The sequence below is a fragment of the Comamonas sp. Z3 genome (assembly GCF_008121565.1).
Taxonomy (GTDB): domain Bacteria; phylum Pseudomonadota; class Gammaproteobacteria; order Burkholderiales; family Burkholderiaceae_C; genus Comamonas; species Comamonas brasiliensis.
On the sequence record NZ_VOQU01000013.1, the window covers coordinates 1 to 56,221 of the forward strand.

Below are 56,221 nucleotides of genomic sequence, written 5' to 3' on the forward strand. Positions count from 1 at the left end.
ACCGCTGGCGACGACTCCGTCAAGGACAGCTTCACGGTCACCGTCACCGATGCGGCCAACCAGAGCAAGTCCGACAACCTGGTCGTGCTCATCACCGACACGGCTCCCGAAGCCAAGCCCGACACGGGCAACGTCAGCGAAGGCTCGACCCTGACCGTGGCAGCCGCCGCAGGCGTTCTGGCCAACGACAAGGCCGGTGCCGACGGCTGGAATGCGGGCGGCGCTGTGGTGGGCGTGAGCAACAGCAGCAGCGTGCAGGGCACAGCCAACGCCACCGGCTTCACGATCGTGGGCCAGTACGGCACCCTGAGCCTGAACAAGGACGGAAGCTACAGCTACACCTCCAACCCCAATGCCGTCACCAAGGGCGAGGCAGACGTGTTCACCTACACCGTCAAGGACGGCGACGGTGACCTGAGCACCGCCACCCTGACGATCAACGTGGCCGACGTGACCGGCACCCCCGTGACCACCACGGGCGGATCGGTCACCGAAGCAGGCCTGGCCGGCGGCACGAGCGCCGGGCAAGGCAACGTCTACAGCGGCAGCCTGAGCCTTCAGTCGGGCTGGACGGCGCAGGCGGCCTCGGGCACGACGGCCAACGGCACCTACACGGTCAAGGCGGACGGCACTTACACCTTCACGCTGACCTCGGCGACCACGGACGTGGCCGGCCAGGCAGAGACCAATAGCTTCACGTACACCGCGAAGGACGCCAACGGCAACACCGTCACCAACACCGTCACGGTCACCATCGTGGACGACACCCCGGTGGCGGCCAGCATCAATGCCGGCTCGCTGACCGAAGATGCGGCGCAGACTTCTCTGAGCGGCACGGTGGCACCGGCAGCAGGCAACAGCAATAGCTTTGGCGGCGACGGTGCGGCGACCACGGGAGCCACCGGCTGGGGCAGCGTCAGCGCCAAGCTGGGAGCCACCACGGTCAACCTCGGCGACTATGGCAAGCTCACGCAAAACTCCGACGGGACCTGGAAGTTCGAGCTGGACAACAGCAAGCCTGCCACCCAGGCGCTGACCACCGGTCAGAGCATCATCGTGACGATGGGCTATACGCTTACCGACAAGGACGGCGACCAGCGCAGCAACAATGTCACCTTCCAGATCAACGGGGTAAACGACGCTTTCCCTGATAAAAACACGACGACCGAGGATCACGCTGTTTCAGGGAATGTGCTGCTCAACGATGAGGGCTATGTCTCGGGTGGAGCTCTTGCCATTACAAGCTTTAGTGTCAACGGCTCGACCTACAGCGTGGGTGCTAGTGCCGTGAACGTGATGGATGCGGGCAAGGTCGTCGGAACGATTTCTTTGGCTGCGAATGGCGGTTATGTCTTTACGCCAAGCAGCGATTGGAGCGGCAAGGTTCCGACCGTGACCTACACCACCAATACAGGAGTCACCAGCACGCTGGATATTGATGTGACGCCAGTTGCGGATACTCCCTTGGTGACGGTGAATGTGGGTGCAGGATCGACGCCGGTTACGACTTCGATCACTGCTACCAGCGTGAACAGCTCAAATGCGGGCCACACCGTGACGGCTTACAACATCAATGGCTCGAAGGGGGCGGTGAGTGTCGTGACCGGAACGGATCACGATGGTTTTGGTGTGGTTGGCGCCGCGTCCGGCGATTCCACTGAAATTGGACGCAGTTCGTCAGGTTCTGAATCTTTGGCTATTCAATTCAATGTACCTGTGACGGCCATCACGGTGCAGTTTGCCTGGTTGGCTTCGGGAGAGTGGGCGCGTTATCAAATGTTTGACGAGGCGAAAAAGCCCGTTGTTCTGGGATACAACGCAGACGGCACTGTCAATGCGGCCAGCGGTCTTTATGGATTCGTCAAGGGCGGCACCGACAAGGTGGATACGCAGTTCAAACTGAGTGTGCCCGCAGGAAACACGATCAGTCAGATCGTCTTTGACGCACCGCGTGTGGATGATGACTATCTGATCAACAAGGTAACTTACACGACGGCAACGACTTATCCGCTCACGATCACGGCTACTCCTCAGGATGTGGACTACTCCGAGGCGGTCACGAAGGTGACTGTGGAAGTACCAAAGGGCGTCACGCTGTCCGCTGGAACCCAGATTGATGCGACTCACTGGTCCTTGCCATTGGTCAGCAACGGCAGTTACTCGGTGAGCATTGATCCCATTACCAAGGCTGTCACCATCACCGGTCTGAATATGACCGTTCCTGAGAATGTGCAGGTCAATGAGATCAAGGTCGTTGCAGTAGTTGCCGACGGCAGCAGTACGGCGGACGGGAGCGCGAGCTTCACCAGCAAGCCGGATGCAGTCGACGATACGAACAGCGCAACATTGACATCGAAGAGCGTGGCTACCGCACCGTCGATTACTGCGCTGGCGACTTTCACCAGTGGTGAAGCCAACGCGTGGAAGCTTGACAATTCAAGCAGCACTCGCGTCTACAAGAGCAACTCCGAGTTGTCGAGCACGGACACGCTGAACAGCGACAAGGGCAAATGGCTGGTCAGTTCCGTCAATGGCACGACATGGGATGGCAGCTCCACCGGCGGTGGCTTGGTACTGACCGACAATAACGGTCGGGCGAGCGGTGATGCCAAGGCGGTGACACCGACCTACACCCCGACCGTGGCGGGGACCACGCTGCAGTTCAAGGTAACCAGCTTCAGCAATGCGAGCAGTTCCAGTGATTCTGTGAACTGGACGCTCTACAAGAGCACCGATGGCGGGGTAACTTGGTCCGCTGTGTCCGGGCAAGCCAACTCCGGCGTCATTACCGGAACGGGCACCTACACCACGACGGCACTTGAAGCGGACGCGACCTATCGCATTCTCTTGACCGTGCATGAGGGAAATAGCAACAGCATGGATGCTGCGGTGACGTTCGATGACTTCACGGCCAACGTTCCCAACCCGGACACCATCGTCTGGAGCAGCACGGCCGTAGCTGGCTCGGTCACGTCCAATGACACACTGGGTACGCTGGGAGAGACATCGACGCTGTCGGTGTTCAACGGTTCGACCTGGGTTAATGCGGCATCGGGCGGTACGACAATCAACGGCAGCTACGGCACGTTGCTGATCAAGGCCGACGGCTCATACACCTACACGCCGACCGCGAGCGCAGCCGGAGCAGGCAAGGTCGAACACTTCGACTACAAGCTGACCCAGGCCGATGGCGATACCGATACGGCAAGCCTGGACATTAGCATCGACGCGACCGGACCGGGCGCCACGACACTGGCTGCTTCCCGCATGGCTAGCGATACCGGCAGCCATGAAGTGCACAGCACCTCGTCCGGCGACTCGCTGCTGGGCACTGCCGAAGACGACTTGTTCATCTGGCACCAGGGCGATGCGGGTACGGTGTCGCGTCCAGTCACCGATGTAGTGAAGAACTTCGGTGCCTCGGGTAACGACGCACTTGATCTGGGCGATCTGCTGCAAGGCGAAGAGGCTTCGAGTGATCTGAGCAAGTTCCTGCACCTTGAGACCCGTACCGAAGCCGATGGCAAGACCATCGATACGGTGATCAAGGTTTCGACGGCTGGCGCACTCGATGCGAATGGTAATGGCTTCAACCAGAAGATCTTGGTCGAGGGCGTGGATCTGGTGGGCGCGAGCCATGATCAGAATGCCTTGATCAAGGAGCTGATCGATCAGGGCAAGCTCAAGATCGACCACAGCTGATAAGAGGGCCCCGGAGAGGGCCGGCAGAAGTCTTGAATTATCAAGTCTTCTGCCGCCTTGCCCGGTGGCGATCGCCAGGTCGTTTTCAGAGCTTGCATGATTGGTTACATTTGTGAGCGTCGAGTCTTGGTCGTGTTCTTTCGGAACTATCAAGATTCATAGCGGTTATCACAATATCTACAGGCGTTCTAAGCAGATTCTGTCTTGGACGCTTGCTCTTCCTGCAACTCGATTGAGCACCTCGCCCAGCCTACTGTTTCCACATCCCGTGGAAAGAACTCAGCGTCTGTCGCGCAGAGGCATGCTTTTGTATGGCTCGGCGATTGTCGGGGGCTGGGCGCTGCAAAAAGGCTTTGAAGCGGTTGCGCTGGATTTCGACAGCGAACGGCTGCAGAGCACCATGCAGTCGCGCTATGGCAGTGCCGGGGTGCAGAGACTGGGGCAGTGGCTGGCGATGCTGCAGGCTCAGAAAGACAGGCCGTTGCAACAGCAGCTGCCGACCGTCAACACGTTCTGGAACCGCGCGGTGCTGCAATCGGAGGACAGCATGCTCTGGTCCCAGCCTGACTATTGGGCCACGCCGCTGGAAACACTGGGCAAGGGGGCGGGAGACTGCGAGGACTATGTGATTGGCAAGTATTTCTCGCTGCTGCGCCTGGGAGTGGCGGTAGAGAAACTGCGCCTGATCTATGTACGCGCGCGCCTGGGTGGCGTGGGCAGTACGCAGAGCATTGCGCATATGGTGCTGGGCTATTACGAGACACCTGCTGCCGAGCCGCTGGTGCTGGACAGCTTGCTGGACAACATCATGCCGGCCAGCCAGCGCAAGGACTTGACTCCCGTGTTCAGCTTCAATGCCCAGGGTGTCTATGTCGCGGGTGCACAGACAACGTCAGTGGATCGAATTACGCGTTGGCGCGATTTGTTGGCGCGCATGAAGCAGGAAGGTTTTTTGCCATGAATGCCATGTTCCGCGGTGCAGGCAGCGAAGCCCTATTGAATGGTCGACACAGATAAGGCAGCAAGATGTCGTTGTTGAAACAACTTTTGATCAGAGTGACGGTGGCCATTGTGGCCATCTTGATCGGCACCCTGGCGTTCAGCATTGGTGCCGCGCGCCAGTATCTGGATGGACAGTTGCAGTCCGAAAGCGAGAACGCGGCATCGTCGCTGGCCTTGTCACTGTCGCAGCCGGCCAATCAGGACTCGGTCACTCAGGAGCTGCTGATGATGGCCTTGTTCGACGGCGGACAGTTCAAGCTGATTCGACTGGCCTCGCCCCAGGGCGAGACCTTGTTCGAGCGCCGGCGCGACAACGGCACGACCGAGAGTTCTGCCGCCGCAGCGAAGCCCAGGCAAAGTGCTGCTCCGCGGTGGTTTGTCGAGATGCTGCCGCTGCGCTCGCCCAAGGCCGAGCGTGTGATCAGCGATGGCTGGAAGCAGGTCGGGCAGCTGACGCTGGTTGTGGACGACAGCTATGCCAGCCAGGCGCTCTGGGGCAGCAGCGTGCGTCTGGCTGGAGTGGTTGTGCTGGCCGGGTTGGCCTGGGCTTTCTTTGTCGTCTTGCTGTTTCGTTGGTTCCGCAAGGTCTTGCAGCAGGAAATCTCGGCACAGGTTCAGGCGATTGGCCGCCAGCCGGATGAGGCGGAATCGGCGCAGCCTGCCAGGGCTGCAGTGGCCGAGCTGGTACCGGTGCTCAGCGCTATTGCGGATACCCGTGAGCGGGTGCAGGCAACGGCGCTGGAGCAAATGGCACGTATCGAATCGCTGGAGATCGAGGTCAATCGTGATCCGGTCACCCAGCTGCCTAACCGCAAGTATTTCGTCAACGAGCTGCGTCGCGCGCTCAGCGGTGCCGATGGTCTGGCAGCGCATGGCCATGTGATGCTGTTTCGCCAGCGCGATCTGCTGGCCCTGAATGCCCAGATGTCGCGAGCCAGCGCCGATGCCTGGCTCGCGGCGATGGGTGAGCAGGTCAATCAGGTGTTGAAGAGTCATGCTGACTGCAAGGCTCAGCTGGCCCGCCTCAATGGCTCGGACTTTGTGGTGCTCATGCCGGCCCTGGCGGGGCCTCAGGCCATGTCACTGGTGCAGCAGATCCGTCAGGTGCTGTTGTCCATGCGTGTGACCCTGAGCAGTGGTCAGTGGTGCCGCTGGAGCTTTGCCCTGACCGATTACTCGGCATCGAGCTCGGTAACCGGTGTGCTTGCACGGCTGGACTACGGTCTGATGCGTGCCGAGAGCTCGGGACAGGCCGAAGTGGAATATGTGGCCTACGGCGATGATGAGGTGGTTTCCGATCTGGCCGGAGAAACCTTGTGGCGTCAGATGCTGATTGCGGCCCTGGAGGCGCAGGATGCGCTTTCCCTGTCCGTTCAGCCGCTGCAATTCAAGGGCAGCAACGGGATGCAGGAGCGCGGCGAAGCGTCGCTCTCGCTGCGCACTGCTTCCGGCGAGACCTTGATGGGTTCTCTGTTCCTGCCGGTTGCCGTGCGCCTGGGCCTGTCGGCAGAGTTCGATTTGCGAGCGGTGGCCCTTGGGGCTGCGTGGCTTGAGCAGAACGATTGCGAGCTGGTCATTCGAATCTCCTTGCCCTCGCTGGCCCAGCCCGACTTCCTGGGCCGTCTGCGTGAAGAGCTGAGTGCACAGAAGTGGGAGCATCGCCTGTCCCTGCTCTGTCTGGAGCTGGATGCGCATGGACTGACGGCCTATCCCGATGAGGTGGCCGAATTCTGCCGGGCCATGGCATTGGCCGGTGTCGGCGTGGGGTTGCGCCGTCTGGATCAGCAGCCCATGGGCCTGACCAAGCTCCACACCTTGCCGCTGCGCTATGTGAAGCTGGGCAGCGAGTTCTCGGAGCAGGCCGCCCAGAGCCCGGGTGCCCTGCATCTGCTGCAAGCCATCGCCGAGACCGCGACAGCACTGGGAATCCAGGTGATGGTGAGCGACTCCGTCAATGCGGAGACCGCGCAACTGCTGCATCGGCAAAACGCGTTGACGCTGGCCGTCTGAAACGGCGAATTCTCCAACCCACCAAAAAGGGGCGCATGAGGCGCCCCTTTTTGGTGGGTCATGGGATCCTAATGGGTCGTGGTCTGATCGGCAATCTGGACCCGCCTGGCATAGCGCTGCGCCAGCACCGCACAGACCATGAGCTGGATCTGGTGGAACAGCATCAGCGGCAGCACGATCGCGCCCACGGATGCGGCAGGAAAGAGCACATTGGCCATGGGAATACCGCTGACCATGCTTTTCTTGGAGCCGCAGAAGACCAGCGTGATCTCGTCTTCCTTGCTGAAGCCCAGGCGACGTGCGCCCCAGGTGGTGATGAAGAGCACGGCGGCCAGCAGGATGGAGCACAGCACGATCAAGCCCAGCAGTGAGGGAATCGGCGTCTGCTTCCACAGGCCGCTGATGACTGCGGCGCTGAAGGCGGCATAGACCACAAACAGGATGGAGCCCTGGTCCACCAGCTTGATGATGGAAGCGCGACGCTGCAGGAAGCCGCCGATCACGGGGCGCATCAGATGGCCGATGACAAAGGGCAGCAGCAGCGTCATGGCAATCTTTCCAATGGCATGCAATGCATCGCCGCCTTCCGCATTCTTGTGCAGGACCAGACTCACCAGAATCGGCGTGACCAGAATGCCCAGCAAGGTGGAGGCCGATGCGCTGCACACGGCCGCAGGCACATTGCCGCGCGCCATGGAGGTGAAGGCAATCGCCGATTGCACGGTGGCGGGCAGGGTGCAGAGAAACAGCACGCCGATATACATCTCGGTGGTGACCAGGGGCGAAAGCACCGGGCGCAGTGCCAGCCCCAGCACGGGGAACAGCACAAAGGTGGCGATGAAGATCCAGACATGCAGGCGCCAGTGGCCTATGCCCGCCAAGATGGCCTGGCGCGAGAGCTTGGCGCCGTGCAGAAAGAACAGCAGGCTGACGATGCCGGTGGTGACAAGTTCCACATATTCAGCCACCTGGCCCGATGCGGGCAGAAAGCTGGCGAGGATGACGGTGGCAATCAGTGCCAGCGTGAAGTTATCGGGGAGAAAGCGGGGGCGAGACATATTCTTGAGCTGAAGCCATCCATGCAAGGCACCGGGTCGGTGCGCGATGGCTGCGTATTGGACACGCAATCCATTTAAAAGAGAAATGGATTTATTCGATAGACCTATAATTTTTCGATATGAATATCAGTCTGCGTCAACTGCGTGCCTTTGTGGCAGTGGCCCAAAGCAGCAGTTTCAGCCGCGCCGCCGACGCCCTGGCCTTGACGCAGCCTGCCGTCAGCCGCAATGTGACGGATCTGGAGCAAGCCATGGGTTTGCTGCTGCTGCATCGCACCACGCGTGAGGTGGAGCTGACCGAGGCCGGGCGTCTGCTGCTGGGCAATCTCTCTCGCGTGCTGGAGGATCTGGATGCCTGTCTGCTGGAGGTGCAGGGCCTGGCGACACAGCGCAAGGGCCGGGTCAAGGTGGCCAGCAGTCCCACGCTTTCCGCCCACCTGATGCCGCAATGCATTGCACGCGGCAGGCAGCAGTCGCCGGGCGTCAATATCCAGTTGCTCGATCGCATTCAAAGCGATGTGCTGCTCAGCGTGCGCAGCGGCGAGGTGGATTTTGGCGTGGTGATCGACCCTTCCGAGAAACAGGATCTGCATGCGCAGAGCATTCTGGCCGAGCCCTTTTGTCTGGTCTGTCTTTCCTCGCATGACCTGGCGCGCAAGAAAGAGGTGAACTGGGCACGGCTGGCGGGCGAATCCCTGGTGCTGCTGGACCATGCATCGGGCAGTCGCCGCCTGATCGATGCCGCGCTGCAGGCCCATGGCGCGGCGGCATCGGTGGTCCAGGAAGTGGGGCATACGACCACCATCTACAGCATGGTGCAGCAGGGTCTGGGTCTGAGCGTGGTGCCGCGTCTCGCCATTCCTTCGGCCTGGGCTGCTCAGGCCGCCACTGCCGCGGCGGCGGGCAGTGCGGTCCTGGTCAGCCGTCCCCTGGTGCCCCGGGTGCAGCGCAGCATCATGCTGGTCAAGCGCCAGCAGCGTGAACTATCGCCCGTCGCGCATCTGGTCTGGGATCTGATTGCGGCAGAGGCCGTCAGCCTGCTGGACGGATAGCGGCTCAGGGCCGGAGCACGATGCGCGAATCAATCACCAGCCCTTGCGGTTGCGGCGCGACATAGACCGGCTGGGGCGGGGCCATGTACACGGGCTGGGGTGCATGGTAGGCCGCGGGACGGCTCCTGCACTTGCGCTTTTCCTTGTACTCGCCGTTGCTCTTCCACTTGCGCTCCACCTTGCATTGGCCATCCCAGTACTCTTCCTTGTGCTCGCGCTTGTGGTGATGGTGATGATGGCGGTCATGTGCCAGGCTGGTCAGAGGTGTGGCAATCAGCGCCATGGGCAGGCAGATGGAAACGAGAGCAAGGGTTTTCTTCATTCTGGATGGGGCAGTCCAAGGCCGGAGCCATGGCTGCATCGGTGTTCAAAACGCTGCGAGCATAAGCGCAATGCACCGAGGAGACTGTATCAATTCATGAGCGCAATTCGCACTGTGGCTGTGCCTTGTGCGTGGGTTGTTGTTCCATGCTCATAAAAAATATGAGCGCCTTACGCAATAAATACAGGAATTTCAGACTATTTTCCATCTGAAATGGAGAATTGGAAAGCGGAAGAAGCTATGTATTAAGTAGCTTTTCTTCGAGGGCTGTTTTGACGTGGACTACGGTAGACACGAAGCCGTGAATGCCATGGCTTCCGGGTCCAGGCATTCCTCCCGGGCCGCGGCGCCGGGATGCCTGCAAGGCCAGTTCGATGATGGCCTGCCTGACAGTGCGGCACCATCAGCAGGGCGGTAGCAGCCATGCCATGGGGCGCAGAGTTCTTGGAGGGATAGTTGGGGTGAGGCCGGTTGCAGCCTTGCTGCTCCGGCTTCCGCATGCCTAAGGGATGTCGGTCAAGGCTGACTGCCGACTCCGGAGGTGATGCAGCATCTGGCGCCAAGTGGCGCGAGCCTGCCTCAAGCGAATTCCGGTGCCAGAGCCCTGATGTTGGCACGATGCTGCTGAGCGGGCGCTTGCGCAGCGCCGAAGCTGGTGGTCGGGGGCCGTCCACCAGATCCACTGCTGATGCTTAGTGGCGGCGCTGCTGCGGCGCGGGATGGCTGTTGTTGGAGCGCTCGATGTGACGGAAGGTCAGGCGACCCTTGTTCAGATCGTAGGGAGACATCTCCAGCGTTACCTTGTCGCCTGCCAGCACGCGAATGCGGTGCTTGCGCATCTTGCCGCCGGAGTAGGCAATCAGCTGGTGGCCGTTGTCCAGCGTTACACGAAAACGGGCGTCCGGCAAAACTTCGTCCACTCTGCCTTGCATTTCAATCAATTCTTCTTTGGCCAAAACATTTCCTTTCAACAAAAAGGTCAGTTCAACTGGTTGTCCAGCACCATACTGCGCCCTTCGGCGAGTGCATATTTGCTGGCCATGTCCGGGGTGTCGAACTGGCGGATAAATCTGAAAATCCGGTCATAGGTTCCGCGACGGATGGAAACCGCTGCAGCAACCTTGCCGGAGTGAGTCATTTGGGTGAGGGCAGTCACAATGTAGTTGCCGACACGCTCTGTGATTTGTTCTGTGTGCATATCGAGTCAACGGGCGGCACCAACCCTGGGCAGGGCATGCCGTCCAATGAAAAATGAAGGAATCCGGCTCTGACGAGTCGGGATCAAATAAGCCAGCCCGCTTGCGGGTGGCTCATGCTTCTTGCCAGGGAATGCTCCGGCTGTATGTAGCCGAGCGTGGGCAACGTGAGATCTGCCTGAGAGATGCTGCGCAGGGCAAGTGCCGCGCAGCAACGCAGATATTATAAAGCATTGCTCTTTTATGCGCAAATCGTAATGAGTCGCGGTGCTGGCAGAGATGGTCGCCGGGTGGCCGGCCCTTGCGCATCGCGCGGCTGATAGGCTGCGCAGGGTGATGGTGTGGAGGTTAAAGCGCTCTTGGCATCCAGGTGGAAGTTGTCATGCAAGGACTGCAAGGCCGCAGCAGCGCTTGCTGCAGAGCTGAGAGGCTCGATCGTGGAAAAAAGGCTTGGCTAATAGGAGAGGGCCGCTGGCTAGCTAAAACGCTGCAAGCCCCTGCTTGTCAGCGCCCCACGATGAAGAGGCGGTACAGCGATTTGCTGCACCATGGGATTAATCATAAACGCAATTGAGAATCGTTCACAAATAACCCTTTGACGTCGAGGACTAAGGGTTGAGGAAGCGGCGGCCAAAGAGTCGGCCATGAACGCCGAGACCAAGGCATGCAGGCCGGCAAGAGAGAGGACCACAGACGGGAACGCGGCAGAAGGCCAGACAGCCAGAGTCAGGCCGGCGGCGATCAATATTGTGGGTGCCCTGCAAGAGGGCGGCTTGTGCAGGTTGCCGCTAACGGGTTGAGACTTTTGCCATCTGGCTGTCACATTTCAAAGGCAAGATGCGTAGCGCTGGGTTCTGGTTGTAGCACTGAAAGATGGCTTGACCCCTGGCGCCAATTCCAAAGCCTCGGCCCCAGTGCCGGGGCTTTTTGCTGGCCCGAAAACGCAGTCCCAACGAATCGCTGGATTGCCGGACTTGTCCAGGTCTACAGGATCTTGAGCGGCAATTCCGCCTGCAGTCGAAGCTGATTCATATTGGCCTCGCCTTGGGCCTTGTTGGTGCGATGCACGCCGTAGCGCAGCTGCAAATTCAGATGCTTCGCCGCCCCATGCTGCACCGTGTATCTGAGCAGAAGGTCGCGTTCCCAGTGCTTGCCCTGGGTTCCCGAATAGCCGAGGTAGCTGGCATACACGGCATTGAGGCGGCTATTGTCGATTCCGGAGCCTCTGGTGTAGGCAACGCCCGCGCTCAACCCCGGGGTGGCGATGGAACCCAGGTCCACATCGTATTTGAGTTGCCAGGACGCTTCGCGCGGGCCGTTGAAGTCGGACAGCTGCATGGCGTTCTCCAACCAGATGGAGCCGCGGTTCACATAGTCAAACGGATTGTTGCCGTTGACCTTCTGGTAGCCGAGGCCGAATCTGTGAGCGCCTGCGACGTAGCTGCTCATCAGGCTCCAGGTGGTGGTGTCAATCTCGCCAGACCTGGCCCTGCCGGTATCGGTGCTGCGATAGAGGTTCAGGTTGAACGACAGCGCACGCTTGTCTGACAGAGGAAGCTTGTAAAAACTTCCCAGGTACGCGGTGTTCCAGTTATCCGCGTATTGTCCGTAGTAGCTGCTCAGCGTCAGATGTGGAACGGGAGTGTCCCATGCTGCGCCTACAAAGCTGAAGGAGCCGCTGGTTACGCCCGAATAGTTGCCCAGCAGGTCGGCACCGTTCTTGCGCGCATTGCGGTCGGCCCAGCCGGTAAATCGCCCGGCCTGCAGCGTGAGTGTGGGGATGTCTCTGCTGATGACTTGCCAGCCCCGATTGCTTTCAGGCAGCAATCGGGTATCGGACGAACTGAAGATCGGTGTCTTGGTCCGCATCTCGCCCACTTTCAGTTCCGTGGAAGAGATTCGGGCTTTCAGTGCAGCGCCGGCACGACCGAAGCTATCCGCAATCTCTTGCCCATCCTTGGCCACGTAGCGAGGCGTTGCCCGTGCATGCTCGGCCTGTGTCCCCAGATTGACGGCGCCATAGGCATGTGCATCGAGCCCCAGGCCGAGAACGCCCTGCGTGTAGCCCGATTCGTAATTGAGCATCAGGCCGTAAGCCGATTCTCGGGCCAGTGTCTGACCTCTTTGTCCGCTGGCCGCACGAAAGCTGCTTCCTTTCTGGTAGTCGAGCTGTTCAAGCAGCATGCGGTTTTGCATATGGAGTGCAGCGCCCTCGACAAAGCCTTTGGCGTCATCTTGTGCCCCGGCAACAGCGCCACCACTGGCGCATAGCATGACGGTGCGCAGTGCCCAAAGACGACAAACACGGACTCTCATCGAATGGATCTTTTCAGTGGCGGCTGCAGGCCCGATGGGCCGGATTTCATTGGCCATGGTGTGGCTCTCTGGATGTTCGGGCTGCGGTCTGGGCGCGTGCAGCGATGTCCTGGAAGCGCTGCCTCGCCTGTTCAGGCACGTCATCCGGTACTGATAGCTGGGACAAGGGGCTGTCGCCGACCTGGATCAGCATCACCATGCCCATTGCATAGTGGGGCTGGCACTTGACGCCGTAAAGACCTGGCGCGGTCATGGTGACCGTGATTTCCTGATTGGTCTTGCCTCTGAAGAGCGTCGCGCCTGCCGGCGCCATCCCCGCGATGGATACCGCATCGTGCCCGCTGCTGGTCGCGAGGAATTTGACGCTGTCGCCTGCTGCGATCCTGACGAACTCGGGCTCGTACGCCATGGCTCCGTGAGGACCTCGGTTGAGCATCTTGATTTCGATGGTTTCTGCTGTGGCGAAGTGCCCTGACAAACTGCAGGCAAGCAAGGCGGCAATACGGATGGCGCTGGGAGCAGGCATGGGGAACTTTCGGTTTTAGTGACTGGCCATCGCTTGAAAGCGCAGCACGTGGCTGCCGTCTTCCGGATCCAGCAAGGCGCGCACCTGAACCTGAAAGACTTGCTGCAGCAAATCCGGACTCAGCACCTCCAGGGGCTTGCCCAGCTGAACCAGGCGGCCCTGATGCATGACGGCCAGACGGTCGCAGGCCATGGCTTGGTTGAGGTCGTGCAGCGCGATCACCTTGGTGATGGGAAGCTTCCGGATCAGCTGCATCAGCGAAAGTTGTTGGTGGATATCGAGGTGGTTGCAGGGTTCGTCGAGCAGCATCAACTGGGGCTGTTGCGCCAGAGCCCGTGCAATATGTGCTCTCTGGCGCTCGCCGCCCGACAAGGTGTTCCAGCGGCTGCCTGCCTTGGATAGCAGGCCGACATCGCGCAGCGCATCTTTGACGATGTTCTGGTCGGAGGTCGACAAAGGAGCCAACGCGGACAGCCAGGGCGTTCGCCCGAGCTCCACGGCCTCGGCCACGGTGATGGCATCGAGGGTGTCGGCGTCCTGCGCCACCAAGGCCAGCCGGCGCGCCACGGCACGCCTTGGCAGGCGCCGCAGTGCCTGTCCCCCCAGCAGCACCTCGCCCGAGCTGGGCTTGAGCACACCGGATAGCAGTCGCAGCAGGCTGGATTTACCCGAGCCGTTCGGCCCTATGAGTCCCAGCATTTCACCCGGCTGCACTTGCAGGCAGACCTGCTGGACAATGGCTGTGCCACGCGCCTTCCAGCTGATATCGCATGCTTCAAGCGCGACAATGTCCGGCTTGGCGAGGGGGTCAGGCGTCATGCATGACCTCTTCGGCCTCTGAGCAAAATGCCGGCAAACACCGGCGCGCCGACCAGGGCGGTGATGACGCCAATGGGCAGAACCTGTCCGTTGATCAGGGTGCGTGAAACCACATCGGCGGCAATCAGGAAGATGGCTCCGATCAAGGCGCTGGCCGGGATCAGGCGCCCATGGCGCACGCCAACCAGCAGACGGGCCGCATGAGGAATCACCAAGCCCACGAAGCCAATCGCTCCGACCACGGAAACCATGACGGCTGTCATCAAGGCAGCTGCCAGCAGCAGGGTCAGCTGCACGCGGCGCACGGGCACTCCCAGCGCGGCGGCCGATTCGCTGCCGAAGGTGAACGCGTCCAGAGAGCGGGCATGCATCAGACACACCAGCACTCCTGCCATAGTCACCGATGCCGTCAAAACCGTATCGGGCCAGCGCACGCCGCTCAGGTTGCCGAGCAGCCAGAACATGATGCCGCGCGCCTGCTCGGCACTGCCGGACTTGGTGATGATTAACGAGGTCAGCGCATTGAACAGCTGCGAGCCGGCAATGCCGGCCAGCACGATTTGCCCGCCGTTACGCAGGCCGCCATTGCCAGCGGCATGGGCCAGCAAGGCCACCAGGGCAAATGCGCAAACCGCTCCGAGGAAAGCCCCGGTGCTCATCGATACCAAGCCCGCACCCAGGCCGGCGACCGAAACCAGCACGGCCCCCGTGGAAGCGCCTGCTGAAATGCCCAGCAGGTAGGGCTCGGCCAAGGCATTGCGCAGCAGGGACTGCAGAACAACGCCGCAGACGGCCAGCCCGGCCCCGCAGCTGGCTGCGACCAGGGCTCTGCTCAGGCGGTAATTCCAGACAATGCCCGCATTGATGGGGTCTATGACGTAGCTGGTGCCCAGCATTTGATTTGCGAGCACCTCGTATACGATGCGGGCGGAGATATCGGTCTCGCCAATCGCTATGCCGGACACGACGGCCAGCAGCAGCAAGGCCGCTGCTGCGGCCCCGAGCAGGGCGGCGCGCAGCAACCGGCCGGCCGGTAGATGCGGTCTGGAAAGGCTCGGCGTGTAGGTATTCATGGCTCAGCGGCCGGGGCAAGGTGCGCCGGCATGCGGACTTCGTTGATGCCTGGCTTATTTGGAGAGGCCTTCGATCGTCAGCACCGCATTGGCAATCTGCTCCATGCCGTCCACCTGGCGGATGGATCCCTGCAGGGCATCGGCGTCGACGATCACGATGCGGCCGTTCTTGACGGCATCCATGTGCTGGGTGACGGGATCCTTCTTGAGGAAGTCCAGCTTTTTCTGGTAGTCGTCTGCGGGGAAGCGGCGACGGTCCATGCGGGCAACGATCAAAATCGAGGGATTGGCCCTGGCAATCGTCTCCCAGCCCACGGTCGGCCACTCCTCTGCGGATGTGATGACGTTGCGCAAGCCCAGAGCTTGCATCATGTAGCCGGCCACGCCGTTCTTGCCGGCCATATAGGGGTCGGCGGCCAGGTCTGCGCTGGAGAACCACAGTGCGGCAGACAGGTTCTGGAGCCCGGAGGATTTGACCTTGGCCACGGCCTGGGTCTGGCGATCGCTCAGCGCTTTGACCAGGCTTTCGCCGCGGGCCTCGACATCAAAAGCCTGGGCCAGCTGGCGAATGCCTTTGTACAGGGCTTTCACGTCGTAGCTGGCAGTACGCGTGCCGTCCGATCCCACAAGATTGTTCTTGCCTTCGCAGTCGGCAGGCATGGCATAGGTGGCGATGCGCAGATCATGGAATTGCTCGCGCGTGCCCACCACGCCATCCTTGCCCACCATCCATTCAAACTGCGAAACCACCAAGGCGGGGCGCTTGCCGAGGACCGACTCGAAGCTGGGAATGTTGTCGGACAGGCGTGGCACCTTGTCGTTGACAGCCTTGAAGCGGGGCTGTACCGGGTTGAACCAGAGCGCTGTTCCGACAACCTTGTCGCCCAGGCCGAGGGCATAAAGCATTTCAGTGCCTGCCTGACCTATGGTGACCACCGAGGTGGGCGCCTTGTCGAGAGTGAGGGTGTAGCCGCAGTTTTGCAGTTGCACAGGAAAGTCGGTTGCATGAGCGGAAAATGCGGTAGCGAGCAGGGCAGTGCTGGCAAGGCTTCGAAGCAGCATCGGAATATCTTTCCAGAAGCGGCGAAAAGCACCTTGGAAGACATAGCAGGACACGCGCCTGAACTTTGCCTTGAGTGGCAGCACGTTAGCGGAGCGATGAAATGCTCACTTCCCGGACACCCCGCCGGCAATGAATTGTTGGTGCTCTGGCAGGTCTCCTGACTGGCAAATCATCGCTGGCTCATCGCCTTCCCAAACAGATGTTCAGTGGCTGTGTGATGGCTGGCTCATTGCCTACAGTTGCGGGGGCAGTTCCATTTCACGGGCCGGCCCCGAAGGTGCCTGACCACTGGATTCCCTCATGCATTCGCCGCAGCGCACGCATGTTCTTGTGAAACCAAAGTTGCGGTAATGTAGCTGATTTTGTAGCAACAGTCCCAAGCCAAGACGACGAATGAGCTCGGATTGCCTCTCCATGCCCCGCTTGCAAGACATTTCCATCCAGCGCGTTCGTGAATTGCATCAGGTTCACAGCTTTCTGCAAAGCGCACGTGTTTCCATGTTCGGAGGGCGCATCGCTTCACTGGAAATTCCCGAGGATCTTCGCCATTTCGAAGAGACCTATCTGTCGGGCAGCGGCTGCATGCTGGCGGCTCTCGATGCTGACCAAAGCGTGCAGGCCACGATTGCCTGCCGGGACTATGACGGCAGATTTGCGCAACTGGATTTCGGACCGCAGAAGGTGGTCGAGGTCGTGCGCCTGTTTGTCGCGCCGCAATTCCGGCGCTCAGGCGTGGGGCAGGCGATGCTGGATGTGCTGATGCACCATGCTCTGGCCCAGCAGGTGCAAGTGCTTTATCTGCACACCCATCCATTCCTGCAGGGAGCTCTTGAGTTCTGGCAAAGACAGGGCTTTGCGGTGATCGAGCGCGAAGAAGACCCGCTATGGCAGACCGTTCATATGCAGCGTCTCATGTGAAGCTTGGGAGAGCTGTCCAAGGCTCGGGCTGTCGACCGGGTCCTCGACCTGCGCATTGGAAGCGGAGGTGAAATCGAGCATGTCTGCGCCAGACACCGGGTATGAATTGTTATGATATTGATAATTCGATATCAATAAAGCCAACAACTTGTCCTCTCTGTCTTCTCCATCAGCAAGTGCTGGCCGTCTGCAATCGATCGATGCGCTGCGTGGTCTGGTCATGCTGTTCATGTTGCTCGACCATGTCCGTGAAACCTTTTATCTGCATCTGCAGGTTCCCGACCCCATGGTCGTGGCTGACACTCCGCCCGGCCTGTTTTTCCCGCGCATGCTGGCCCATTTGTGTGCGCCGGTATTCGTGTTTTTGACGGGCCTGGGGGCGTATCTGTATGCCAGCCGGCATGCCGGGGCTGCTCAGGCGCGCACCGCATCCGGCTTTTTGTGGCGGCGCGGCCTGTTCTTGGTGCTGCTGGAGGTGACGGTCGTCAACTTTGCCTGGACCTTCCAATTTCCTCCCGCCAAGATCTTTCTGCAGGTGATCTGGGCGATCGGTCTCTCCATGCTGGCCCTGTCGGTGCTGGTATGGCTGCCACGCAAGGCATTGCTGCTGCTGGGGCTGGTGCTGATTGCGGGGCACAACCTGCTCGATGGTCTGCATTTTCCTGCGGGCCACGTGATGCATATGCCCTGGGCGATCCTACATGACCGTGGCTGGCTGGAGCTGGCTGGAGTGCAACTGCGCACGTCCTATCCTCTGCTGCCCTGGATCGGCGTGATTGCTCTGGGCTACGGCATCGGTCCGTGGTTTGGCAAAGCCTGTGATTCGGCGCAGCGCAGCCGTTGTCTGCTGATGGCAGGCATTGCCTCCCTGCTGGGCTTTGCGATGCTGCGCACGCTCAATGTCTATGGTGATGCGCCCTGGCTGGCCGGTACGAATGCGCTGCAGACACTGATGTCCTGGTTCAACGTCACCAAGTATCCGCCCTCGCTGTTGTTCCTGATGTTGACGCTCGGTATCGGCTTGCTGCTGCTATGCGCCTTCGAGAACGCCGCAGGCCGCACCGGGCTGCAAATGCTGGCCACCTTGGGGGCCGCACCCATGTTCTTTTATGTGCTGCACCTGTACGTGCTCAAGTTCATGTACCTGGCGGCGGTGGCGTTCTGGGGGGCCAACCAGGGACAGTTGTTCGGACTGAGCAGCCTGCTTTGGCTGTGGGTGATCGCAGCGCTGCTGGCCGTGGCTCTGTATCCCGCAGCAAGCTGGTTTGCCGCACTCAAGCAGCGCCGGCGCGACATTACCTGGCTCAAGTACCTCTAGGATCGAGCCACGGCACAATACGGCCTCCTGTCGCTATTGACCCCGCCTCGCCACGATGAACACCTCCAAGCAACGATCCACCAAGCAGCGCGCGGCCATTGAGCAGGCCATGGCAGAGGCCGACAGGCCGCTTGCGCCACAGGAGGTGCTGGAGTTGGCGCAGGCAAGCTTACCCGGGCTCGGCATTGCAACCGTGTACCGGGCACTCAAGGCGATGGCCGAAGAGGGATTCCTTCATGAGGTGCACCTGCCCGAGCGCACCCCCATGTATGAGGTGGCAGGGCACGGCCACCATCATCATTTCCAATGCACGGTCTGCCAGCGGGTGTTCGATGTGCATGCCTGCCCCGGCAATCTGGCGAGCTTGGCGCCAGCGGGATTTCTGGTCGACAGCCATGAAATCACGCTGTATGGCCGCTGCCGTGACTGCGCAGCCTGAACTAGCATGGCCTGCTTGCGGTGTCGGTACCTGAGGAGCGCAGCGGGCGACTTGACCGCTGCCAACTGCTTCAAGGCTGCCGTTCGCAGGTGGATTTCCGGTGGCGGCAAAGAGCGGTTGGATGGCGTTGACAACGCTTGATACTTCCAATGTCGAGAGCGCTTTGTTGGCATTCGGTGCAGGGCCTGCGCCTTGTGCATCAGGCAGGTCTTTGCTCCGGCTCGTGAACCAATTGTTCGGTGATCTTCTGGCAGGCACAGGCGTGGCAAATGACTGGCGTCCCGCACTGCCAATCTATGGGTGACGAACAGGTGCAGAGCCTGCCTTGAGTCGGCTCCTGCCGGACAGCCCCATCGCTTTCGGCAAAGTGGGTGCGTTGTCCTTGCGGGAGTCTGGAGGTTCTGCAGGCAAGTCATGGGGCACAATCAATCACAATTGCTCCACACTGTAGTGGAGTGCTTGCCAACACGGTGGACATTCTGATGGCGCGCAGCGGTACTCTCATCAACCAGGTCATGTCGCATATTCGGGCGGGCATTGCTTCTCGAAGCATCTTGCCCGGAACGCGGCTGCCCTCGATCCGGCAGCAGGCCCGGCTGCTGAAAATGTCGGTTTCCACCGTGGTGGAAGCGTATGAGCGACTGGCGGCAGAAGGCACTGTCGTATCGCGCCCCGGTGCCGGTTTCTATGTCAACGGGCCCGTGGCGCCGCTTGCCTTGATGAAGTTGGGGCCCAGGCTCGACCGTGTTGTCGACCCCTTGTGGGTGTCGCGTCAGTCGTTGGAGAGCGACCCTGCATCGCTGCGGCCCGGTTGTGGCTGGCTGCCGCCCACATGGATGTTCGAGGACGGGCTAAGGCGAGCACTGCGGGCACAGGCGCGAGGCTCGCTGTCGGAGCTGACGGAGTATTCGACACCTCTCGGGAACCCGGCCTTGCGCCAGCTTCTGGTCCGTCGCATGGCTGCCACGGGTATCGATGCGTCACCCGAGCAGGTGATGCTGACGGAATCAGGAACGCAAGCAATCGACTTGATTTTCCGTTTTCTGCTGAAGCCCGGGGACAAGGTTCTGGTTGATGATCCCTGCTATTTCAATTTCCATGCCCTGCTCAAAGCCCATCAGGTTCAGGCGATTGGAGTGCCTTACACGGCCCAGGGGCCGGATCTGCCCTTGTTCGAAAAGGCTCTTCAAGAGCATTCACCGAGGCTATACATCACCAATTCGGGGATTCACAACCCGACGGGAGCAGCCCTGTCTCCACTCGTTGCCCACAGACTCCTCAAGCTCGTTGACAGCTCCGAGCTGGTGATCGTGGAGGACGACATCTTTGCGGATTTCGAGAGCACCCACGCGCCCAGACTGGCTGCATTTGACGGGCTTGCACGCGTCATCCACATCGGCAGCTTTTCAAAGACGGTGTCGGCATCCATACGTTGCGGATTCGTGGCTGCCAGGCCCGAGTGGATTGATGCGCTGGTCGACCTCAAAATTGCCACGAGCTTCGGTGGAGGCCGTTTGGCGGAGGCACTTATTCTGAAGACGCTGACGGATGGCGGTTACAGAAAGCACATGGAAACCGTGCGTCAGCGGCTGTCGCAGGAGATGGAAAAGGTGGCCGGTCGTTTGCAGAAGATGGGGGTCAGGCCCGCCCTGATACCGCAGGCAGGCATGTTTCTTTGGTGCCGGCTGCCGCAAGGCATCGATGCCGCAGCGCTTGCGCGCACCTGTCTTCACGAGGGCGTGGTGCTTGCACCAGGCAATTCCTTTAGCCAGTCCCAGTCGGCCGGAGATTTTCTGCGCTTCAACGTTTCACAGTGCTCCGACGAGCGTGTTTTTTCCGTCCTGGCTCGAGCATTGAAGCGCCCGGCTCTGGGCCGGATTCAGGACTAGGCTTACGTTCTGTACTGGTTTTTATTGAATACAGTTTCTTTAAACTGTGCTGTTTTGTGCATGGTTGACGCACAGGCATCATGATGTACTCAAGGCTCGATTGAGGAGCCTTGAATGGAGAAAAGTACTGGCGGATGGGTCAACGGGATGATTGGCGTCGCCATCTTTGCCGGATCGTTGCCTGCCACTCGCGTGGCCGTCGCAGATTTGAATCCCACATTTCTGACATGCGCACGCGCTGCAGTTGCAGCGCTTTTGGCCTGGCTGCTGCTGCTTTTGCAACGGGAGCGCCGACCATCGTTGGCCGATCTGCCATCACTGGCAATTACCGCGGCGGGCGTGGTCGTCGGATTTCCATTGTTTACAGCGCTGGCGCTGCAGCACGTGACTTCGGCGCACTCCATCGTATTTGTCGGCTTGTTGCCGCTGTGTACCGCAGCCTTTGCCGTGCTGCGCGGTGGCGAGCGTCCTCGGCCGCTGTTCTGGGTCTTCTCGGCAGCGGGCGCTGCGGTGGTTGCAGGTTATGCGGCAATGGGAGGGGCGCAGGCATCCCTCACCGGTGATTTGCTGATGCTCGCCGCCGTCGTCGTTTGCGGCATGGGCTATGCGGAGGGCGCTCGTCTGTCGCGCAAGCTAGGGGGCTGGCAGGTCATCAGCTGGGCACTCATCCTGTCCTTGCCTGTGATGCTGCCTATTGCGCTGTGGACGACTCCGCCGGCCTTGGCGAATGTCGGCATGCACGCTTGGCTCAGCTTTGCCTATGTGGCACTCTTCAGTCAGCTTATCGGTTTTGTGTTCTGGTATCGCGGCCTGGCCCAGGGCGGCATAGCGGCAGTCGGCCAGCTGCAGCTGCTGCAGCCTTTTATGGGCCTGGGCCTTGCGGCTCTGCTGCTGAACGAGTCCGTGAGCTGGTCGATGCTTGTCGTGACTTTGCTTGCGGTGGTCTGTGTCTCTGGCGCCAAAAAGTATGCCTGATGGGCATGCCGCGACCATGGCATTCCGGGGCTGTCGATTGCGTGAGCAGATCGGGAAGCCATGGCTGGCGCCGATACGAGCCCTGCAGCGATTTGAGGAGCAGCAAAGCCGTTGCTGATTCATGCTTGCTCAAGACCGCAGCGGGCTCAGCCACTGTCAGGCAAAGCCTGGTCGGATACGACTATTCGGGCTTCAGGCTGCTTCGGCTTTTGCGGGCCAGTTCGACGAAGGCGAGGGCAGCCGGCGAGAGTTTGTCAAAGCGCAATGCGGCCAATGCTATTTCACGGCGGCAACGAGGCTTCAGCGGGCGATAGACCACACCTGCAGGTGGGACAGGCAGAGCCAGACGCGCGGCAATAGTGACGGCACTGCCTTGTGCGACAAAGCCCATCATGGAGGTGAGCTGCTCAAACCTGAATAGCGTTCTGGGTTCGGCCCCGTGGCTGGCCAGAAATGCATCGATGTGGGGGCCTGAGCCAGCGCTGGTTCGGATAAAGGGCTGTCCATGCAGGTCCATGGCGCCGATGGCGGATCGGGACGCCAGGAAATGCGTAGCAGGCATCACTGCCACCAGTTCGTCTTTGGCCAGGGTCAGGGTGTCGAAGCGCTCATCGGGCAAGGTGACAAAGCCCAGTTCCACGCGCCGCTCCAGCAGCCATTGAACGACCACGCTGTCGGTGGCTTCCTCAATGTGCACCTCGACCAAGGGGTGCTCATTCTGAAAGCGTGCCAGTAGCTTTGGCAGCAGCTGCAGCGACGAAGTGGCACCAAAGGACGCAATGCGCAAGCGGCCCCGGGCAATGCCGTGTTCTGCATCGGCTTCCTGCTGCAAGGCCTCTTTCTGCTGGAGGACGTCGTTGGCACGGATCAGTAGCCGGGCGCCCACCTCGGTCAATGTTGCGGCAGCGCCTTCCCGCTTGACAAGCGTGACGCCCAGCGCTGTTTCCAGCTGTTTGATGGCATGGCTGACGCCACTTTGAGAAATACCGAGTACGGCCGCTGCGCGCGAGAAACTGCCCATCCGGGCGAGTGCGGCAAAGACTTCGAGTTGCGTGAATGTCATGAGTTTTTGCTCATTCGACGATGAGTTCCGATTAGCAGATAGTAGCTGGCATGAACCCCTCACGAACCTCAACCCATATGGGACTGATTGCCATGGCTGCCCTGTGGGGCGCTTCCTGGCCATGGGGGCGCATCGTCGCCCAGGCCATGCCCCCGCTGGCTGCAGCCAGCCTGCGCTTCTGGCTGGCCAGCCTGTTGCTGGTGTTGTGGCTGTATCGCAGCGGCCGCATGAGTGCATTGCGCACCCTTGGGGGGAGCCAATGGGCGGGCCTGGCCTGTGCTTGCGCCGTAGGGGTGCTGGGCTACTCGGTGTTCTTTTTGCTGGCACTCAAGACAGTGCTTGCAGGCAAGGCGGCTACGGTGGTGGCGCTTAATCCGGTGTTGACCATGCTTTTTGCGGTGCTGCTGTTTCGTGAACGCGCGAACACCGTCATGTGCCTGGGCCTGGGTTTGGCCGTGATGGGCACTTTGTATGCGCTCAGTGATGGTGCTCCAGCCGCTCTGATGTCTTCTTCTGGTGCCGGAGAGTGGCTGCTGCTGGGCTGCGCTGCTTGCTGGGTCGCGTACACCTTGATTGGACGCGTCGTGCTGACCAGCGTGGATGCGCTCACCGCGACATCGGTGACTGCCTGCATGGGGGCGGTGCTGCTGTTGGTGGCGAGTTTCGTGCAGGAGGGGGGCTCTGCATGGGCCGGCCTGTTGAAAGCGACTGCGCCAGCCTGGTACAGCCTGGTGGCACTGGCGCTGGGGGCCACGGCGCTGGCATACGTCTGGTATCTGAAAGGCGTACAACAGCTGGGTGCCGGAGTGGCTGCCGCATATATGGCACTGGTGCCACTGTTTGGCATGCTGTGGTCCAGCCTCTGGCTGCAGGAGCCCGTCACCAGATCGTTGCTGGAGGGCGGCGCGGCTTCCATTCTGGGTATGTTGTTGATGAATGCGGGGCGTATGAGGATGGGGAGAGAAGTCCCTGCGACGAATGTCTGACTTGCCATGGGTTCAGGCACTCGATGCAGCCCATTCGCCAATGCCCCTCCGCCAGGGGTCTATATCCTGATGCTCGTTGGGCTGTTCATGTTTTCTCGCAGTCGAGCCAATTGCTCTGCGAGTGACCCCAGATGCCAGGGCCCCACCTCAGCGGCCCCTTGCTGCTCTCGTTCGTTTCGTGCAGCCAGGCGCAGCGAATTGCAGAAGCGAATCCGAATGTCGCCGGCTGCGGCGAATCGCTTGACCCTCGACGCGGCAGATTAGGCGTCACGACGGGAGTCAGCAGCGGATTGCAGGCTCCCAACCGGATCAGGACATGCGGTCATCCGAGACCGTGGCAGGTAGACGTTGCAGGCCATGACCAAACCAGCCAATGCGCTCCGTCTGGCGCACATCCAGCTGGGGAACGTAAGGCTTGATGTCTATCACGGGGGTGCCGTCCAGCATGTCGTTGCCGCGAAAGCGCAATATGCGCTCATTCAAGTGCACCAGCTTCACGATGGACAGACCAATCCGGTTGGGCCGGGCCGGAGCGCGCGTGGCAAACACCCCGTGGCTCACGGTATCCATAAACGGCACGACTTCCAGCTTCTCCACGGCCTGGTGCAGATGGGTGAGCAGGATGAGAAATTCAAAGCCTTCGATATCACGCAATCCTGCGGTGAATTCTTCGAGGATCTCCAGCTCGCCTTCCGCATCGGCCGCCGCCACGGTCTGTATCGGCATGCCCTGCGTGCTTTGAAAAGGGCTATGGATGATGCCAATGGGGCGTAGGGTGATGGTGTCGGTCATAGGCGGTGATCTCTTGTTTCCTAGTGTTATATTCCGTCGAATATAACGTGTGCGTTGCAACACAGATGCCATCTTCTACCGAAGTTCTGAATGTCGATTGCTATTACCGATAACGCCGGCCCCCTTGATCTGAATCGAAATCGAGGGCTCCATTTTTCGCGACGCGTCTTCGCTCGCAACCTTCTGGGGCTGGCCTGCGTGGCCACGCTGCTTGCCAGCACGCCCGCAAGGGCCGCCGAGACCGTACTGGTTGCCGCGATGGGAGGCTATCGCAAGCCGGTGCTTGAACTGATTGAGGCGTTTCGCAAGCAAACGGGAGTTGAAGCGCAGGCTGCCTTCGGGCATATCAAGCAGATCGAGACCCAGGCTCGGCAGAACCGGGAAGTCGCCTTTCTGATTGGTGACAAGAGTCTGCTGGAGCCCACCGGACTTTTCAGCCGCTTCGACCGTCTCGGGACAGGCCGGCTGGTTCTGGTAGCCCGCAAGGGCAAGTCGCTAAGCAGCCCTGAGGATCTGAAAGACGCAGCCTTCGGCCGGGTTGCACTTCCTCATCGCACCCGGACGGTATTTGGCGGCGCAGCCGATGCTTGCGTGAAGCGACTTCACCTCGCCGATGCGCTGTCGTCCAAGCTGCTCGAGGTTGAAGGTGTGCCTCAGGTGGGGAGCTACTTAAGCTCCGGCGAGGTCGATGCAGGGTTTGTGAACAAGACCGAGGCGTTGGCGCTTGCCGGTCGCGCAGGCCCCATGCTCGAACTGCCCCAGAGTTGCTACGACCCCATAGAAATATCGCTCGGCACCGTCAGGGATCGTGCACTTACCGAGTCGCAGAGCCGGTTTCAGGCCTTTATGCAAGGCGACACTGCCCGGCGCATCATGACCGCCAATGGCCTCTGAGCTTTTGGCGGACTGATTTGCTCCCCGAGACTTGTGCCTGGACGTCCTTTCCGCTCACTCTGAAAGTGATGGGTTAGAGCGTGCTGCTGCAACTGGCGCTTGGCGTCCCGCTGGCCTGGGTTCTGGCCCGTTGCAGCTTTCGCGGCAAGGCCTTGCTCGATGCACTGGTGACCTTGCCCCTGGTCTTTCCGCCGATCGTCATTGGCTATGTACTGCTGCTATTGCTCGGGAGAGAGGGCTGGCTGCTGGCCTGGTTGCCGCAGGATTGGAGACCACATTGGGTCTTCAGTGAAACAGGCCTGGTCATCGCTGCGGTGGTCGCTGGCCTGCCGCTGATGGTCAAACCTGCTCAAGCTGCCTTCGCCGAAATGGATGACTCATTGCGTGAGGTGGCTGCGACGCTGGGGGCACGACCTTGGCAAGTGATCATCAAGATCGAGTTGCCGCTGGGCAGGCTTGGCATCTTGGCTGGCCTGGTGCTGGCCGCCGGGCGGTCGATGGGAGAGGTCGGTATTTCGCTGATGCTGGGAGGCAATATCAGCGGGCGCACCGAAACACTGTCGCTGGCTGTCTACAACCATGTGCTGGGGTCGGAAGCAGACTGTGCGAATGCGCTGTCCCTGGTGCTGGCCGGGCTGGCCGCGCTGGCGTTCTTCTTGCTCCGGAAGTTCGAGCGGCCAATTGCGAAAACAGGTTGAGGCCTGTTTTCATTTCTCCTGCCAGCGTTGCTCGCATGGCCGCGTTTACTTCGCTTGGAAACCTGTTTGCGGCATGTACTTTCGGGGAGGTTGCACAAAGCTCAGTGAGGCTTTTGCGACTCGGTAACTGCTGTGCTGGGCATTGAATCGCGGCAGCCGTTGCGCTGGGCCGGCTCTGACACGCCCGGGCCCCAGACGGCTCTTACCGCATCGAGCATGGCAGGCTTTCGCGGCGGCGGGGTCACAGCAACACTGCCCAGGCTGATGAATCCTGCCAGATACTCCGTGGACTCGACCCCCAGTTCCGTGCAGAGCAAGGAGTCGAAGCAGCGTTCACCGCTGAGCATGATGGCGCCATAGCCGAGCTGATGTGCTGCATTCAGGAGGTTACTCAGTGCGCAGCCGGCTGCCAGGCATTGCTCACGCTCCGGCACTCGCATGCGCAGCTTGGGCGATATGACGAAAGCCAGCAAGGCTGGGCTGCGCGTGGCGTGCTCGCGGGCACGCTTGATATCCTCAGGGGACGCCAGAGGGTCGCGCCTGAGCTTCTCCTGTTCAAACAAATCTGCCAGCTTCGCGCGGGAATCAGCGGGAAATACAAGCACACGCCAAGGGTGCAAGCCGCCATGATCTGGTGCGCTGAGTGCAGCTTCGATCATCAGGTCGATCTCTTGGCGATCTGGTCCCGGTGCCTCAAGCCGCTTCGGCGAAATGGAGCGTCGCTCCAGGAGAGGGGCAATCGCCTTCCTGCTATTTGAAGCGGCAAATACCTGCTTGAGCGTGGAAAGCGCTTCGGACAAGTTTTGCGCCCAGGCAACAACCTTCTCGCCTTCCACCGTGAACCCGCGAAAAACTGCCCCTGTCTTGACCAGGGCACAGCCGTATTCGCGTTCGACGCCTGCCACTGCTTTTTTCAGCTGGGCTTGAGAGAGTTGACATGCGGCGGCTGCGGCCGCCCAGTCCTGCTGCCGATGGAGGGCCAGCAGGTAGGAAATCTGATCTTGCTGCACTAGAGCCCTCTACTCGACATGATCGTTGTGGAATACGAACAAGGAACGGGGTGGTCGAACCAGCCCATGAACGGTGATTGGTGCCAGCGGGTTGATCATGTCCTGGCGCATGGAGCGCGCATCTTCTCGAACGGATGTCTGCCTTCGCAGGGCTGTGACAGCTGGCGCATATCTTTCAGGAGGCAGCATTCAGTCATCAGCCCCTGAATATCGGATCAAGGGACGTAACAGAGGCTTGAGCGGGTCAGGCGTATTGTCCAGCTCGGACAGCGCATCGGCATGCTCATACAAGGCAGCGGCCACGCCTGCAGGGTACGCCTGATGCCGGCCGGCCACTTCAAGGCGCGTGTAGAGCGCCGATGCAATGGCCTTGCGTTGCTCCGGTCGGTCGAGGTGAAGTCCCCATATGGACTCCTCCAACAGTATTTCCAGCACCTGCAGTCGCTCTTCGAGGCTGAGTTTTTCGCTGCCCATATGGATCTCAATTCACGTAAGCGCAAGGGTTCGGGAGGCTGGAGCAGCGGAGTGCAGAACAAGTCGCTGCACGCCCGGCAGATGCAATCTGCCAGGTCGGCTTTCGTTATATCTCAGTATATATTACGAAGCGTTGAGCTTTGCTCCCAATGCCGGGATGAACACTTGTGATGCGGTTTGCTACCGGGGCCGCCGAGCATGGTTCGAAGCGTTCAGCGTCCTGTTGCCGTGCTGCAGGGGCGGCGCTGTGCTGTGAAGTTCATGCTGAAGTGATCGGGCCCAATGCAATGGGCGCATGCTTTGCATGAGGCCCGTCCGGGTTGTGCACGATGCCGCGGCATGCCGGCGACGGCGTTGTCAGCCCGCCTGGCTGCTGCGGACCATGGCGACTAGCTGGTCCAAATCGGCTTCACAGGCCTTGAGAGCATGCTGCTCGATGCGCCGATACAAGGCGACGACCTGATGGCCTGTTTCGGTGAGCGCGGTACCGCCGCCATGAGAGCCGCCGGTTGATGTGACCACCGCGGGGGTCTTCAGCGCCTGATTGATGCCATCGACCAGCAGCCAGGCCCGGCGGTAGGACATGCCCAGGGATTTGGCCGCCGCAGCGATGGATTTTGTGTCGTTGATGGCTTCCAGGAGCTCGATCTTTCCGGGGCCAATGGCAATGATGTCATCTGCCATCACACGCATGCGAAGCTTCACCACTGGTGCAGCAAGATTGGAGCTTGAGGGTGTGTGGGACATGTGGTTTGAAATCGAGAACCGAGAAGTGACTGGAAACGCAGTCTAACCATGCCGCCTAAGCGGGGCTACTGCAGCGCAGCATGAATGATCGGGAGGGGATGCAGCTGCGCAAATTCCTGCCGAAAAGGGGGACGTGCGATGACTCACTTTTCAAGGCGTTGGGGACTCGGACAGAGTGGCTGTCTTCGGGTGAACTTGAAAGAGCATCTAGCGAGTCAGCCTTGCTGTTCGGTGCACGCGAGGCCTGTCTTCGCCGCATTGGTCACGCTGGAGCAATTGCGCGCGCGACGCCAGGCGTCAACGGTGCCTTGATAGAGCAGACAGGAAATCTACACTCGCCGCAAGGCCATGGACATCAAAAAGTGAGCGTGTAGCGTATGACTAGAAAAGACTTCAGGTACTTTTCATAGTGAAATTTATATAAACAATACGTGAGAAGCTCACTTTTTAATGAGAGTAGCCAGGCACAAAGCCTCAGACTGCAACTGACTCTTGCATGGCATGGCTCGCTTCACCGCCAGATGACAAGCATGTGTCTAAACACTCTCGATCAAGGTGGGAGGAACCATGAAGATGAGTCAGCACCAATATCGCCGAACAGTTCAACGCGCTGATTTCGAGGAGATGCATGGCTGTGTTGACTTAAGTCAGCAAGCATTCAACAGGGGCGACGACTTCCCGCTGAAAATATTACGCTGGTTTACTCACCATCTTTAGGAAACGTCTTGTGTCAAAAATCACGGTGGAAAAATACGTGGCCGGAACCTTGGAAAACAGCTTTGGAGTCCCTTTATTCGCGGTGAATATTCTGGCTCAGCTTCTACCCGCTTCCGCCAGCAAAGAGCTTGCAGGTCGGGGCATAGACCTCCAGGGCATTCTCCATGCCAAACAACAGGGCACGTCATATCGCTCTTCGGTTGCGGTGACGGAGGAGGGCGTAGAAAAAACGGTGGTCATTACAGTTGCATAGGGCTCAAGCGCTTGCACCGGCTGCTTGCCATGAACCCTCCAGGCTTTAGTCTTGGACATTGCTTGTAATCTCTGGAGAGCTTCCATGTCTCACACGGCCTAATGCAAAGTGGCCGAGATCGAGCCGACGAAATGGATGCTTCCACTGGCTGCCTGGGTCAAGGGGGGAACAGATATTGGAATTGCAACAGCAAGCATTGGCAGACAGATTTTCATGACTGCTCTACTTTCTGGGATCGTTTGAGGAAAACGCTCTTCACATTTGGAGTGATCAAATAATCACATACTCAAATCGGTGTCCGATTGTGTGCTGACTGTGGTTGCATCCGGCGCGATATGCGAGTGCGCGATTGCTCATGGAATCGGTCATCCAGCGGCACAAGGCACGAGAGGCAGTGGCGTGGGTAAAGTACGCCTCAGTCGCCGCCTCGGCCAATCCTGCTTTTTCATGTGCATCTTGGCGTCTGTTCAGCAAGACTGGTATCCCTGGCCGCAACTCGGCAAGACTGAAGGAATCCGCAGTGCGTAACGCATTGCCATCTCCGAGCGGTCATGGCGCATTCCACACAGGACACGCCATGGGGCTGCCTCGTGAGTTTGGACATTTGCAGGCCATCCTCCTGTGTGAATCGGGCGTGAAAGATATACCAGCTTGGGTGTGCCAGGCCCAATCCGTCACTAGAGATGTGGAAGCAACGGGCGATCCGGCGCTGTGGAAACGGGCCCTGGCTGGCCGGCATTCGCATGCGCCGATGATCGAGCACGCGCTGTGGTGGGCTTCCATGACGGTCACCTCCGTGGGCTCCAGCATCGTTCCCGAGACAACTCTGGGCAAAGTCTGTACTGCGCTGCTGGCGACCTGTGGAATGACGATCTTTCCCATATTCACGGTCTACATCACCTCCCTCGCGCAGCGTATGAATCAAAGCCGATAGAGCATTTGCCCTGTCTGTGAGGAGCAAGGCTCGGGGGCAGTTCCAGGCCAGCGCAGGCATGGCCAGACCGTACGTGTGCCAGGCAAGGAGTAGCCCTGTGCTCCGGTGCTGCACTCCAGGCATCTCGCGCGATGCATCTAGCTCATTGATGCAATGAAGGCGCTGTCCATGCACGCCGGTTACCTCGAGCCAGAGCCGTAGGAATTCCTCATTCCTTGACGCCGGGCCGGCTGTGGCTTCGCCAATCGGCGCGTCTTGCTTTCTGGCCGCTCTGGATGGTGGACACCCGGGGCGTCTAGAGTCTCGAGCGGGTTCTTGCCTCTATGGGCTACTGAGATGATGAACCCCGCACAGGGGCGGGCTCCGAGGTACTGCCTGGTGGCTTGCAGCTGCTTATCGAGAAAGCGAACTTGATTCTGGCCGGGCTGTGTAGCTGCTCCGAATTCCATGTGTGGTGACATGGTGCTTGCTTGCGTATCCAGTCACATGACTCTGCCTAAGGGTCAGCCAGGATCGGCAGCGAGGCGAGGGCTGGGCCTGCCTCGGTCTGTAGGAGCACTGCGCCTTCTTCATCTGACTCCCCTTTTTGAGGGGCTCAACAGGCCCTTGCGCCCAAAGACCGGCTGCCGTCTTGGCATAAGCCGATGCGTTGCAAGCCGCATCCTGCGCTTGACATTGTCTGAAATGGGAAAGAGCCCACCGTCACCATGGACGGTTGATGTATCACCTATGAGACAAGATGTGCTATCTCTATTTGGTTACAAAAGATACATAAAGACACGTTATTTTAAATAACGTAGATTGTTTTCTATTTTCAATAAAGGATGGCTATGGGCTTTTTGAAAGATATGAAACTGAGCAGCATGCTTGCCTTTGGATTTGCAACTGTGATCTTGATTGGCTTCCTGGTCGCTGCTTATGCTCGGCTGGAGTTGGTACAGGTCGGCGAGGAAGTCCAGGTGCTTTCGCAGGAGCGTGTGGCCAATATGCTGCTGTTGCAGGAGTTGCGAGACGATATCGGCCTTATCGAGCGCCAAGTGCGCAACTTGGCCCTGCTGACAGACCCAGCTCAGGTTGCCGAAGAGCACGCACGCTACACCAGTGTGCGCAAGCATGCCGCGGGAGTGATTGAGCGACTGCGTACCAACCTGAAATCGGCTGAGTTGCGTGTCCACATGCAAAAAGTGGAGCAATTGCGTCCCGCTTATATTGCGGCCCTGGACAAGTCGGCACAGATGGGCCTGGACAATGATCAGGAGGGCGCACGCGACCTGATCCTGGGCGAGCAGCGTCAGCTGCAGCGCCAGTATCTCGAAGCCCTGGATGAAATGATCGCCTACCAGCGGCGAATGACCTCCGCAACAGCCGAGTCCTCAGCCAAGGATGTGATGGCTGCCAGCGCCGCATTGCTGATTCTGTCCCTGCTTTCAGCTGTGTTGGGGGTGACGGTGGCCTGGGCTATCACGCGCCGTGTCAGGGGGCAGCTTGGCGGCGAGCCGGCGTATGCCGTGCAGATCGCGCAACAGGTGGCTCAGGGCAATTTGGCTGTGAATGTGGAGCGCCGCGTGGGCGACGAAACCAGTGTGCTGGCTGCCATGGACCAGATGCGCGGCCGTTTGGCTCAGATCGTGGGCGAGGTGCGGGCCAGCAGCGAATCCATTGCAACAGGTGCAAACCAGATTGCGACAGGCAACACAGACCTGAGCCAGCGAACCGAAGAGCAAGCGTCCAACCTTGAGGAGACTGCGGCGTCGATGGAAGAGATGAATTCCACGGTGCGCCAGAATGCCGACACCGTGCGCACGGCCGCTCAGCTCGCAAATGCCGCCAGCTCGACGGCAGGCCGTGGTGGTGAGGTGGTGCGTCAGGTCGTGCGCACCATGGAAGACATCACTGCCAGTTCGCGCCGCATTAGCGACATCATCGGTGTCATCGACTCCATTGCCTTTCAGACCAATATTCTGGCCCTCAATGCTGCAGTGGAAGCGGCCCGGGCCGGTGAGCAGGGGCGTGGTTTTGCCGTGGTCGCCAGTGAGGTTCGCACCCTGGCCCATCGCTCGGCACAGGCTGCCAGGGAAATCAAGGACCTGATCGGTGAAAGCGTGTCCAAAGTTGACGCCGGCGCCCATCAGGTGGATCAGGCTGGCGCAACCATGCAGGAAGTCGTCGAGCAGGCTCGGCGCGTCGCCGAACTCCTGGACGAGGTGGGCGCGGCCACGCAAGAGCAGGTACAGGGCATCTCCCAGGTCAATGTTGCAGTGAACCAGTTGGACCAGGTCACGCAGCAGAATGCTGCCTTGGTAGAGGAATCCTCTGCCGCTGCCGACAGTCTCAGCAGCCAGGCAGCGCGTCTGGTCGAGCTGGTCAGGGTCTTTCGTTTGGGTGGGGCAGTCGTTGACACTGCTGCTCCCGTTCGCCCAAGCGCGTCCGTGACGGTGACGCAGCGACAGGCGAAGGCACCTGCTGCGTCAGCTCGTACATCTGCCATGCCACGCGCTGTCACCAAGGCCACGATGCTGGCGCCTGCCGCGGCACCTGCCCGGGCGCCCAAGGAGCCCGTAGCGTTGAGCGGTTCATTGGACGACTGGGAGAGGTTCTGAATCACGGGCTGACTGGGCTGGATGAAGGCCGTGGAGCGGCCAAGGAGTGCTGCCAGGATGTCAGGTTGGAATGCGTCAAGTGATATCCGATCTGCAACAGTTTGCAGCAAGGCGCCTTGGTCCTGGTTTTCAGTTCTGGTTCAGGGCTTGGCTCAAAGGAGAAGCCTGCCGACGGCTCCAGGGTGATCCAACCATGCGCTATGGCTTGGCCTGAGTGACCAGCAGAGCCGGCAAAGATGGACAGGCCTTCTCGGCACCGTGCCGATCCAGTCGGCGCGGCCCGGTTTGGCCGCGTCCTTGAACTCCCGTTTCTCCTTCTTGCCTTTGCGCGATGTGTCATGAATCGCTTCGTGGCACATATCTATCAATAGCAAGCAACCATCTCTATGACCCAGGCTGTGCTGCAAGGGCCATGAATTGTTGGTGGTTGCGAGTGGCGTGCGTGGAATTTCATTTGGACAAAGAAAAAGCCCGCGAGCGGCTGCTGCGGACTTGGATAGAGCGCCGACGACCTTGCGGGTCATGCCTGGGGAATTTGGTTGAGGGAGGGAAGGCCCAGGCTCGGCAAAACTGTTGGATTGCGTCGAATTCTGCTTGAGGCCTCTGGGGCAAACAAGACGAGTTCGGCTTACCTAAAAGTGGTGATGCGCTGTCTGGCGTGGCCGCTGTCGCTCACGACGCGCGCTCTCAATCGGCCGTCGCCTTGGCGCACTCCTAAGCGGCCCCACCTGCTCCAGTCGTCTCGCAGGATGGCCCCACTCCGCTTTGCGGAGGTGCGCCATAGTTGCCGGATGCTGGCTAATTGCCCACGTTCTCGTCTTCGAGGTGAGTGCCATCTTTGGTTGATAAAAAAAGCGCCTCATTTGAGGCGCTTTTGCTGAGCGAGTGACTGGGTCAGTGCTGCTGCTTGAAATCCAAGCCTTTCTGTACAGCATCCCTCATGCGCTGGTCCCGCTCGTCGCCAGAAACAGGCTTGCTGAGGCGGTCCTCAATTTTTGCTTCGGACTCAGGGAATGCAGGAAGCTCTGAGCGAGTGGCAGCGCCTTTGGGCAGGTATGAGGGCTGTGCCTGGAAATACACAAACAGGATCGCTACTGTTGCCGGCAGGATCCAAACCTTCTTTAGCCTCCAACTCAAGCCAAGACCTGCTGCCACGATCATGAAAGGCAGAAGGTTGAAGAGCAGCGTCATTTGCCAATACTCACCATGGGAACCGCATCACCCAACGTTGTGGTGGGTAATTGACCATTCCACTTTTCGATCCAGGCACGATCATTTTCCAGCTTGCGCAACTGAAGAACCCGACTGTCTACGGATTGAGCCAGCACTGTTTGAGACATGGCTTCCGTTTCCGCCTTTTCCTTGTCAATCGCTCGCTGCAGACGGGCTTCCTGCAATTCGCGCTCTAACTGCGCTTTGGAGATCGCCAATTGAGCTTCTTCTTTTTGGATCGCTTCGCGGCGCTCTGCAGCGGACTCCTGCGCATCCGTGATGATTTTGGGGTACTTCAGATTGGTGATGCCCACAAAGCGAACAGAGAAGGGGGTCAACGATTCGATGGCCTTGCCAAGTTGTGCCCGCAAGTCAGAGTTGATCTTTTCATTGCTCGAAGCGATTTCACTGATAGAGAGCTTGCTCAGGTATTCGCGTACCTCGGCTTGAATGATTTGACTGGCATAGGTGCGATACACCTGCTCGTTTGCAATAGTGGAGATATCTCCCGTCACCTCTGTCGGTGCGACAGCATTGAACAGCTCCGCCGTTTTCTTTGGATTAATGCTTAAGGTCGCGCGGATGGTCACTTCCAGATTCAGCTTATCTTCAGGTATGAAGATGTTCATGCTCTCCTGATAGGCCTTGTCTGATACATCCAGCAAGACCAGGCGGTCACAGTATGCCCAGCACTGGCCTAAGCGAAATTTGGACGTGGGGATCAAGCTTTCCTGATAGCCATCTTTGGTCATGATCTTGCCAACATGTGCAGGTGGAACCTCCACTTTTTGACCGCATGCTCCTAACACAAAGGCGGCAGTCACCGCTGACAAACTGATTCTGTGCTTCTTCAATAAATTCAAATCGAGCCGCCTCCTTCGCAGCTATCAAGCCGAGATTGAAACAAACTGCAGCTCTGTATGCAAGGCGCCCAGGATATTACGAATGGTCCGTCTGGCCGGGCGGGCAGGGTATAAGCATGCCGCAGGCTGCCCAAACGCTCACGTTTCAGAATCTGCAGACACAATAAAGCTACCTAAAGGGTGGCTATAAAAAGCCCGCTCAGGGCGGGCATGGGTTAATCGATGAGGCCGAGGTCGCGCAGCGCTTCTGTTTCCTGAATGTACTCAGCATCTTCAATCGGCAGCACGCCGTCAGGCCCATAAACATTGCGCTGGGTGCACCCATGCCCGTTCAATGTGTTCGACCTTGTAGCCGTGCGGCTCCCATATTTCGGTGATGTTGATGCGTGTCATTGGCTCACTCTACTCAAACCAATGCCCTGCGCGCCAGGCGCTGGTTTGAGCGCTGATCTCGTCCAGGAGCTGGCGCTGCTTTCGCGGTTATATCGGTCATATGCGCGTGGCTCACTCCTCAAATCATCGGTCAGCTTTGAGCCCCTACCGTCTTTCCCGTGGCTCCCACGCTTGCCTGCGGATGGTTGCGCTCGGTCCTGGTCATCCAGCCTGTTCATCTCGCCATTTCGTGCGTGATCTTTTTCGCAACGTGTGGCTGCCTGGTCGCGATGCTCTCGCTGGCATCGATTCAGCAGTGCTCTGGCCCGCGTGTACCCGCTGGAACTTTGGTTTGGAATTACCGTTGTGAGCAATTGATAACGTGTAAGGGTATCTACCACAAAGATGCCCAAGCTAGTCCCACGGCAGTCAACCTTCATAGCGTTTACCTTTGAACCAAGGCCGCAGTTCGTGGCCTTGTTCATAAGGAGAACATCATGAATACTGATCAAGTCAAGGGCACGTTGAAGGACGCAGCAGGTAAGGTTCAGCAGAAGTTTGGTGAACTCGTTGACAGCCCTGAACAGGAAGCCAAGGGCATCGCGAAACAGGTTCAAGGCACTGCCCAGAAGAAAGCCGGTGACTTGAAGGAAGCGATTCACGACGCGGCCAAAAAGTAAGCTTCTCAGGTTGCAATGAACACAGCCCGCTTGGTACGCCAGCGGGCTGTGTTCATTTTCTGGTCATGGTGTAGGCCACTGAATGAAGATTCATGCTGTGAATTTATACATATGTGCTAGAATGCCTTGGTCGGGGAAAGAAGCTGGCGCCTAGGAATGGTGGTCGGCCCCCGACGCGGAATATCGCGAGGTGGAGCAGTCTGGTAGCTCGTCGGGCTCATAACCCGAAGGTCGTTGGTTCAAATCCGGCCCTCGCAACCACTTAAAGCCCTGATCGGAAACGGTCGGGGCTTTTTGCCATCTGGCTGCCATATCTCGAGCGCAAGGTGCGTGTCGCTGGGTTCAGGCTGAAGCACTGAAAGATGGCTTGATCCCTGGCGCTAATTCCCAAGCCTCGGTCACCGTGCCGAGGCTTTTTTGGTTGGCCTGGTGCGCTTGCAGGTGTGGCTGTCGCGACGGCCGCTTTACTTGCCGCCGACGCGTCAAGCAACCTGCAGAATAGGCGTGACTGTTCTACAGCAAGTGAGGTCGGCGAAAGAGGCTCAAGAAGGTCTTCTCGGTTGGATTGCTCTCTCTGGGACTGATGTCGGTACTCGGTTGATCGGGGGGCGTCGTGGCTCCCGAGCGACATTCACGGCTAGCGGTGGTTCATGTCCAAGAGCGCGTGATGCCTGAGTCATCATCGAAGAGCGAGGCGCACCGCCGTCGCTTCGGTGGCATTGGGTGAACCGGTGCTGGCGCTGGGAGTGAGACCAGTGGGTTTGGCATAAAGGCCACTGCTTGGCGAGTACAGTGCCTCCCATGCTGCAGAGCATCGTTGAAAACAGACCGCCGGCACCGAGCCCGACCCATTGTTTGGGCTCCTGGTCGTTGGATATGGCGCGGAGAGCTGGGCAACTGGTTCTGGATCAAGGGCCAGTGGCACTAGCATCGAAGCTATCCAGTCCTGCAAGCCGCCTTGCGACGGAACTGAGCGGCAGCCTCTGAGTTCAGTGGCCGACTCCGCAGACCCCTTGTTTGCGATGGGCCTTGGCAATCTCAGTCGGCTGGCAACTCAGTCAATCTGCCGTGATTTTTCGTTCACGGATGATGCGGCTCCACTTTTCATTCTCTGTCGAAATGAATTTGGCTAGTTCTTCACGCGAGGTAGGGGCCGCAGTTTGACCGTGCTTGAGCAGGTTCGCCCGAACCTCAGGCGCATTCAGCACCTTTACGAGTTCAATGTTCCATCTGTCCAGCAATGGTTTGGGTGTTTTTCCAGGCGCAACGAACGCATACCAATTGGTGGCATTGAAGCCGGGATAGGACTCTGCAACGGTGGGTACATTGGGCAGGTAGGCTGGGCGTGTCAGACCGGTGGTCGCGAGCGGAATGAGCTTGCCGGACTCGATATGCGGCAGTGCCGTAGGCGGCGCAGCATAGAAAGAGCCCACGCGTCCTCCCAGCACGTCCTGCAAAGCCGGTGCTCCGCCCTTGTAGGGAATGTGAACCGTATCGATCTTGGCAATGTCGTTCAGCAATTCTCCCGCCAGGTGAGCTGCAGAGCCGGGGCCCGTGGAGGCAAAGTCCAACTTGCCCGGTTCGCGTTTGGCCGCAGCGACAAACTCTCCCAAGGTTTTGATGCCTTTGCTTGCAGGCACGACAAGAACATTGGGAAAGGTCACGCCCATGGTGATGGGGGCGAGATCTTTGAGAGGGTCGTAGCTCACTTTCATGAAGTGAGGTGAGATGCTCAAGGGGCCTATGGAGCCAAACAACAAGACGGAGCCATCTGTGGCCCCATGAGCTACCTGGGCATGTGCCAGGTTGCCACCTGCGCCAGGTTTGTTATCTACGACCACGCTTTGGCCGATGTTTTCGCCGAGTTTCTTGGCAATGATGCGTGCCGCGATGTCCGCTGAGCCACCGGCGGCAAAGCCGACCACCATGGTGACGGGCCGTTTGGGTGGGAATTCCTGGGCGTAGGCGCCGGCAGGCGGCAGGCAGGCTGCCAATGCGGCAGCCAGGACGAGAGGGCGTCTTTGCATGTTGTCTCCTGGTCGAGTCGTAATCAACTCTGTGCAAGCGGCCATCGTAAATTTCAGGGACTATTCTGTAAATTGCAAGATATGGGTAGACTATTGCATGGAGCGCATTAAATTCGACATCTCCGAGTTGCAGGCCTTTGTAGCCACTGCTGAGAATTCAAGCTTTCGCATCGCTGCAGAGCGTCTTTGCCTATCAGCGCCGGCGTTGAGTCGAAGAATTGAGCGCCTGGAAGATGCTTTGGGAACCAAGCTGCTTGAGCGCACAACCAGACACGTTCAGCTGACCGCAATTGGCCAGGAGTTCCTCACTGAAGCGCGTGCTGCGTTAGAGGGCCTTGAGACTGCAGTGCAGCGGGTTAACGATCAGACCCTGCCTCGTCGGGGATCGGTGACGGTGGCTTGCATCCCATCGGTTGCAAACCATCTCCTGCCTAATGCACTGCGTGCCTTTGCTGCCGAGTACCCGGAAGTTCAAGTCCATGTCATTGATGAGAATGCAAGCCATGTCCTGGATGCCGTAGTACGCGGTCGAGCAGATTTCGGCGTGAGCTTTACTGGAAGCCAGGAGCCCGGAATCCAATTCGAGACCTGGACGCGTGAGCGATACGTGTTGGCGATGCTGCACAGTCATGCATGGGCATGTCGCTCAGAGATTGCATGGACCGAACTCGCCGGAGAGCGCCTCGTATCGGTATCGCATCAGAGCAGTAACCGCCTGCTTTTGGACCAAGTCATGGCGGGCTTGCCGGATCAGCCAATGGCCTGGTACGAATGCAACCATGTCACCGGCGCACTCGCTCTTGTAGAGGCCGGGTTGGGCATGGCAGCCATTCCGCAGCTTGCACTGCCAGAGAGTCATCCGAAGCTCCGTGGTGTGCCGCTGACCGAGCCTCAGTTGTGGCGCACTTTGGGCTTGATAAAGAAGCGAGGGCGTGTGCTTAGTCCTGCCGCTGAATCTCTGAAGACTCGCTTGCTCGCTGCCCATGTGGATCTCTGAATCCCCACGCTGTTGATTTCCACTCAGAAGAGATGCGTCAGGTGCAAACACACTGGCCTGCAATTTGCCAGAAACTCTCAAATGCGAATCTGGCTGAACTGAGTCATTCAGGAGCCAGGACCTGAATGGCGGTAATCACTGACACCAGCCGTTGAACGCCGTGGCCGCTTTTGATTGCAGCGACGGACTGGTTCGACCCTGAGCAATCATTGAGGTCGGACTCCGAATACAAGTGAAGTGGGGGATACTGGAGTACGTCAAATGGGGGCTACTCTATAGCTTGAGCCCACTTCGTGAAAGCATCCAAACGACGCTGCATATCTCTGCGGTAGAACACAGCGATCAATGGTTCAATGATCCATCCTGGAAGCGCAGGACGGGCCTTAAAGTTGTAGATGAAGCAAACTTCTGTCTTTCCGTCCTGCAGTGGTTTAAAGCGCCACGTCCCACCGAAATTGCTAAGGATCCATGGCCCCTTGGTCATTAGGACCGCTGCGTGCGTAGGGGGAGAAAACGATATGTACTTCGACTCAATCACTGAGCCACTTCGATTCTTGCAATGAGACTTGATGCCAACCGCCGCAGTTTGATGGCCCCCAATGAGGTATGCCTCGCAAAGATATCTATCCCATTCGAGTCTGCGTGCGTAGTCCTGAGAAAGCCAGAAAAGCACAGCAGTTGGCTTTGCGATGATGGAGGAGACGGAGATGCGCATATTTTGAGGGACAGTTAAATTCAGACGAAAGCTGTCGCTGGCGATGCCTCCCAATACTTGAGTGGACTTGAGTTTGGAATTCAGTCCCAGCGGCGGCTTCTGACCGCGAGCAGAAGTTGGAGATCAACTGCTTCAACCTATGTCCACAGGCGAGTTGCCAAGCCACCACTCCAAACTGGCGCACCTAGATTGTGATAGTGCCTGTCAAATAACGAGCACAGTGACCGGCCACTTTGACGTTTGAATCGGTCACCTCGCAAAACAGGGTGCCTGTGCGCTGTGATGCCTGGTGCGCAATCAGGACCTTCTTATGGAGTTTCTCGGACCAGTATGGAGCAAGTGCTGCGTGTATGGAGCCGGTCACCGGATCTTCATCCCCGCCGTTTGCAGGCCAGAAATAGCGGCTGACAAAATCGTAGGGAGCACCCACGTCCGCAGGTGCCGTAACCACCACGTCCAATGGGCCCAAAGATTCGAGCAGTTCTAGGTTGGGTTTGACCGACCGCACGCCAGCTTCGGACGTATAGACAGCCATATAAGCCTGTTGATTCACCCAGACATGGTCGGGTGAGGGGCTTAGACCCTCAAGAAGGGCAGCTGGAACCTCGCCCAAGGGGCGTGCATCTCGGCGTGGGAAGGTCATGACGATACGCCCAGTGTGCTCTCTTGCTGCTGTGACATCGCCGACTGCCGCGGCCCAGAACGTTATGTTGCGCAGTTGTGGGTCGGCCTCAAAGAGAACAAATGCACTGGCCAGCGTTGCGTGGCCACAAAATGCGATTTCCTTGAGCGGAGAGAACCACCGGATCTCAAAGGCATTTCGCGCAGGGCTCCAAACCAGGAAGGAGGTTTCGGAGAGGTTGTTTTCCGTTGCGATGGCCTGGAGTGTGGGCTCCGCGAGCCAATCTTCCAGCAAGACAACCGCAGCTTGGTTGCCTTTGAACTGGACGGATGTGAATGCGTCAACGATGTGGATGGGAAGTTGCATGGTGAACAGGCCGAGGGGGAATTTTGGGACTTTGGCTGGTGCATGAACCTGCAGCTGCGCTTGCTGCCTTCGCACTGCCATCCCCACGCTGAGCATGATAGTCGGGCCGGGCGAGGCCGCTGCCAGCCGTCAATGGCGCTGGATGAGGCCGGTCATCAGTACTTTTGCCGAGGCAGCCAGGCGCACTTGTATCCGTTTCAGCAGCGCCCTGACACGCCCCGTCACGGAATGGCGATGGCTGTACGCTCCCTGCAATTGCAATGGCGTGGGGCGCAGGTTCAGTGGCAACTACTGCAATCGGCCTGCAGCGAGGTCTTCCTGGCAGGGATAGGCCGCCACAATCGCAAATCCTATGCCTTGCCGTGCGCCTGCCACGGCCAGTTCTCCGCTTTTGACGCGGTAGCGGCTGCGAACCGGTACCTTGACGATGTCGCCCGCAGCATCCTGAAGCTGCCAGGGCTGCCCCTTCAGCGCACTGAGGGTGATGATGCAGGGCAGAGACTTCAGTCCACGCACATGGCGTGGCATACCTGTCTTGGTCAGCAGGGACGCGGCGGCAACCACGATGCTGGGCAGTGTGGCGACTTCGCGTGTGATGAAAGCGCGGTCCTCCTGGTGACCTCGGTGGAAGACGATAGAAAGGTCGAGGTCTTCTCGAAGCACTTCCAGTCCGGTCATTCGGGTATCGCATTCGAGCTTGATCCCCGGATGGAGGCTACAGAATTCGGCGAGGACGGGAGCAAGCAGCCTTGGCGCCTCGCCCGGCATGCACATCTTCAAAGGACTACGCAGTTCGCTCTGTACCGCACCAAGTTCATCCTGCGTGGAGAGCAAAGTGTCGATAAAGGGCACGGTGCGCTCGTAGAGCAGCCGGCCGGCTTCCGTCATGCGCAGATGTCCGTTATGCAACTGGGAGTGCTGCAGTTCGATAAGCGGTATCCGGACGGCCTGCTCCAACTGGCAGTTGCATGACATCTTTACGCATGTACAGTCAGAGCCTTTGGAGACCGTTGAAATCCAGCAGTGAAAGCAGTTTGTCGTCATGAGCAAAGCAAACTCCGCGCAGTCCGTTCGTATACGAATACTGGTGGTCGATGCCCCACCTGAAGTTTGGTTCGCCGTGCAGCGCGGCAAGTCGGACTTGCTCGATCCATTGGACGGCCAGCAGGAGCCTCTTCGATTCGAGTTCTCGCTTCGCTTGGGATCACCCCTCGCAACGGGCGCAGTCAATTTCCTGGGTGAGTTCGCGCAGGGCCCATCTTCCGAACGTTTCGTTTACATCAATTCCGGCACCCTTGCGGGGCAGGCGGGCTCGCCCTGGACTCGTCGCGCCAAGCTGAAGCTGGCGTCTATTCCCCAGGAAGTCGTCGACGCCGTGCTCTCCTCTGGAGGAGTCATTGAGGCACGCGTTCAAGGGACGATGGGAGACGGCGGCCCTGTTTGCGCTTCGCTGAAGCCGCATGCAGTCGTCTGGGGCGTTGCGCACGATGCGGCTTAGTCTCCGATACATCTGTTGGTACCTGTTCTCCGCGGAATGAGAAAAGCCCGCTATTGCGGGCTGTGAGTTTTGGTGGCTGGCGAGGCCGATGTGCGGCCTGCACCTCCTTTGGAGACTATTCTGATTTCGTCGTCTGTCTGGATTGGCTGTTTTTTGTCAGCATGGGAATCACGCTCAGGATAAGAAGCGCAAAGATTGTGCTGATGACTGCTGTTGCCTCTTCACCGAGTCCTGCGCATACGCCGATGGCAGCCGTGAGCCAAAGTCCGGCGGCAGTAGTCAGGCCCTTTACATGAGGTGCTGAATTCTCGCCATCAGATTTAAGGATCGCCCCGGCACCGAGAAAGCCGACGCCAGTGATGACCCCTTGCACTACTCGTGCAGCATTCGCTGTATCCACACCAGACTGTAGCGACACCAGCACGACCAAAGATGATCCCATTGCCACCAGCATATGGGTGCGCAAGCCAGCAGCTTTTCCGTTGGCCTCGCGTTGCCAGCCGAGGAGCCCACCCAGGACGGCCGCCAGAAACAGGCGAACCACGATTCTTGTCGCTTGGGCAGCGTCTGGGACATCTGAAAACTCACTGGCAATGGTGCTGGTGATGGTGTTGAGCGTGTCATTCATTGATGGGTCCTTCGATCGGTGAGCAACCGGCGATGAAGCGAGGTGCAGGCAGGCATGCAAAGCCATTTTGGTTGTGCTGTAGGAATTGAGGAGTAGGCATAGGGCTCCAGATAGCAAAAAGCCTGCTTATTGGCGGGCTGTTGATGGGTGGATAGGTCGTGACTGGTCGTGCCGGCCAGCTTCAGCTCAGTTAGTAGTGAGCCGCGAGCCGTATTGCGCACGGGGGCGCTGGCCCGCCCGAAAAGCTATGCGCATTGGATGAGCTCAGGTGCCAAAGGGCAGAGCCGTCTACGGACTGGGAATCCCGGTACTCAACAGGATGACCTGGGGTATAGCAATAGCTCCATCAGGTCTGCCTTGCCAGCTACCGTCACTAGTCCAGCTGCCGCGAGTGCGCGCACAAAGCCGAACCCGTGCTGTCGAGCGTTTTCCAGCTGTATCGCCGATTCCGGCTTCTTGTCATAGGCTGCGCGAACCCTGTCAACGATGATTTTCCAATCAGCGTGAAGGTTGCTTGGCAACAGTTCGTAGCGATATGTCTGTACGGTTACTGAAGCATTGCTCGTCATGTTCGCTCCTCCGTGACATGGCCTCCAGCTTACGCTTCTTCCCTCCTGGCATGAGGTCATTCGGAATGAAAAAGCCCGCGGCGGCGGGCTGGGGTGTTGGTGCTCAGGTGGGAAATGTTCATGCTCTTGAACATTGAGACTCCAGAAATAGAAAAAGCCCGCAGGTGCGGGCTTCAGGTAAAGATGGGTAGGTGGCAGCAAGTCGATGGGCGGATAGGGCTTTCCGAGATCCCAGCGTGACTGCCAGTGAGCGATGTACTGCTTCGCAACTTCAGGCATGTCGCGAATGACAACGACTTTCTCTGAGTTGGCTGTTTCAGCAGACGGTGCAAAGTTGAATGAGCCTGTTTCTGCGGTAGAGCCGTCAACGATGATGACTTTGTCGTGATGAATGTGAAAGTGGTCGTTGGTTCTTGAATCGACGCCGTTGCTGGTGACAAAGACCATGGCCTTTTTGCTGGTCTTGCCTTTGTTGCGCTTCTTGTCGACCACAACTCTGCCCTTGACGCTGCGGTTCTTGGCCGCCACTAGTGCTTGCATGATGTCGGCGCCTGAAATGCGTAGGCCAAATGGTCATTCTCGTGAACCTATGGACTCCTGAAATGACGAAGCCCGCTCAATGACGGGCCGTTCAGATTTAAAAGTTGGCGGTTGCGGCCGCTGAGTACTGGGGCTTGAGCGTTGCGGCTCATGTCATGGATAACGTGCAGCTTGTTGTGGGTTGAGGACATGCGGTACTTTACATATTGGGGTGATGGCGCCGGCACGGTAGATCTGACTACTTTGCTCTTTTAGGAGCGAGATTTCGGTCAAATTGACGTGGTTCTCAACGCACTGGTCCCCAGCTAGGAGCTGGTCATGGAAACGATTGAGCAAATGGCTGAAAGACACATACGCGAGTCCGAAGCTGATCTGAATCACATCGATGTGCTGATGAAGCGTGCGCAGAAGGCGAGTGCAAACGCCGCAGATCAAGCAGAAGCCGAGATGCTTTTAGAGCAGGCCGCCAAGCAGCACGCAAAGTTGGATCAACATTTGACGGCCCTAAGAAGCCAGCAAGAGCCTGACCACGAGAAGCTGGCCGAGGAAGGGGCGCGCTTCAGAGAGGCGCTTGGGAAAATACGGTCGAATCTCGAAGTACTGCTAGCTTCCTGGCTGTGATTGCGCAGTGCTCGCGCCGACAGACTGTGACTTAACACGATGTTGGCGGCTATCGGTCGTGCGGTTGCCCTTGAGCGGCATAGCTCCAGAAAAGAAAAAGCCACCGAATCGGTGGCGGATGGAAACAGGTGGGTGCCGAAGTCACGGCGGCACTTTCAGGCATTGCACAGTCTTGCCGTCCAGCCACTCGGCGTGCATGCCCGGGAAGGCGAACTCGTCGCGCAGGCTTGGGGTGATGCTTTGGGGGTCATCGGCTTGGGCATCAGGCACAGTCAGCCAGGCCACGATAAGCAGGGCGCCAACGATGACTAGCGCGGAGTCAACAATCGTCTTGAGCATGAGGATCTCCTGTTCAATAATCGCGCGCAGCTATCAAAGCTGAATGCATAGAGGGGCCAGGCTTCGGGCGTGAGCGCCATGATCACGGCCGCACCGACTAGGCAGAAGAGGCCGAAGCCGGTGAGAGCCCATTGCGCGGCGGGCAGCAGCTTTGTGGTGTGGGATCTGGATGGAGTCGAATGCTTGGTCTCCTGTAGGCAAAGAAAAAGCCCGCAAGCGATTGCTGCGGGCGTTAGGTGAGAAGCAGTGTGTTTTGTGGAGATCTGGCGATCAAGTCTTCATCGCATCGCTGAAACTGTGGTGCTCATTCGGCAATGGCGACTTGTTATGCTGACAGATCATCAGAGTTAATGGGGGAGCCATGTCGAGTTTGGGATCGTGGCGCTAGTCGTTGGCGGTGCACTGAGCGCGTTTGCCGCAGTAGCACACTTGGCGTGTATCGCAATGGGCGCTCCCGCCTACCGGGTGATGGGAGCGAGTGAGCGGATGGTCCGAGCTGCCGAGCAAGGAAAGCCTAGGCCAGCACTGATAACGCTTTTCATCGCAATGATTTGGTTCATTTGCGCGGGTTACGCATTGGCCGGAGCTGGCATCATTGAGCCCTTGCCGCTAACCAAACTCGCTCTCACAGCTATCTGTGCCGTGTATCTGGCGCGGGCGGTTGCTTTTCCACTTCTCAAACCGGTGTTCCCTGCAAACACGCAGACTTTCTGGCTGGTGTCATCTGGCATCTGTCTTGTGATTGGGCTGTTTCACTTGGTTGGCCTCGTTGAAGTGTGGGGCGCACTCTAGGCATTTCACTGATCAACACTCAGTGTCTTTCGCAAGCGCTGGTGATGACAAAAGAAAGCCCGCTGGCGTTTGCTGCGGGCTTGAATAAAGAGCCGGCGACCTTTCGGGTCGCGCCTGGGGAGAGGTCAGAAAGGGAGGGGGAGATATCCCAGGCCCGGCGTAACAGGTAGATGGGGTCGAATTCTGCATGACGCGTTTAGGGCGATCAATAGGAGCTCGTCTTACACCAAAGGAGGTAGAACCATCTGGTGTGGTCACTGTCGCCAAGACGCAAGCGCCGTGCTCCTGATTGCCGCCAGCCCAGGCCCATTCCTGAACTGCCGTACCTGATCGAGTGGTCACACCGGATGGCCCCGTTAGAGCCCTGCGGGGGAAGGCACATGCATGTCGCATGCTGGCCGAACACTCACATCTCGAGATCTCCGTGCACCAAAAAGCCACCTCGGAAGGTGGCTGTTGAAAATGAAACCACGAAATCGTGGGAGGACTGTCGAGCACTGTAGCTACCAGTAACGATAGCTATGGTGCATGCGCGATTGCTTCTCTTTTTGCCTCCGCTTGTTTTTTTCAGGAGGTCCGCACTGCTCGATGTTGGGTGGACTGGGGAGTGGCTCGCCTCTGGCGAAGACTCGTCTGACTGTTCTCCAAACCTTCAGGAATGAAGATGGGATGCGGTTTACTGACATATAGACCTCCGGACTGACACGCGCGAGCTACGGGCTCGCTGCGTCTCCGTGTGGTGCTGTCACACCTTGTCGTTGACAGCAGGTGCTTCGGAGCTGGGCTGTGGGGCTTTTGGTGTCGGTGCGAGTGGTGGATCGAGACTGGATTCGATGGGTTGAATCTGTGAAATCGGCTCGAGGAGCATCACCCACATATCACGCCAGAACTCGGACTGACGCTTGTAGCCAAGTAATGAAAACATATAGACCTCCGGTCAGATGCTTGCTCAAGCGGCAGAGATTTTGTTGAGGACCGCTTGCAGCAAAAGACGGTTCGTTTTTTTGCGCAGCATCTGCTCAGGAGATTCCTCCTGCAGCTGTGCATCCGTTTGAAATGGCGTGTGAAAGATTCGGTCGTCATCCGGCACCGCCCGGGAATCGACTTCCTGTTTCACGGCGGGAAGCCGGGAGCGGATGTTGAAGATGGTTTTGTCGATGAAAGACATATAGACCTCCGGTCTATGCTGGCGGTCCAAGATAGGCCGTCTCACACCACAGTACTCCTTTTAATGCCCTTAAACGGATCACGTCAGCAATGAACTGCGGGGCGTCATTCGCAGCCGTTTTTCCAACGAAAAAGCCACCTTGAAAGGTGGCTCAGGATCCGGATTTCCTGCTCTTCAGGCTTAAGGAACCGTTGAGTCAGGCCTTGTCCGTGGTTGCCTCTGCATGGTGCGCTGGCTGCTGCGCTTCGGGCTTGGCGGAAGGCTCTTGTTCGAAACTTGAAGGGCTTGGTGGAAGCTCGGAGATGGGCTCGAGGATGATCGACCACATGTCGCGCCAGAATGCGACGTACCTTTGGTACAGAAGGAGTGGAAACATATAGACCTCCGGTCTAAAGCAGCAAATCCAGACGACTTGCATGTGTCCACGGTACGCTTTTTAAAGACCTTAAACGCTGCTGGAAAACAACCGAGAAGGTGGTTTGGCTGCCCTCTCTAAACGGCTGCTCGACACAACCGTTCCAGCCCTGACGTGACAAAACTGCTGTCCATATCGCTACTGCTTGCGTTGCTGCTGTTGTTCTTCCTCGTTCCTTTTCTTCGGTACGCGCGGTTTGCCTTGTTGCTGTGGGGCTGGGAGCCCATCCGTGAAAAAGAACATCAGCTTCAAGGTGTCCCAAAAGGATGGGGTGGAGATGGGAATGGGGTTACCTGACAAGTAGACCTCCGGTCTAGGATGGCAAATCAAGATTGACTGCCTCGTCCCACCGTACTCCTTTAAATGACCTTAAACGGCACCCTTGAAAAATAGACGCTTGCAAGGCCAGTCGCCTCACGGTGTTCGGGCCCGGCCAGAGCTGGAGCTACCCGGCTTTGAGCTGCAGCCTCCGGCCATGGACTTCGGCGCCGCGCCGGAGTTGGTGATCGGCCAGGCCCCGGCCTTGCCCCAGATGCGGGAGGTGGCCATTCCCGATGCGCCGGACTTTCTGGCGCTGACCACCCACCAGTTTGGCGGCGTGAATCTGCACGAGGATTGGCTGGACAAGCTGGACGACATGCCCGAGCTGCAGCTGTTGGAGCCCGCGCCCTTTGAGTTCAAGCGCGCGCCGGGCTATGCATCTGGCCTGCTGGACAACCTGAAGGCCATGATCGCATCCCGCATTCAGGGCGGTACCGGCCTGAAGCCCGAAGCAGAGCAGGCCATCTGGGATCGATCGCGCGACCGCGAAACCCAGGTGGCGCTGGCGCGCGAGCAGGAGGTGATGCGCGCAGCCGAGGCGCTGGGCTTTCCGCTGCCGTCCGGGGTGCTGGCCGGCCAGCTGGCCGATGCCCGGCGCGAGTTGCACGACAAGCTCTCGGGCCTGTCGCGCGACATTGCCATCAAGCAGGCCGGGCTGGAGCAGGCCAACGTCAAGGATGCGACCACCCAGGGGCTGGCGCTGGAAGGTCAGTTGATGGACCAGGCCATGCAGCTGGACCGCCTGTCGTTTGAGGCGGCCAAGGCGACGGCTGACCATGAGATTGCGACCCACAACGCAGCGCTGGAGCGCTTCAAGGCGCTACTGGACGGCTATCGCACCTATGCCATGGCCTATGAAACCGTGATCAAGGCCGAGATGAACAAGGTGGAGGTCTACAAGGCCCTGCTGCAGGCCGAGCAGACCAAGGTGTAGATCAATCAATCGCCGCTGAGAGGCAGACATCAAGCAGTACGAGGCGGGCTCCAACATCAGCCTGCAGACGGCCAAGCTCAATGCCGATGTAGCGATTCAGAGCAATGTCGTGCAGCTGGAGGCGGCCAAGATTGGCCTCACGACTTCGGCGCAGCGCGTGGCCAGCGCCTGGAGCATGGTGTCGGCCTCGGCAGGTATCACTGGCGGCGTCAGTTGGGGCTATAGCGGCTCGCTGGATCAGTGAGGAGGGCCTGGAAACGACCCCGAGCCGTCATTCAGCAAGGCAGTCTGCGTCTTGCTCTGGACTCAGGCTCTGGATCGTCTGGATCACGAAATTTCCTCGATATATACATCTGCGCTACTGGGACGATTTTGCGTAGACATCCGCACTGAGCACCTCCAGGCCGACGAAAGGCTCACCGCCTTCGACCCAGGCATCGTGACCGGGCGGGATTGCATAGGACTCGCCCGGACTGAGTGTTGTCTGAGATCCGTCTTGCATCTGCACGGTGAGCGTTCCAGAAACAACATGCCCCACATGCGAGAGCTGACAATAGTCGGTCTTCACCACGGGCTTGATGCATTCTGACCAACGCCATCCGGGCTCGAAATTGAAACGCCCGATCGTGTAGCCCTGAAGCTTCACTACCTCGACACGGGTTTTGTCGGGCGTTCGAAGCTCGTCCGGCCTGCCATGCGACTTGACCTCAAGCTTTTCAACATTGACTGGAGTGACCATGACTTTCTCCTTCAGTTAAGCTGGCCCCCGCCATCGCGGCATTCTTAAGGGAGTCGCTAATGAGTGAGAGGACAAATGAAAAGCTATCGCTGTGCCATGCGCATGGCAATACCTACAAAAAGGTGGGTCGTAACGGGTGCCGGAAATCCCATTGCGGGCGATCAGCTTTCTTGGGTAATGTGAAGCACACAACCGAGTTTCAAGAGTTTTGTTACCAAATTCTGTCGCTTCCTGAATCGCATCGAGATCAAGAGCAAACCGACGCCCACAGTCCGTAACACCGCACTGACACGTCGCTGACGGAGCCCCCTAGCATTGCGCAGTCTTATCACCAAGAAGGTAGCTTATGAGTAACTCGCGTGGATTTCGGCCTGTCAAGGCCTTGTGCTGGACGGGTCTGGGCTTGATTGCTGCCGGGCTGGCAGCATGTGGCGGAGGTGGTGGTGGCGATAGCTCCCCACAGCAAGGCACGCTCAAGCTGGCCATGACCGACGCTCCGGCGTGTGGCTATGACCATGTCTATGTCACAGTCACCAAAATCCGCGTGCATCAGAGCGCCACGGCAGGTGCCACGGATTCCGGCTGGAGCGAACTGACGATTCCTGCCCAGCGCATTGACCTGCTCGGTTTGACCAACGGCGTGCTGCAGGAATTGGGTTCGCTGCCACTACCGGCGGGCAATTATCAGCAGGTCCGCCTGGTGCTGGCCGACAACCCGTCCAACCCGACCCCCGCCAACCCCTTGGCCAATGCCCTGGTGCTGTCAGGCTCGACCAACGAGATCGCACTGACCACTCCCAGTGGACAACAAAGCGGCTTCAAGCTCAAGGCCAACTTCAATGTCACCGGCGGCCAGGTCGCCGATATGGTTCTGGACTTCGATGCCTGCAAGTCCATTGTCAAGGCAGGTAACTCCGGCAACTACAACCTCAAACCCGTGGTGGCTGTCATCAAGCGGTTGACGACAGCAATTGTGGGCTATGTGGATCCTGCCCTGGCCTCCAGCGTCGTGGTGTCCACGCGGGACCCGGACAACAACCTGCGCGCCACCGTGCCCAACGCCACTACAGGCAAGTTCGTACTGGCCTACCTGCCGGAGAACACCAACTACACCGTCGTCGTTGCAGGCCAGAATCTGACCACCGCCGCAGTGACTGGCATTCCGGTCTCGATCGCTGCTGGTACCACCACGCTCAACGCATCGACAGCCCCCATTCCACTGCCGGCATCTGCTTCGGCGACTGTTGCGGGCAAGGTGACAAACACATCCAATACGCCTTTGACAGATGCTGAGGTGAATGCCCAGCAAGTGCTCAGTGCAGGTCAAAGGCTCGATGCTGCATGGACTTTGGTTGACCCTGCCAATGCAAACTACAGCCTGAACCTGCCATTGGTGGCGCCCAACAAGGCTCCTTACGTCGCAAGCGGGCCTTTGGTGTTCACTGCGGACACAGCTGCTGCTGGCAAGTACAACATCCTGGGCAGCGCTGCCGGCTACACCACTCAGACCACTGCACCAGCCATGGTGCTGACTACTGCCAACAGCTTGACCACCAAGGATCTGGTGCTCGCTCCTTAATGAAGCCGGAAGACCATGCCCATCTCGAGCCACCAATCAGATGGCATGGTCGCAAACCCAATAAATCAAACAAGGAGGATCTGCGATGAAGCAAGTTTTAGGAATTCTGGCAATTGTTGGCACTCTGTTGAGCGGATGTGCTGTCTACACCCCCAGTGGAGCTGTTGTAGTCGATGGTCCTAGAGGCGGGGGTAATTTCTGTCCGCCAGGCCAAGCCAAGAAAGGCAACTGCTAAAACAGGTGCGGGCCTTTCGCGATCTGATACCCACATGAACGAATGAGCAACATGCTCTATCGCATCAAGACTATTTGAGCACCACTACTTGGACGTAGTTGGCATCTCGTTAAGCCACCCGCAAGGTGGCTTTTTTTTTGTCCTGAGCAGGGCGCAACTGGGTTATTGAAAATAGATAATATTTATTAATTAAAATATATCGATAGAAATTGTTGACAATTTATAAAATTTATGAAAATATTGAACTTAATTGATGTCTTTGAATGGGCGCAGTAACTCTGATGTGAGTGAAGCCTCCTTAAGCCACCCTCCACTGGGTGGCTTTTTTTCACTGAAGTCTGAGCCATCCGGTGTGACCACTCGAGCAGGTTCGGCAGCTCAGGAATCGGCTTGGGCGGCTGTCGATCAAGAGCACTGCGCGGCTTCTGCGGGGTGGCAACAGTAGTCGCGCCAGATGGCACTTCGATGCAGCCATCGCTGTGAGTGCCGTTCATCTTTGACCAGCATTCCACTCCGAGTTGACCGGCGTGCCTGAACTGGTCACTGACAGCAGCCGACCCCAAGCTGTCGATCGGCGGTGCACTACAGCTGTCTGCTTCTGGCCGTTAGCGGCTATGTGGTGCACCCCTCTAGGGTTCGACCGCTGAGCCCGTGCCCGGAACACTCCGGGGTATGAAAAAAGCTCTCGCATCAATGCTGGCGCTGCTGGGCATTCATCAGCATCCGAGTGCCGAGCAAAGACAAGACATTGTGGTCGCGGCCGCGCAAGCCACGCCGGGAGCTTCCGGCTCGCAGGCCTGCCCCTAAGCGACTGGCTGGACCTGGCATCGATCGCTTTGGCATGAACCCCACGGGCACGAAACTGCTGCACTTCGGCCAGGCCAAGGAGATGCTGGAGCACTGCATCAATGGCGGCACTGCCAGTGCCAGTTCGCTGCCTGCCCACCAGCAGCGCGTGCTGGATGAAAAGCAGGAGCTGGAGATCCGAATCGCCAGGCGGGACGAGTTCATTCTGCGCAATGCGTTGTTCTGCCAGCTGGACCCTGACGAGCAGGCTCGTATGCGCCGCCAGCTTGATGTAATGCGTGAGCTGTCTGTGATCCTGGGCGAGCGCGTTAAGGAATTTTGAAATCAGGATGCGCAGGCGCCCAGGCTGGGGCTGCGAATACCTATAGCCAGATCAGTCAGACGCAGATCGCGGCGGGCTCTGCCAATAGTGGACTTTGGGGCGCGTTAGGGAGTGCAGCCGGCATGATGGGTGCTGCGTATTTGGGGAGGCCGGTGGGCAACAACACACCAACCCAATTTACCTCAGATCGAGAACAGAAGCGCGATATACAGGCTGCTTCCACAAAAGGCGCGCTGAGTGCTGTAAAGGATACGCCAGTTGCGCTGTGGCGCTACAAAGAGAACGCTGCGGCTGCGGATGGTGGGGCGGTTCACGTGGGGCCAATGGTGCAAGATCTTCAGCGGAATGCCGGAAATGCTGTTGCGCCAGAAGGCAAAAAAAATTGACCTCATCAGCGCAAACGGGCTCTTAATGGGGTCCATTCAAGAACTGTCAAAGCAAGTTGACAGCATCGCCTCTAGCGTTGGGGGCGGCCACGGCACTGGTAAATCGGGGTGGTATCGGGGAGGCAAGCAGTTCGTTGCAGCGCTTGCTCATGAATCAGGAAGCCTGAATTAAGCTGAGGTATCGCTTTTCCGGCCTTACAGAGTCATTCGTCATGCATTGACCAGTTGGAGCATATTCAAACACCCGACCGTTACGGATATAGAAAAGATTGTTGCATGTAACGTTGTTGTCCACGCAGTTAGCACTAACGGCAGTGCCACCGCAATACGTACCCTTGAGAGCATTTATATATAGTTCCTGACTTCGACTCCTGATGAGGTTGTACGAGTTGTCATCTGCATCGTCGAAAAAAGTGAATGCGTGTCCAGCGCTTCCACTGGCATTCCCTTCCAGTTATCTAAGTCGGCTTGGCGAACAGTCGCAATCTCTTGGGTCGCGCATCCGACAAGCGTCATGGCGGCAATGCTCATCACGAGTTGAAAAGCTCTCATCTTTCTCATTCCTCCTATGTGAAGGCATGTAGCAGAGGAGCAACTGCGGTCTGTCAGCAGCCCTCGACCCAAGGCATTTCCGTCCCATCGACCGCAATCATCACGCACCACATCGCTGATGATCAGTCCGCATTAGCCAATCCACAGCAGTGACAGACCTGCCCCTGTCACCATAGAGGCCAGTCCCAGACTGACTCGTGTTCCATATTTGGCTCCCCCGACGGCGAACGCCAGTACGGATTTGGCGATTGCGCTGGAAGCAAGAATCACAACCAACCCCCATTGAGTGGTGGACAGGGGCAGACTACCTGATGCAAAAAGCTGCCCTAAGCTAGCAGCCGCGGCATGCAGTTCGGCCAAAGCTGCAAATGCCGCCGCGACCAGGACGCCAGTGCTGCCAAAGGCATGCTGGAGCCAGGCGCCTAGAACTAACATCAGCGCAATGGTGCCGGCAATCAGCAATGCAGTTGAAAGCTTAAATACCCGTTCGGTCTCAAACGCAGTTTGCGTGGCAATTTTTGGTCGATTCAGCAATCCTGTGGCAGCAGCCAGCACAAGGCAGGCTGCTGCAACGATAAGAGGCACTGCCATGGATAGCATTAGCGCAAGGGATGTGGCAGAGAGAATGGCTATGAACAGACATAGCGAGGCCAACTGAGCCAGCATTGCACTGCCGAAGGCTTGCGCTTGCTGATGTTCGTCTGACTTGGCCAAGTTGCCAAGGCTGGCGATAGCCGCAGTAGATGACACAAACCCAGAAAAGAATCCGGTAACAGGCAGTCCCCAATGTGGGCCGAGCACTCGGGTAAGTATGTGGCCCAGCATGCCGACAGCCATGAACAGCACAACCACTTTCCAAAGGGCTGCGAGGCTTAGTACACCCCATGGATCTACAGGCGCGTGCGGCAAAAGTGGCATCACGACCAGCGCTGCAGCACCCAGCAGAAGGCCATCCCTCAGTTCATTCTCTGTGAGTAACTCACGACTCCAGCGTTGTATGGGACCTTTGGAATGCACCAGCAAGGCGCAAAGGATGCCCAGGGCTGCAGTCAAGGTAGGACTCTTGTGCGATAGGGCACCCAGAGTTAATGTAAAAAGTAGAGTCACTTCACTGGTCAGCCCTGGGTCTTTGGGGGCTGAGTGCCAGTAGGCTGCAACGGTCAGAGCACCGACCAACAGAAGTACAACGGCAAAGGGCAGCACGCCTAACCACCAGGCCGCGCAGCCAAGCAACGCTGCTATGGCATGGGTACGAGTTCCAGCGATGCTCTCGTGCTCACTCCCGCGACGCTCACTCACGAGCCCGATAAGCAGACCACAGCCTAAGGAGACTACCCAATGATCGACACCGGCCCAACTCAGCTGCATAAGTCTCAACCTCTCGATGTGAGTAAGGCTCGTCCGATTGATGGGACTACGCCTCAGCTACTACTACGCAGCATAGTTGAGTACGAGATGACGCCGAAAGCAATAAGAGCTGGATCGTAAGACGCCTAAATCTCTATCTAAGGCCTCCGCGTGACGGAGGAGGGGTCAAGCCTGCACGCTCCCTCAATAGCCCTCGACCAAAGGCATTGCCGTCCCATCGACCGCAATCATCACGCCCGTGGTGTTGGGGGCGATTTCTATTGGGACGCCCCACAGCTCATTGGGCTTGCCCAAGGAGTTGACGATGTTGAACTGCCGCAGTGCTTCCGGCGGCATCTTGATCAGTTTGGGGTAGGCGTTGTCGTGGGCCTTTCAGTGCCTCAGGAAGGCTTGGCAGACGCGCTTGTGGGCGGTGTGGATCGGCGATTCATCGGTCATGGTGCGATTGTGTCAGAGCATGTTGCCGTGACACCAATCCCGTGGAAGCCTTCGTCTGGGACCAGATGTTTGTAGGCAGTTGTCGATTGGAGTGAGTCTCGTGAACGGCAATGTGGTCCAGTCTTCTAGGCTGGGTTTTCCTTTAGCCAGTTTGGGTGAAGACTTGGCGAGCCAAGGCATGAAAAATATTGCTTCCCAGTCAATGAATAGGCGATATGCGACTTCTATTAGTGTTTGCGGCAGTTTTTGCTCCAGGCTGCGTACCCGGGCGGTTTTCCTGACTTGAGGGCTGCATTGGCGTCTCGGAATGCTCAACAAAGGGATCAATCCCGACACAGGTGAAACGCTGGTTGAAACCAAGCGCCGAAAAGCACAAAGCTCAGCAAATTTTCAACGCGACTTGTCAAATCTATCGACGAACTTGCGCCAGCAGCTGGCCAATGTTGAAGCTGCTTCACGTGGTAGCTCTGTAGCAGCAGACAGAGCAAGAGCTGAGCGCAATGCGCGATACGCTGCGGACGAACGCTTGCCTGTTCAATAAAAATCTATGCCAGAAATCACCATGCCCCATTCCTTCATTTTCCGGCTATTGAAACTATCGCCCGTGGTCTTAATGAGTGGTTGCGCTGCGGTGCAGTATTACACCGGCGCCTACGATGATTCGGACGAGAGCGGGATCGTCATGATGCAGCAGTCCTACCGGGGTCTCGACTGCGACGGCTTGGCGAATTCATTGAAAGGAATGCAGGGAAACACGGCCAACGAATCGACCGGCCAGTCCTACGGCCGCCGGATCAACGTCGCCGCGATCCAGCGGGTGCAGGTGGAGAAGAACTGTGCGGCCGCTAGGCCGGTCTCCGCGGCGGAGGCTAAACCGGCGATGCCACCGGTTCCGACCGCCAAGTCGAACGCTGCCATGGCGGCAGGCCCGCTCAACCTTCAGCGGCTTGGAGTGAAGGTCGATGCGGTACCTCCGGCGCTGGCCGCTGCCATGCAGTTGCCGACGGGGCGCGGTGTTCTAGTGGTGTCACTGCAAAAAGGGCGTCCCGCAGACCGCGCCGGCCTGAAGCCGACCGAGGTGGTGCTGGAGGCTTCCGGCCAGGTGCTGGAGTCGCCTGCCCAGCTCGATGCAATCGTCAAGCGCATGCGCGATGGCTATCCCTTGCCTCTGGTCGTCCGGGGCGATACAGGCGAGCGCGAGGTAACGGTGTTGTTGGCGCGCATCGGAGCGGTCGCCGCTCCTGCACCCAAGGCGGCGACCCCGGCATCG

Annotated in this window: 53 protein-coding genes, 1 tRNA gene, 2 pseudogenes and 1 riboswitch (1 of these 57 cut by a window edge); of the genes and pseudogenes, 28 read left to right on the plus strand and 28 right to left on the minus strand. The window is 58.6% G+C overall.

Going from position 1 to position 56,221, the window contains the following annotated elements:
- The 3 genes from FSY59_RS26775 to FSY59_RS26785 form a co-directional block, all read left to right on the plus strand.
- Window positions 1-3,702: S-layer family protein (locus FSY59_RS26775; RefSeq protein ID WP_148730006.1), on the plus strand; the 3,702-nt coding region annotated here is incomplete at its 5' end.
- A gap of 301 nt (window positions 3,703-4,003) precedes the next feature.
- Window positions 4,004-4,663: a transglutaminase-like cysteine peptidase gene (locus FSY59_RS26780; protein ID WP_029158304.1), complete on the plus strand. Its 660-nt coding sequence runs from the start codon at window positions 4,004-4,006 to the stop codon at window positions 4,661-4,663.
- 65 nt (window positions 4,664-4,728) lie between these two features.
- A complete protein-coding gene (locus FSY59_RS26785) occupies window positions 4,729-6,714 on the plus strand; it encodes a LapD/MoxY N-terminal periplasmic domain-containing protein (protein ID WP_255439793.1) in 1,986 nt (661 codons plus the stop codon).
- 68 nt (window positions 6,715-6,782) lie between these two features.
- On the opposite strand, the gene FSY59_RS26790 is transcribed toward FSY59_RS26785, so the two are convergent.
- The gene (locus tag FSY59_RS26790; RefSeq protein WP_043373855.1) at window positions 6,783-7,772 is read right to left on the minus strand and encodes a bile acid:sodium symporter family protein; all 990 of its coding nucleotides are present in this window, start codon (window positions 7,770-7,772) and stop codon (window positions 6,783-6,785) included.
- A gap of 119 nt (window positions 7,773-7,891) precedes the next feature.
- Here FSY59_RS26790 and FSY59_RS26795 point away from each other — a divergent pair, with 119 nt between their 5' ends.
- Window positions 7,892-8,824: a LysR family transcriptional regulator gene (locus FSY59_RS26795; protein WP_148730007.1), complete on the plus strand. Its 933-nt coding sequence runs from the start codon at window positions 7,892-7,894 to the stop codon at window positions 8,822-8,824.
- A gap of 4 nt (window positions 8,825-8,828) precedes the next feature.
- Here FSY59_RS26795 and FSY59_RS26800 read toward each other — a convergent pair whose 3' ends face one another.
- The 8 genes from FSY59_RS26800 to FSY59_RS26835 form a co-directional block, all read right to left on the minus strand.
- The gene (locus tag FSY59_RS26800) at window positions 8,829-9,146 is read right to left on the minus strand and encodes a hypothetical protein (protein WP_003053599.1); all 318 of its coding nucleotides are present in this window, start codon (window positions 9,144-9,146) and stop codon (window positions 8,829-8,831) included.
- Window positions 9,147-9,838: 692 nt separating this feature from the next.
- Window positions 9,839-10,102, minus strand: coding sequence for a translation initiation factor IF-1 (gene infA, locus FSY59_RS26805; protein ID WP_003053600.1), 264 nt, complete (start codon window positions 10,100-10,102; stop codon window positions 9,839-9,841).
- Between the two features lie 23 nt (window positions 10,103-10,125).
- A complete protein-coding gene (locus FSY59_RS26810; protein WP_003053604.1) occupies window positions 10,126-10,344 on the minus strand; it encodes a hypothetical protein in 219 nt (72 codons plus the stop codon).
- Between the two features lie 982 nt (window positions 10,345-11,326).
- Window positions 11,327-12,715: an OprD family outer membrane porin gene (locus FSY59_RS26815; protein WP_148730008.1), complete on the minus strand. Its 1,389-nt coding sequence runs from the start codon at window positions 12,713-12,715 to the stop codon at window positions 11,327-11,329.
- Complete coding sequence (locus tag FSY59_RS26820; RefSeq protein WP_148730009.1) at window positions 12,705-13,184, minus strand: pseudoazurin; 480 nt, start codon at window positions 13,182-13,184, stop codon at window positions 12,705-12,707. Before FSY59_RS26820 ends, FSY59_RS26815 begins: the two co-directional genes overlap by 11 nt.
- A gap of 15 nt (window positions 13,185-13,199) precedes the next feature.
- Window positions 13,200-14,003, minus strand: a complete 804-nt coding sequence (locus FSY59_RS26825; RefSeq protein ID WP_148730010.1) for an ABC transporter ATP-binding protein — start codon at window positions 14,001-14,003, stop codon at window positions 13,200-13,202.
- Entirely contained in the window at window positions 14,000-15,076 is a 1,077-nt protein-coding gene (locus tag FSY59_RS26830; protein WP_222864308.1) for an iron ABC transporter permease, read from the minus strand. The genes FSY59_RS26825 and FSY59_RS26830 overlap by 4 nt, the downstream gene beginning before the upstream one ends.
- A gap of 54 nt (window positions 15,077-15,130) precedes the next feature.
- A complete protein-coding gene (locus tag FSY59_RS26835) occupies window positions 15,131-16,066 on the minus strand; it encodes an ABC transporter substrate-binding protein (RefSeq protein ID WP_255439795.1) in 936 nt (311 codons plus the stop codon).
- 202 nt (window positions 16,067-16,268) lie between these two features.
- Window positions 16,269-16,495, minus strand: a riboswitch (cobalamin riboswitch).
- 58 nt (window positions 16,496-16,553) lie between these two features.
- Between FSY59_RS26835 and FSY59_RS26840 the strand changes: the two genes are divergently transcribed.
- From FSY59_RS26840 to FSY59_RS26860, 5 genes are all read left to right on the plus strand, one after another.
- On the plus strand, window positions 16,554-17,057 hold the full coding sequence (locus FSY59_RS26840; protein WP_019042115.1) for a GNAT family N-acetyltransferase: 504 nt from the start codon (window positions 16,554-16,556) through the stop codon (window positions 17,055-17,057).
- A gap of 148 nt (window positions 17,058-17,205) precedes the next feature.
- Window positions 17,206-18,375, plus strand: a complete 1,170-nt coding sequence (locus FSY59_RS26845; protein WP_222864309.1) for a DUF1624 domain-containing protein — start codon at window positions 17,206-17,208, stop codon at window positions 18,373-18,375.
- Between the two features lie 55 nt (window positions 18,376-18,430).
- Window positions 18,431-18,814: a Fur family transcriptional regulator gene (locus FSY59_RS26850; RefSeq protein WP_003053614.1), complete on the plus strand. Its 384-nt coding sequence runs from the start codon at window positions 18,431-18,433 to the stop codon at window positions 18,812-18,814.
- A 482-nt stretch (window positions 18,815-19,296) separates the two neighbouring features.
- A complete protein-coding gene (locus FSY59_RS26855; RefSeq protein WP_029158298.1) occupies window positions 19,297-20,703 on the plus strand; it encodes a PLP-dependent aminotransferase family protein in 1,407 nt (468 codons plus the stop codon).
- Between the two features lie 114 nt (window positions 20,704-20,817).
- On the plus strand, window positions 20,818-21,678 hold the full coding sequence (locus tag FSY59_RS26860) for a DMT family transporter (protein WP_003053617.1): 861 nt from the start codon (window positions 20,818-20,820) through the stop codon (window positions 21,676-21,678).
- A 181-nt stretch (window positions 21,679-21,859) separates the two neighbouring features.
- Here the strand turns inward: FSY59_RS26860 and FSY59_RS26865 are convergent, their stop codons facing one another.
- Window positions 21,860-22,741 carry a LysR family transcriptional regulator gene (locus FSY59_RS26865; RefSeq protein ID WP_148730012.1) on the minus strand — a complete coding sequence of 294 codons (882 nt, stop codon included), beginning with the start codon at window positions 22,739-22,741 and terminating at the stop codon, window positions 21,860-21,862.
- Between the two features lie 50 nt (window positions 22,742-22,791).
- On the opposite strand from FSY59_RS26865, the gene FSY59_RS26870 reads away from it, so the two are divergent.
- Window positions 22,792-23,727: a DMT family transporter gene (locus tag FSY59_RS26870; RefSeq protein WP_148730013.1), complete on the plus strand. Its 936-nt coding sequence runs from the start codon at window positions 22,792-22,794 to the stop codon at window positions 23,725-23,727.
- A gap of 309 nt (window positions 23,728-24,036) precedes the next feature.
- On the opposite strand, the gene tsaA is transcribed toward FSY59_RS26870, so the two are convergent.
- Entirely contained in the window at window positions 24,037-24,519 is a 483-nt protein-coding gene (gene tsaA / locus FSY59_RS26875) for a tRNA (N6-threonylcarbamoyladenosine(37)-N6)-methyltransferase TrmO (protein WP_043373834.1), read from the minus strand.
- A gap of 90 nt (window positions 24,520-24,609) precedes the next feature.
- On the opposite strand from tsaA, the gene modA reads away from it, so the two are divergent.
- Together modA and modB are read left to right on the plus strand one after the other, a co-directional pair.
- Entirely contained in the window at window positions 24,610-25,413 is an 804-nt protein-coding gene (gene modA, locus FSY59_RS26880; protein WP_019042108.1) for a molybdate ABC transporter substrate-binding protein, read from the plus strand.
- A gap of 80 nt (window positions 25,414-25,493) precedes the next feature.
- Window positions 25,494-26,111 carry a molybdate ABC transporter permease subunit gene (modB, locus tag FSY59_RS26885; protein WP_255439797.1) on the plus strand — a complete coding sequence of 206 codons (618 nt, stop codon included), beginning with the start codon at window positions 25,494-25,496 and terminating at the stop codon, window positions 26,109-26,111.
- A 101-nt stretch (window positions 26,112-26,212) separates the two neighbouring features.
- Here modB and FSY59_RS26890 read toward each other — a convergent pair whose 3' ends face one another.
- From FSY59_RS26890 to FSY59_RS26900, 3 genes are all read right to left on the minus strand, one after another.
- Window positions 26,213-27,121: a nitroreductase gene (locus FSY59_RS26890; protein WP_148730014.1), complete on the minus strand. Its 909-nt coding sequence runs from the start codon at window positions 27,119-27,121 to the stop codon at window positions 26,213-26,215.
- Between the two features lie 189 nt (window positions 27,122-27,310).
- Window positions 27,311-27,595: a hypothetical protein gene (locus tag FSY59_RS26895; RefSeq protein WP_148730015.1), complete on the minus strand. Its 285-nt coding sequence runs from the start codon at window positions 27,593-27,595 to the stop codon at window positions 27,311-27,313.
- 357 nt (window positions 27,596-27,952) lie between these two features.
- Window positions 27,953-28,288 carry a winged helix-turn-helix domain-containing protein gene (locus FSY59_RS26900; protein WP_003053625.1) on the minus strand — a complete coding sequence of 112 codons (336 nt, stop codon included), beginning with the start codon at window positions 28,286-28,288 and terminating at the stop codon, window positions 27,953-27,955.
- A 781-nt stretch (window positions 28,289-29,069) separates the two neighbouring features.
- Here FSY59_RS26900 and FSY59_RS26905 point away from each other — a divergent pair.
- The 3 genes from FSY59_RS26905 (at window position 29,070) to FSY59_RS26915 (ending at window position 32,846) form a co-directional block, all read left to right on the plus strand.
- A complete protein-coding gene (locus FSY59_RS26905; RefSeq protein WP_043373825.1) occupies window positions 29,070-29,312 on the plus strand; it encodes a hypothetical protein in 243 nt (80 codons plus the stop codon).
- Window positions 29,313-29,667: 355 nt separating this feature from the next.
- On the plus strand, window positions 29,668-30,246 hold the full coding sequence (locus FSY59_RS27860; RefSeq protein ID WP_255439798.1) for a potassium channel family protein: 579 nt from the start codon (window positions 29,668-29,670) through the stop codon (window positions 30,244-30,246).
- A gap of 830 nt (window positions 30,247-31,076) precedes the next feature.
- Complete coding sequence (locus FSY59_RS26915; RefSeq protein ID WP_029158296.1) at window positions 31,077-32,846, plus strand: methyl-accepting chemotaxis protein; 1,770 nt, start codon at window positions 31,077-31,079, stop codon at window positions 32,844-32,846.
- A gap of 894 nt (window positions 32,847-33,740) precedes the next feature.
- On the opposite strand, the gene FSY59_RS26920 is transcribed toward FSY59_RS26915, so the two are convergent.
- Window positions 33,741-34,037: a hypothetical protein gene (locus tag FSY59_RS26920; protein WP_003053630.1), complete on the minus strand. Its 297-nt coding sequence runs from the start codon at window positions 34,035-34,037 to the stop codon at window positions 33,741-33,743.
- Window positions 34,034-34,921 (minus strand): SPFH domain-containing protein, encoded by an 888-nt coding sequence (locus FSY59_RS26925; RefSeq protein ID WP_003053633.1) that lies wholly within the window; start codon window positions 34,919-34,921, stop codon window positions 34,034-34,036. The genes FSY59_RS26920 and FSY59_RS26925 overlap by 4 nt, the downstream gene beginning before the upstream one ends.
- An 869-nt stretch (window positions 34,922-35,790) precedes the next feature.
- Between FSY59_RS26925 and FSY59_RS26930 the strand changes: the two genes are divergently transcribed.
- Complete coding sequence (locus FSY59_RS26930; protein ID WP_003053637.1) at window positions 35,791-35,973, plus strand: CsbD family protein; 183 nt, start codon at window positions 35,791-35,793, stop codon at window positions 35,971-35,973.
- 184 nt (window positions 35,974-36,157) lie between these two features.
- A tRNA-Met gene (locus tag FSY59_RS26935) sits at window positions 36,158-36,234 on the plus strand.
- 797 nt (window positions 36,235-37,031) lie between these two features.
- Here FSY59_RS26935 and FSY59_RS26940 read toward each other — a convergent pair.
- Window positions 37,032-38,000: a tripartite tricarboxylate transporter substrate binding protein gene (locus FSY59_RS26940; protein WP_003053639.1), complete on the minus strand. Its 969-nt coding sequence runs from the start codon at window positions 37,998-38,000 to the stop codon at window positions 37,032-37,034.
- 97 nt (window positions 38,001-38,097) lie between these two features.
- Here FSY59_RS26940 and FSY59_RS26945 point away from each other — a divergent pair, with 97 nt between their 5' ends.
- On the plus strand, window positions 38,098-38,997 hold the full coding sequence (locus FSY59_RS26945; protein ID WP_019042099.1) for a LysR family transcriptional regulator: 900 nt from the start codon (window positions 38,098-38,100) through the stop codon (window positions 38,995-38,997).
- 268 nt (window positions 38,998-39,265) lie between these two features.
- On the opposite strand, the gene FSY59_RS26950 is transcribed toward FSY59_RS26945, so the two are convergent.
- The 3 genes and pseudogenes from FSY59_RS26950 to FSY59_RS26960 all read right to left on the minus strand — a co-directional run bounded on the left by FSY59_RS26950 (window position 39,266) and on the right by FSY59_RS26960 (window position 41,744).
- Window positions 39,266-39,712, minus strand: a complete 447-nt coding sequence (locus FSY59_RS26950) for an SRPBCC family protein (RefSeq protein ID WP_043373811.1) — start codon at window positions 39,710-39,712, stop codon at window positions 39,266-39,268.
- A 184-nt stretch (window positions 39,713-39,896) separates the two neighbouring features.
- Complete coding sequence (locus FSY59_RS26955) at window positions 39,897-40,700, minus strand: PhzF family phenazine biosynthesis protein (protein WP_029158295.1); 804 nt, start codon at window positions 40,698-40,700, stop codon at window positions 39,897-39,899.
- 129 nt (window positions 40,701-40,829) lie between these two features.
- Window positions 40,830-41,744: pseudogene (locus FSY59_RS26960) on the minus strand (LysR substrate-binding domain-containing protein).
- Here FSY59_RS26960 and FSY59_RS26965 point away from each other — a divergent pair.
- Window positions 41,743-42,198 carry a DUF5990 family protein gene (locus tag FSY59_RS26965; RefSeq protein ID WP_003053646.1) on the plus strand — a complete coding sequence of 152 codons (456 nt, stop codon included), beginning with the start codon at window positions 41,743-41,745 and terminating at the stop codon, window positions 42,196-42,198. The pseudogene FSY59_RS26960 and the gene FSY59_RS26965 overlap by 2 nt on opposite strands.
- Before the next feature lie 115 nt (window positions 42,199-42,313).
- On the opposite strand, the gene FSY59_RS26970 is transcribed toward FSY59_RS26965, so the two are convergent.
- Window positions 42,314-42,826 (minus strand): MgtC/SapB family protein, encoded by a 513-nt coding sequence (locus FSY59_RS26970; protein WP_003053647.1) that lies wholly within the window; start codon window positions 42,824-42,826, stop codon window positions 42,314-42,316.
- A 311-nt stretch (window positions 42,827-43,137) separates the two neighbouring features.
- Window positions 43,138-43,935, minus strand: a complete 798-nt coding sequence (locus FSY59_RS27865; protein WP_255439799.1) for a phospholipase D-like domain-containing protein — start codon at window positions 43,933-43,935, stop codon at window positions 43,138-43,140.
- A gap of 318 nt (window positions 43,936-44,253) precedes the next feature.
- Between FSY59_RS27865 and FSY59_RS26985 the strand changes: the two genes are divergently transcribed.
- Window positions 44,254-44,556 carry a hypothetical protein gene (locus tag FSY59_RS26985; RefSeq protein WP_019042094.1) on the plus strand — a complete coding sequence of 101 codons (303 nt, stop codon included), beginning with the start codon at window positions 44,254-44,256 and terminating at the stop codon, window positions 44,554-44,556.
- A 141-nt stretch (window positions 44,557-44,697) separates the two neighbouring features.
- Here FSY59_RS26985 and FSY59_RS26990 read toward each other — a convergent pair whose 3' ends face one another.
- From FSY59_RS26990 to FSY59_RS27005, 3 genes are all read right to left on the minus strand, one after another.
- On the minus strand, window positions 44,698-44,895 hold the full coding sequence (locus tag FSY59_RS26990; protein ID WP_148730016.1) for a hypothetical protein: 198 nt from the start codon (window positions 44,893-44,895) through the stop codon (window positions 44,698-44,700).
- Window positions 44,896-46,432: 1,537 nt separating this feature from the next.
- Window positions 46,433-46,612, minus strand: coding sequence for a hypothetical protein (locus FSY59_RS27000; protein ID WP_003053654.1), 180 nt, complete (start codon window positions 46,610-46,612; stop codon window positions 46,433-46,435).
- Between the two features lie 24 nt (window positions 46,613-46,636).
- A complete protein-coding gene (locus FSY59_RS27005) occupies window positions 46,637-46,855 on the minus strand; it encodes a hypothetical protein (protein WP_148730017.1) in 219 nt (72 codons plus the stop codon).
- A gap of 797 nt (window positions 46,856-47,652) precedes the next feature.
- On the opposite strand from FSY59_RS27005, the gene FSY59_RS27020 reads away from it, so the two are divergent.
- Both FSY59_RS27020 and FSY59_RS27870 read left to right on the plus strand, forming a co-directional pair.
- Window positions 47,653-48,525 carry a hypothetical protein gene (locus FSY59_RS27020; RefSeq protein WP_241213149.1) on the plus strand — a complete coding sequence of 291 codons (873 nt, stop codon included), beginning with the start codon at window positions 47,653-47,655 and terminating at the stop codon, window positions 48,523-48,525.
- Window positions 48,526-48,634: 109 nt separating this feature from the next.
- Window positions 48,635-48,769, plus strand: a complete 135-nt coding sequence (locus tag FSY59_RS27870; RefSeq protein ID WP_255439800.1) for a hypothetical protein — start codon at window positions 48,635-48,637, stop codon at window positions 48,767-48,769.
- Window positions 48,770-48,883: 114 nt separating this feature from the next.
- Here FSY59_RS27870 and FSY59_RS27025 read toward each other — a convergent pair whose 3' ends face one another.
- Entirely contained in the window at window positions 48,884-49,264 is a 381-nt protein-coding gene (locus tag FSY59_RS27025; protein WP_003053661.1) for a cupin domain-containing protein, read from the minus strand.
- Window positions 49,265-49,610: 346 nt separating this feature from the next.
- On the opposite strand from FSY59_RS27025, the gene FSY59_RS27030 reads away from it, so the two are divergent.
- The 4 genes from FSY59_RS27030 (at window position 49,611) to FSY59_RS27975 (ending at window position 52,593) form a co-directional block, all read left to right on the plus strand.
- Window positions 49,611-50,843, plus strand: a complete 1,233-nt coding sequence (locus FSY59_RS27030) for a DUF4382 domain-containing protein (protein ID WP_148730018.1) — start codon at window positions 49,611-49,613, stop codon at window positions 50,841-50,843.
- A gap of 907 nt (window positions 50,844-51,750) precedes the next feature.
- Complete coding sequence (locus tag FSY59_RS27875) at window positions 51,751-51,885, plus strand: hypothetical protein (RefSeq protein ID WP_255439801.1); 135 nt, start codon at window positions 51,751-51,753, stop codon at window positions 51,883-51,885.
- Between the two features lie 34 nt (window positions 51,886-51,919).
- Window positions 51,920-52,207 carry a hypothetical protein gene (locus FSY59_RS27035; RefSeq protein WP_148730019.1) on the plus strand — a complete coding sequence of 96 codons (288 nt, stop codon included), beginning with the start codon at window positions 51,920-51,922 and terminating at the stop codon, window positions 52,205-52,207.
- 125 nt (window positions 52,208-52,332) lie between these two features.
- On the plus strand, window positions 52,333-52,593 hold the full coding sequence (locus FSY59_RS27975) for a tail fiber domain-containing protein (protein ID WP_370458249.1): 261 nt from the start codon (window positions 52,333-52,335) through the stop codon (window positions 52,591-52,593).
- Between the two features lie 684 nt (window positions 52,594-53,277).
- Here FSY59_RS27975 and FSY59_RS27045 read toward each other — a convergent pair.
- A complete protein-coding gene (locus tag FSY59_RS27045; RefSeq protein ID WP_253279360.1) occupies window positions 53,278-54,198 on the minus strand; it encodes a DUF4010 domain-containing protein in 921 nt (306 codons plus the stop codon).
- A 498-nt stretch (window positions 54,199-54,696) separates the two neighbouring features.
- A pseudogene (locus tag FSY59_RS27980) lies at window positions 54,697-54,951 on the minus strand (hypothetical protein).
- A 307-nt stretch (window positions 54,952-55,258) separates the two neighbouring features.
- On the opposite strand from FSY59_RS27980, the gene FSY59_RS27055 reads away from it, so the two are divergent.
- Window positions 55,259-55,492 carry a hypothetical protein gene (locus FSY59_RS27055; protein WP_148730021.1) on the plus strand — a complete coding sequence of 78 codons (234 nt, stop codon included), beginning with the start codon at window positions 55,259-55,261 and terminating at the stop codon, window positions 55,490-55,492.
- A 6-nt stretch (window positions 55,493-55,498) separates the two neighbouring features.
- Window positions 55,499-56,221 carry the 5' portion of a PDZ domain-containing protein gene (locus FSY59_RS27060; RefSeq protein ID WP_148730022.1) on the plus strand. 12 nt of this gene lie beyond the right edge of the window, so the window shows 723 of its 735 coding nt (coding positions 1-723); its start codon is at window positions 55,499-55,501; its stop codon lies beyond the right edge, outside the window.

Excerpts from the sequence above, each read along its gene's own strand:
- FSY59_RS26780 (WP_029158304.1), top strand. The coding sequence starts at position 4,004 with ATGCTTTTGTATGGCTCGGCGATTGTCGGGGGCTGGGCGCTGCAAAAA.
- FSY59_RS26785 (WP_255439793.1), top strand. The coding sequence starts at position 4,729 with ATGTCGTTGTTGAAACAACTTTTGATCAGAGTGACGGTGGCCATTGTG.
- FSY59_RS26790 (WP_043373855.1), bottom strand. The coding sequence starts at position 7,772 with ATGTCTCGCCCCCGCTTTCTCCCCGATAACTTCACGCTGGCACTGATT.
- FSY59_RS26795 (WP_148730007.1), top strand. The coding sequence starts at position 7,892 with ATGAATATCAGTCTGCGTCAACTGCGTGCCTTTGTGGCAGTGGCCCAA.
- FSY59_RS26800 (WP_003053599.1), bottom strand. The coding sequence starts at position 9,146 with ATGAAGAAAACCCTTGCTCTCGTTTCCATCTGCCTGCCCATGGCGCTG.
- FSY59_RS26810 (WP_003053604.1), bottom strand. The coding sequence starts at position 10,344 with ATGCACACAGAACAAATCACAGAGCGTGTCGGCAACTACATTGTGACT.
- FSY59_RS26815 (WP_148730008.1), bottom strand. The coding sequence starts at position 12,715 with ATGGCCAATGAAATCCGGCCCATCGGGCCTGCAGCCGCCACTGAAAAG.
- FSY59_RS26820 (WP_148730009.1), bottom strand. The coding sequence starts at position 13,184 with ATGCCTGCTCCCAGCGCCATCCGTATTGCCGCCTTGCTTGCCTGCAGT.
- FSY59_RS26825 (WP_148730010.1), bottom strand. The coding sequence starts at position 14,003 with ATGACGCCTGACCCCCTCGCCAAGCCGGACATTGTCGCGCTTGAAGCA.
- FSY59_RS26830 (WP_222864308.1), bottom strand. The coding sequence starts at position 15,076 with ATGAATACCTACACGCCGAGCCTTTCCAGACCGCATCTACCGGCCGGC.
- FSY59_RS26840 (WP_019042115.1), top strand. The coding sequence starts at position 16,554 with ATGCCCCGCTTGCAAGACATTTCCATCCAGCGCGTTCGTGAATTGCAT.
- FSY59_RS26850 (WP_003053614.1), top strand. The coding sequence starts at position 18,431 with ATGAACACCTCCAAGCAACGATCCACCAAGCAGCGCGCGGCCATTGAG.
- FSY59_RS26855 (WP_029158298.1), top strand. The coding sequence starts at position 19,297 with ATGGCGCGCAGCGGTACTCTCATCAACCAGGTCATGTCGCATATTCGG.
- FSY59_RS26860 (WP_003053617.1), top strand. The coding sequence starts at position 20,818 with ATGGAGAAAAGTACTGGCGGATGGGTCAACGGGATGATTGGCGTCGCC.
- FSY59_RS26865 (WP_148730012.1), bottom strand. The coding sequence starts at position 22,741 with ATGACATTCACGCAACTCGAAGTCTTTGCCGCACTCGCCCGGATGGGC.
- FSY59_RS26870 (WP_148730013.1), top strand. The coding sequence starts at position 22,792 with ATGAACCCCTCACGAACCTCAACCCATATGGGACTGATTGCCATGGCT.
- tsaA (WP_043373834.1), bottom strand. The coding sequence starts at position 24,519 with ATGACCGACACCATCACCCTACGCCCCATTGGCATCATCCATAGCCCT.
- modA (WP_019042108.1), top strand. The coding sequence starts at position 24,610 with ATGTCGATTGCTATTACCGATAACGCCGGCCCCCTTGATCTGAATCGA.
- FSY59_RS26895 (WP_148730015.1), bottom strand. The coding sequence starts at position 27,595 with ATGGGCAGCGAAAAACTCAGCCTCGAAGAGCGACTGCAGGTGCTGGAA.
- FSY59_RS26900 (WP_003053625.1), bottom strand. The coding sequence starts at position 28,288 with ATGCGTGTGATGGCAGATGACATCATTGCCATTGGCCCCGGAAAGATC.
- FSY59_RS27860 (WP_255439798.1), top strand. The coding sequence starts at position 29,668 with ATGGAATCGGTCATCCAGCGGCACAAGGCACGAGAGGCAGTGGCGTGG.
- FSY59_RS26915 (WP_029158296.1), top strand. The coding sequence starts at position 31,077 with ATGGGCTTTTTGAAAGATATGAAACTGAGCAGCATGCTTGCCTTTGGA.
- FSY59_RS26920 (WP_003053630.1), bottom strand. The coding sequence starts at position 34,037 with ATGACGCTGCTCTTCAACCTTCTGCCTTTCATGATCGTGGCAGCAGGT.
- FSY59_RS26930 (WP_003053637.1), top strand. The coding sequence starts at position 35,791 with ATGAATACTGATCAAGTCAAGGGCACGTTGAAGGACGCAGCAGGTAAG.
- FSY59_RS26940 (WP_003053639.1), bottom strand. The coding sequence starts at position 38,000 with ATGCAAAGACGCCCTCTCGTCCTGGCTGCCGCATTGGCAGCCTGCCTG.
- FSY59_RS26945 (WP_019042099.1), top strand. The coding sequence starts at position 38,098 with ATGGAGCGCATTAAATTCGACATCTCCGAGTTGCAGGCCTTTGTAGCC.
- FSY59_RS26950 (WP_043373811.1), bottom strand. The coding sequence starts at position 39,712 with ATGCGCATCTCCGTCTCCTCCATCATCGCAAAGCCAACTGCTGTGCTT.
- FSY59_RS26955 (WP_029158295.1), bottom strand. The coding sequence starts at position 40,700 with ATGCAACTTCCCATCCACATCGTTGACGCATTCACATCCGTCCAGTTC.
- FSY59_RS26965 (WP_003053646.1), top strand. The coding sequence starts at position 41,743 with ATGAGCAAAGCAAACTCCGCGCAGTCCGTTCGTATACGAATACTGGTG.
- FSY59_RS26970 (WP_003053647.1), bottom strand. The coding sequence starts at position 42,826 with ATGAATGACACGCTCAACACCATCACCAGCACCATTGCCAGTGAGTTT.
- FSY59_RS27865 (WP_255439799.1), bottom strand. The coding sequence starts at position 43,935 with ATGCAAGCACTAGTGGCGGCCAAGAACCGCAGCGTCAAGGGCAGAGTT.
- FSY59_RS26985 (WP_019042094.1), top strand. The coding sequence starts at position 44,254 with ATGGAAACGATTGAGCAAATGGCTGAAAGACACATACGCGAGTCCGAA.
- FSY59_RS26990 (WP_148730016.1), bottom strand. The coding sequence starts at position 44,895 with ATGCTCAAGACGATTGTTGACTCCGCGCTAGTCATCGTTGGCGCCCTG.
- FSY59_RS27000 (WP_003053654.1), bottom strand. The coding sequence starts at position 46,612 with ATGTTTTCATTACTTGGCTACAAGCGTCAGTCCGAGTTCTGGCGTGAT.
- FSY59_RS27005 (WP_148730017.1), bottom strand. The coding sequence starts at position 46,855 with ATGTCTTTCATCGACAAAACCATCTTCAACATCCGCTCCCGGCTTCCC.
- FSY59_RS27025 (WP_003053661.1), bottom strand. The coding sequence starts at position 49,264 with ATGGTCACTCCAGTCAATGTTGAAAAGCTTGAGGTCAAGTCGCATGGC.
- FSY59_RS27030 (WP_148730018.1), top strand. The coding sequence starts at position 49,611 with ATGAGTAACTCGCGTGGATTTCGGCCTGTCAAGGCCTTGTGCTGGACG.
- FSY59_RS27875 (WP_255439801.1), top strand. The coding sequence starts at position 51,751 with ATGAAAAAAGCTCTCGCATCAATGCTGGCGCTGCTGGGCATTCATCAG.
- FSY59_RS27035 (WP_148730019.1), top strand. The coding sequence starts at position 51,920 with ATGAACCCCACGGGCACGAAACTGCTGCACTTCGGCCAGGCCAAGGAG.
- FSY59_RS27975 (WP_370458249.1), top strand. The coding sequence starts at position 52,333 with ATGGGTGCTGCGTATTTGGGGAGGCCGGTGGGCAACAACACACCAACC.
- FSY59_RS27055 (WP_148730021.1), top strand. The coding sequence starts at position 55,259 with ATGCTCAACAAAGGGATCAATCCCGACACAGGTGAAACGCTGGTTGAA.